The sequence below is a fragment of the Acinetobacter soli genome, assembly GCF_000760595.1.
GTDB lineage: Bacteria > Pseudomonadota > Gammaproteobacteria > Pseudomonadales > Moraxellaceae > Acinetobacter > Acinetobacter soli.
Genome location: NZ_BBNM01000012.1, coordinates 57,672 through 98,944, shown reverse-complemented (window position 1 = coordinate 98,944; position 41,273 = coordinate 57,672). Strand labels below are relative to the sequence as shown.

The 41,273-nt window shown below is 42.3% G+C and carries 37 protein-coding genes and 1 pseudogene (1 of these 38 only partly in view); 20 read left to right on the top strand and 18 right to left on the bottom strand.

What is annotated here, in order from left to right:
- The 12 genes and pseudogenes from Aso01_RS13455 to Aso01_RS13400 form a co-directional block, all read left to right on the top strand.
- Positions 1 to 349, top strand: a pseudogene (locus Aso01_RS13455) (acetyl-CoA C-acyltransferase); the annotation flags it as partial.
- Between the two features lie 12 nt (positions 350 to 361).
- Positions 362 to 1,717 (top strand): 3-carboxy-cis,cis-muconate cycloisomerase, encoded by a 1,356-nt coding sequence (gene pcaB, locus Aso01_RS13450; protein ID WP_004937816.1) that lies wholly within the window; start codon positions 362 to 364, stop codon positions 1,715 to 1,717.
- Between the two features lie 17 nt (positions 1,718 to 1,734).
- Positions 1,735 to 2,514, top strand: a complete 780-nt coding sequence (gene pcaD / locus Aso01_RS13445; RefSeq protein ID WP_039910058.1) for a 3-oxoadipate enol-lactonase — start codon at positions 1,735 to 1,737, stop codon at positions 2,512 to 2,514.
- A 39-nt stretch (positions 2,515 to 2,553) separates the two neighbouring features.
- On the top strand, positions 2,554 to 3,909 hold the full coding sequence (pcaK, locus tag Aso01_RS13440) for a 4-hydroxybenzoate transporter PcaK (protein ID WP_004937812.1): 1,356 nt from the start codon (positions 2,554 to 2,556) through the stop codon (positions 3,907 to 3,909).
- Positions 3,910 to 3,924: 15 nt separating this feature from the next.
- Positions 3,925 to 4,329, top strand: a complete 405-nt coding sequence (gene pcaC / locus Aso01_RS13435) for a 4-carboxymuconolactone decarboxylase (protein WP_004937808.1) — start codon at positions 3,925 to 3,927, stop codon at positions 4,327 to 4,329.
- A 29-nt stretch (positions 4,330 to 4,358) separates the two neighbouring features.
- Positions 4,359 to 5,084, top strand: a complete 726-nt coding sequence (gene pcaH, locus Aso01_RS13430) for a protocatechuate 3,4-dioxygenase subunit beta (protein WP_004937806.1) — start codon at positions 4,359 to 4,361, stop codon at positions 5,082 to 5,084.
- Positions 5,085 to 5,101: 17 nt separating this feature from the next.
- Entirely contained in the window at positions 5,102 to 5,731 is a 630-nt protein-coding gene (gene pcaG / locus Aso01_RS13425) for a protocatechuate 3,4-dioxygenase subunit alpha (protein WP_004937804.1), read from the top strand.
- A 172-nt stretch (positions 5,732 to 5,903) separates the two neighbouring features.
- The gene (aroD, locus tag Aso01_RS13420; protein ID WP_370736357.1) at positions 5,904 to 6,677 is read left to right on the top strand and encodes a type I 3-dehydroquinate dehydratase; all 774 of its coding nucleotides are present in this window, start codon (positions 5,904 to 5,906) and stop codon (positions 6,675 to 6,677) included.
- A gap of 25 nt (positions 6,678 to 6,702) precedes the next feature.
- Positions 6,703 to 8,157 (top strand): NosD domain-containing protein, encoded by a 1,455-nt coding sequence (locus Aso01_RS13415; protein ID WP_171063758.1) that lies wholly within the window; start codon positions 6,703 to 6,705, stop codon positions 8,155 to 8,157.
- A 61-nt stretch (positions 8,158 to 8,218) separates the two neighbouring features.
- Positions 8,219 to 9,538, top strand: a complete 1,320-nt coding sequence (locus Aso01_RS13410; RefSeq protein WP_004937796.1) for a carbohydrate porin — start codon at positions 8,219 to 8,221, stop codon at positions 9,536 to 9,538.
- 178 nt (positions 9,539 to 9,716) lie between these two features.
- Complete coding sequence (locus Aso01_RS13405) at positions 9,717 to 12,146, top strand: glucose/quinate/shikimate family membrane-bound PQQ-dependent dehydrogenase (protein WP_004937792.1); 2,430 nt, start codon at positions 9,717 to 9,719, stop codon at positions 12,144 to 12,146.
- A 159-nt stretch (positions 12,147 to 12,305) separates the two neighbouring features.
- Positions 12,306 to 13,571 carry a DUF2254 domain-containing protein gene (locus Aso01_RS13400; protein ID WP_004937789.1) on the top strand — a complete coding sequence of 422 codons (1,266 nt, stop codon included), beginning with the start codon at positions 12,306 to 12,308 and terminating at the stop codon, positions 13,569 to 13,571.
- A 27-nt stretch (positions 13,572 to 13,598) separates the two neighbouring features.
- Here the strand turns inward: Aso01_RS13400 and Aso01_RS13395 are convergent, their stop codons facing one another.
- Positions 13,599 to 14,414, bottom strand: coding sequence for an IclR family transcriptional regulator (locus tag Aso01_RS13395; protein WP_004937785.1), 816 nt, complete (start codon positions 14,412 to 14,414; stop codon positions 13,599 to 13,601).
- 134 nt (positions 14,415 to 14,548) lie between these two features.
- Here Aso01_RS13395 and pobA point away from each other — a divergent pair, with 134 nt between their 5' ends.
- On the top strand, positions 14,549 to 15,763 hold the full coding sequence (gene pobA / locus Aso01_RS13390) for a 4-hydroxybenzoate 3-monooxygenase (protein ID WP_004937782.1): 1,215 nt from the start codon (positions 14,549 to 14,551) through the stop codon (positions 15,761 to 15,763).
- A 47-nt stretch (positions 15,764 to 15,810) separates the two neighbouring features.
- Here pobA and Aso01_RS13385 read toward each other — a convergent pair whose 3' ends face one another.
- From Aso01_RS13385 to Aso01_RS13350, 8 genes are all read right to left on the bottom strand, one after another.
- On the bottom strand, positions 15,811 to 17,553 hold the full coding sequence (locus tag Aso01_RS13385; protein ID WP_004937779.1) for a tannase/feruloyl esterase family alpha/beta hydrolase: 1,743 nt from the start codon (positions 17,551 to 17,553) through the stop codon (positions 15,811 to 15,813).
- Positions 17,554 to 17,576: 23 nt separating this feature from the next.
- Positions 17,577 to 17,981: a PaaI family thioesterase gene (locus tag Aso01_RS13380; RefSeq protein ID WP_004937776.1), complete on the bottom strand. Its 405-nt coding sequence runs from the start codon at positions 17,979 to 17,981 to the stop codon at positions 17,577 to 17,579.
- A gap of 17 nt (positions 17,982 to 17,998) precedes the next feature.
- A complete protein-coding gene (locus Aso01_RS13375; protein WP_004937773.1) occupies positions 17,999 to 18,538 on the bottom strand; it encodes a DUF3237 domain-containing protein in 540 nt (179 codons plus the stop codon).
- Between the two features lie 57 nt (positions 18,539 to 18,595).
- Positions 18,596 to 19,846 carry an OprD family porin gene (locus Aso01_RS13370; RefSeq protein ID WP_004937770.1) on the bottom strand — a complete coding sequence of 417 codons (1,251 nt, stop codon included), beginning with the start codon at positions 19,844 to 19,846 and terminating at the stop codon, positions 18,596 to 18,598.
- A gap of 75 nt (positions 19,847 to 19,921) precedes the next feature.
- Positions 19,922 to 21,061, bottom strand: a complete 1,140-nt coding sequence (locus Aso01_RS13365; protein WP_004937767.1) for an acyl-CoA dehydrogenase family protein — start codon at positions 21,059 to 21,061, stop codon at positions 19,922 to 19,924.
- 69 nt (positions 21,062 to 21,130) lie between these two features.
- On the bottom strand, positions 21,131 to 23,020 hold the full coding sequence (locus Aso01_RS13360; RefSeq protein ID WP_171063757.1) for a feruloyl-CoA synthase: 1,890 nt from the start codon (positions 23,018 to 23,020) through the stop codon (positions 21,131 to 21,133).
- 76 nt (positions 23,021 to 23,096) lie between these two features.
- Positions 23,097 to 24,548: an aldehyde dehydrogenase gene (locus tag Aso01_RS13355; RefSeq protein ID WP_004937758.1), complete on the bottom strand. Its 1,452-nt coding sequence runs from the start codon at positions 24,546 to 24,548 to the stop codon at positions 23,097 to 23,099.
- A 36-nt stretch (positions 24,549 to 24,584) separates the two neighbouring features.
- Entirely contained in the window at positions 24,585 to 25,418 is an 834-nt protein-coding gene (locus tag Aso01_RS13350) for a p-hydroxycinnamoyl CoA hydratase/lyase (RefSeq protein WP_004937753.1), read from the bottom strand.
- A 256-nt stretch (positions 25,419 to 25,674) separates the two neighbouring features.
- Here Aso01_RS13350 and mhpT point away from each other — a divergent pair, with 256 nt between their 5' ends.
- A complete protein-coding gene (mhpT, locus tag Aso01_RS13345) occupies positions 25,675 to 26,907 on the top strand; it encodes a 3-(3-hydroxy-phenyl)propionate transporter MhpT (protein WP_004937750.1) in 1,233 nt (410 codons plus the stop codon).
- Positions 26,908 to 26,970: 63 nt separating this feature from the next.
- Complete coding sequence (locus tag Aso01_RS13340; RefSeq protein WP_004937747.1) at positions 26,971 to 27,456, top strand: MarR family winged helix-turn-helix transcriptional regulator; 486 nt, start codon at positions 26,971 to 26,973, stop codon at positions 27,454 to 27,456.
- Here the strand turns inward: Aso01_RS13340 and Aso01_RS13335 are convergent, their stop codons facing one another.
- The gene (locus Aso01_RS13335) at positions 27,457 to 28,074 is read right to left on the bottom strand and encodes a TetR/AcrR family transcriptional regulator (protein WP_004937745.1); all 618 of its coding nucleotides are present in this window, start codon (positions 28,072 to 28,074) and stop codon (positions 27,457 to 27,459) included. It abuts the gene before it with no gap.
- A gap of 381 nt (positions 28,075 to 28,455) precedes the next feature.
- On the opposite strand from Aso01_RS13335, the gene Aso01_RS13330 reads away from it, so the two are divergent.
- The 4 genes from Aso01_RS13330 (at position 28,456) to Aso01_RS13315 (ending at position 32,470) form a co-directional block, all read left to right on the top strand.
- Positions 28,456 to 29,418, top strand: a complete 963-nt coding sequence (locus Aso01_RS13330; RefSeq protein ID WP_004937740.1) for a metal-dependent hydrolase — start codon at positions 28,456 to 28,458, stop codon at positions 29,416 to 29,418.
- A 41-nt stretch (positions 29,419 to 29,459) separates the two neighbouring features.
- Complete coding sequence (locus Aso01_RS13325) at positions 29,460 to 30,293, top strand: SDR family NAD(P)-dependent oxidoreductase (protein WP_004937737.1); 834 nt, start codon at positions 29,460 to 29,462, stop codon at positions 30,291 to 30,293.
- Positions 30,294 to 30,316: 23 nt separating this feature from the next.
- Positions 30,317 to 31,846, top strand: a complete 1,530-nt coding sequence (locus tag Aso01_RS13320) for a flavin-containing monooxygenase (RefSeq protein WP_004937734.1) — start codon at positions 30,317 to 30,319, stop codon at positions 31,844 to 31,846.
- A 114-nt stretch (positions 31,847 to 31,960) separates the two neighbouring features.
- Positions 31,961 to 32,470 carry a hypothetical protein gene (locus Aso01_RS13315; RefSeq protein ID WP_004937731.1) on the top strand — a complete coding sequence of 170 codons (510 nt, stop codon included), beginning with the start codon at positions 31,961 to 31,963 and terminating at the stop codon, positions 32,468 to 32,470.
- A gap of 62 nt (positions 32,471 to 32,532) precedes the next feature.
- On the opposite strand, the gene accC is transcribed toward Aso01_RS13315, so the two are convergent.
- From accC to Aso01_RS13285, 6 genes are all read right to left on the bottom strand, one after another.
- Positions 32,533 to 33,933 carry an acetyl-CoA carboxylase biotin carboxylase subunit gene (accC, locus tag Aso01_RS13310; protein WP_004937728.1) on the bottom strand — a complete coding sequence of 467 codons (1,401 nt, stop codon included), beginning with the start codon at positions 33,931 to 33,933 and terminating at the stop codon, positions 32,533 to 32,535.
- Between the two features lie 16 nt (positions 33,934 to 33,949).
- Entirely contained in the window at positions 33,950 to 34,369 is a 420-nt protein-coding gene (accB, locus tag Aso01_RS13305) for an acetyl-CoA carboxylase biotin carboxyl carrier protein (protein ID WP_004937725.1), read from the bottom strand.
- A gap of 27 nt (positions 34,370 to 34,396) precedes the next feature.
- Entirely contained in the window at positions 34,397 to 34,846 is a 450-nt protein-coding gene (gene aroQ, locus Aso01_RS13300) for a type II 3-dehydroquinate dehydratase (protein WP_004937721.1), read from the bottom strand.
- A gap of 931 nt (positions 34,847 to 35,777) precedes the next feature.
- Positions 35,778 to 36,662, bottom strand: a complete 885-nt coding sequence (folE2, locus tag Aso01_RS13295) for a GTP cyclohydrolase FolE2 (RefSeq protein ID WP_004937719.1) — start codon at positions 36,660 to 36,662, stop codon at positions 35,778 to 35,780.
- 17 nt (positions 36,663 to 36,679) lie between these two features.
- Positions 36,680 to 37,897, bottom strand: a complete 1,218-nt coding sequence (gene zigA / locus Aso01_RS13290) for a zinc metallochaperone GTPase ZigA (RefSeq protein ID WP_004937716.1) — start codon at positions 37,895 to 37,897, stop codon at positions 36,680 to 36,682.
- A 160-nt stretch (positions 37,898 to 38,057) separates the two neighbouring features.
- Entirely contained in the window at positions 38,058 to 38,765 is a 708-nt protein-coding gene (locus Aso01_RS13285) for a YcbK family protein (RefSeq protein ID WP_004937713.1), read from the bottom strand.
- Positions 38,766 to 38,991: 226 nt separating this feature from the next.
- Here Aso01_RS13285 and Aso01_RS13280 point away from each other — a divergent pair, with 226 nt between their 5' ends.
- The gene (locus Aso01_RS13280) at positions 38,992 to 39,831 is read left to right on the top strand and encodes an ROK family protein (protein ID WP_004937711.1); all 840 of its coding nucleotides are present in this window, start codon (positions 38,992 to 38,994) and stop codon (positions 39,829 to 39,831) included.
- A gap of 90 nt (positions 39,832 to 39,921) precedes the next feature.
- On the opposite strand, the gene Aso01_RS13275 is transcribed toward Aso01_RS13280, so the two are convergent.
- Both Aso01_RS13275 and Aso01_RS13270 read right to left on the bottom strand, forming a co-directional pair.
- Entirely contained in the window at positions 39,922 to 40,926 is a 1,005-nt protein-coding gene (locus tag Aso01_RS13275; RefSeq protein ID WP_004937710.1) for an NAD(P)H-quinone oxidoreductase, read from the bottom strand.
- A gap of 196 nt (positions 40,927 to 41,122) precedes the next feature.
- Positions 41,123 to 41,273, bottom strand: partial view of an aspartate ammonia-lyase gene (locus Aso01_RS13270; protein ID WP_039909935.1) — the 3' end only. Its footprint extends 1,268 nt past the window's final position; 151 of the gene's 1,419 nt are visible here — the last part of the coding sequence; its start codon lies beyond the right edge, outside the window; its stop codon occupies positions 41,123 to 41,125.

The following is a 41,273-nucleotide window of genomic DNA, read 5'->3' as shown; positions in this document are numbered from 1 at the left end:
GGTGGGCATCGAGCCGCGCATCATGGGCTTCGCACCGGCACCGGCGATCAAAAAGCTGCTCAAGCAGGCCAATCTGACGCTTGATCAGATGGATGTGATTGAGCTGAACGAAGCCTTTGCTGCACAGGCACTGGCCTGTACCCGAGACTTAGGGCTGGCAGATGACGATGCACGGGTGAATCCGAATGGCGGTGCAATTGCACTGGGTCATCCATTGGGTGCATCTGGTGCGCGTCTAGTGACGACGGCTTTAAACCAGCTTGAACAGTCGGGCGGTAAGTATGCGCTGTGTTCGATGTGTATCGGCGTGGGTCAGGGAATTGCGCTCATTATTGAGCGGGTTGCTTAAACGGAGATCATGATGAGCCAGTTATATGCTTCTCTTTTTTATCAACAAGACGTAACTGAAATTTTCAGTGATCGTGCGTTGGTCAAATATATGATTGAGACAGAGGTTGCACTGGCGCAAGCGCAAGCAGCAGTTGGGGTAATTCCCCAGTCTGCTGCCGATATCATTACGTTTGCTACTCAAGATGCGGTTGAAAAAATTGATTTTCAAAGTTTAGCCATTGCCACTGGACTGGCTGGAAATATCGCTATTCCTTTTGTCAAACAACTGACTTCAATTGTGAAGCAAGTCGATGAAGAAGCATCGCGTTATGTGCATTGGGGTGCGACCAGTCAAGATATTCTAGACACAGCATGTGTACTGCAATCGCGTGATGCACTCGTAATTGTAGAACTGCTTTTAAATCAGTGCTATCAGGCTGCTTTACAACAAGCGCAACGATATCGCCATCAGGTGATGATGGGGCGCACATGGTTACAGCAAGCTTTACCGATCACCTTAGGACATAAGCTTGCGCGTTGGGCTTCTGCGTTTAAGCGCGATTTAGACCGCTTACAACTTATGAAGTCACGTGTGTTGACTGCACAATTAGGTGGCGCAGTTGGCTCGCTGGCATCTTTGCAAAATCAGGGAACCTCCGTTACACAAGCATTTGCAAAAACCTTAAATCTGACACATGCCGCATGTACGTGGCATGGCGAAAGAGATCGTATTGTCGAAATTGCAAGTGTACTCGGCTTGATTACGGGCAACGCAGGCAAGATGGCGCGCGACTGGTCACTGATGATGCAAACAGAAGTTGCAGAAGTATTTGAACCGACAGCCCAAGGGCGTGGCGGATCTTCAACCATGCCACATAAGCGTAATCCGGTTGCTGCGGCGTCGGTATTGGCTGCTGCCAATCGTGTTCCTGCGTTAATGTCGAGCATGTATCAAAGCATGGTGCAAGAGCATGAACGTAGCTTGGGTAGCTGGCATGCTGAATGGCTTGCCTTACCGGAAATCTTTCAACTCACCGCGGGTGCTCTAGAGCGTACCTTAGATGTCTTGAAAGGTATGGATGTCAATGCAGAAAACATGCGCGCCAATATCGAGTGTACACAAGGCTTAATCATGGCTGAAGCAGTCATGATGGCGTTGGCACCGCATCTGGGACGTCTAAATGCACATCAAGTGGTGGAAGCAGCTTGTAAAAAAGCCGTTGCTGAACAGAAACATTTAAAAGACATCATGGCAGAGACTGCGGAAGTCACTGCATTGTTCGATGCAAAGCAGCTTGAGGCAACATTCAAACCAGAATCTTACCTCGGCAATATTCAAGATCAGATTGATGCTGTTTTGCAAGAAGCAAAAGGAGAGGCAAAGTGAGCAATATTCATATCACTATGATTAACAATCGTCAGGGCCAACCGCTTGCGGTACAGGTTCAGGGGCCACAAGATGCTCCCGCGATTGTATTTTCGAACTCGCTTGGTACCGACAATACCATGTGGATGCCACAAATCGAAGCGCTCAAAGCCGATTTTAAAATTGTAACTTACGATACACGTGGACACGGCCAAAGTGCTGTTATTGATCAAACCGAATTGCAGCATTTGGGTGAAGATGTCATTGATATTTTGGATGCCTTAAATATTGATCAAGCGCACTTTTGTGGTATTTCAATGGGCGGTATGACGGCACTTTGGTTAGGTATTCATCGCCCTGAACGTTTTTATAGCATCACAGTTGCCAATTCTGCTGCAAAAATCTGGACAGCAGAAGGCTGGAATGCACGCGCTGCTTCCGTAGAAGCAACGGGTTTGAGTGATTTGGTCAGTACCACACATACTCGCTGGTTTAGCGAAAAATTTGATCATCAAGCCAGTGTGCTTGCTCGAAACACGATTCGAAGTCTAGCCAATACTCCAGCACAAGGGTATGCCAATGCCTGCCGTGCACTTGCAGGCGCAGATCTGCGTGAATCAATTGCAAAGATTTCAATTCCGACACTGATCATTGCCGGAGAAGCAGATCCGGTCACTACGGTCAGCGATGCTGAGTTTTTACATCAACATATCCAAAACAGCCAGTTGAAGACATTGGACGCTTCACATCTGTCAAATATTGAACAGCCTGAAGCATTCACGCAAGTTTTTGGCCAGTTTATTAGATCAATCGCTTAATAAACTGATTTAAAAGGATTTAGGCCTTAGGAGGCAGATATGGCGTCTCAGGATTACGCTGCACAAAACACAAGTCTGGATGCACAGGCATTAATCAATGATGCACCACTAAGTAAGTATCAGTGGTTGATTGCGATTGTGTGTTTCTTGATTGTCTTTGTGGATGGTATAGATACCGCAGCAATGGGATTTATTGCGCCTGCGCTTGCACAAGATTGGGGTGTGGATCGATCGCAGTTGGGTCCTGTAATGAGTGCAGCCTTGGGCGGTATGATTATTGGTGCGCTGGTTTCAGGCCCGACAGCCGATCGTTTTGGTCGCAAGATTGTGCTGTCTGTTGCGATGTTGATTTTTGGTGGTTTTACACTTGCCTGTGCATATTCCACAACATTAGACAGTTTGGTGATTTTCCGGTTTTTAACTGGGATTGGTCTGGGCGCTGCAATGCCAAACGCGACCACACTTTTTTCAGAATACTGTCCGGCACGAATTCGTTCTTTGCTCGTGACATGTATGTTTTGTGGTTACAACTTGGGCATGGCAATGGGTGGCTTTATCAGCAGCTGGTTAATTCCGGCTTATGGTTGGCACAGCCTGTTTTTGTTAGGCGGTTGGGCCCCCTTGATTTTGATGCTTGTGGTGATGGTGTTTTTACCAGAATCCTATCGTTTCCTGATTGTAAAAGGAAAAAATACCGAAAAGGTGCGTCAGATCTTAACGCATATTGCACCACATAAGGTTCAAGGTATAACCGAATTCCACGTCCCTGAAGAAAAGACAGATGCTTCAAGTAAAAAAGGTGTCTTTAGCATGCTGTTTTCTGGCAAATACGCCAAAGGAACGGTTTTGCTTTGGGTGACTTACTTCATGGGTCTGGTCGTAATTTATCTGTTGACCAGCTGGTTACCAACCTTGATGCGTGAAACCGGGGCATCGTTAGAGCGTGCAGCATTCTTGGGTGGATTATTTCAGTTTGGTGGTGTGCTCAGTGCGCTATTTATTGGCTGGGCAATGGACCGTTTTAATCCGAATCGAATTATTGCGGGTTTTTATTTGGCTGCCGGTATCTTTGCGGTAATTGTTGGTCAAAGTCTTTCAAATCCAACTTTACTTGCACTGTTTATCTTGTGTGCGGGTATTGCGGTAAATGGCGCGCAGTCGTCTATGCCGGTTTTAAGTGCGCGGTTTTATCCAACGCAGTGCCGTGCAACTGGTGTTGCATGGATGTCGGGCATTGGCCGTTTTGGGGCCGTGTTCGGTGCATGGATTGGAGCAGTTCTGCTGGGTAATAACTGGTCGTTCACCATGATTTTAAGCATGTTGTTCATTCCTGCCGCAGCTGCCGCGATTGCAATTTTTGTTAAGTCTATCGTTGCACATACTGATGCAACTTAAGGTGAGAGTTCTCTAATGAATGATGATGATCGTTACAAACAGGGCATTGAAGTCCGTACAGCAGTCCTCGGCGAAAAACACGTCAACCGTTCGATTGAGAATCTGAACGATTTCAATGAGGACTTTCAGAATTTTATTAGTCGATTTGCTTGGGGTGAGGTGTGGTCTCGTCCGGGCTTACCTCGCCATACACGCAGTCTAGTGACAATCGCGGTTTTATTGGCGCTAGGTCGTGAAGATGAGTTGCGTATGCATTTACGTGCATGTTTCAACAATGGCGTGACCAAAGACGAGCTCAAAGAATTGATCCTGCATTGTTCACTGTATGCGGGCCTACCAGCATCAAATGCTGCCATGCATATGGCTGAACAGGTGTTTGAAGAGCTTGGTATCGCACCAGAAAAACTGAACAAAAAATAATGGATCAGCAGATTTAGAGGGAGAAAAATATGTCTCATTTTAACTGGGGCGCTTACGCTCAACGTAATACAGAGGATCATCCGCCAGCCTATGCACCAGGTTATAAAACCAGTGTATTACGCTCGCCAAAAAATGCACTGATCTCGATTGCAGAAACATTGTCGGAAGTGACTGCACCACATTTTAGTGCAGATCAGTTTGGTCCAAAAGACAATGACTTAATTTTGAACTATGCCAAAGACGGTTTGCCAATTGGTGAACGTGTGATTATTCACGGTTATGTTCGTGATCAGTTTGGTCGTCCTGTAAAAAATGCCTTGGTTGAAGTCTGGCAGGCAAACGCATCGGGTCGTTATCGTCATCCGAATGACCAATATGTAGGTGCGATGGATCCAAACTTTGGTGGATGTGGACGTATGCTCACAGACAGCAATGGATATTACGTTTTTCGAACCATTAAGCCAGGTCCATATCCATGGCGTAACCGTATTAATGAATGGCGTCCGGCGCATATCCATTTTTCATTGATTGCAGACGGCTGGGCTCAGCGTTTGATTTCACAGTTTTATTTTGAAGGCGACACTTTAATTGATTCGTGTCCAATCTTAAAAACTGTGCCTTCAGATGATCAACGTCGCGCTTTGATCGCACTTGAAGACAAAAGCAACTTTATTGAAGCTGACAGCCGTTGTTATCGTTTTGACATTACGCTTCGTGGTCGTCGCGCGACTTACTTCGAAAATGACTTAACTTAATGGATGGAGTGAAAATAATGAACGGTTGGAATTTTCAAGAACTCAAAGAAACCCCATCTCAAACAGGTGGTCCTTATGTGCATATTGGCTTGCTTCCAAAACAGGCCAACATTGAAGTGTTTGACCATAACTACGGCAATATGCTGGTTCAAGATCAAACACAAGGTGAACGTATTCGCTTGGAAGGTCAGGTATTTGACGGATTAGGTTTGCCATTGCGTGATGTTTTGGTTGAGATCTGGCAAGCAGATGCCAATGGTGTCTATCCAAGTGAAGCAGATACTCAAGGTAAAGCAGCAGATCCGCATTTTCATGGTTGGGGACGTACGGGTGCAGATTTTAAGACAGGTTTTTGGAGCTTCAGCACCATTAAACCTGGCGCAGTACCGGGACGTAAGGGAACAACGCAAGCCCCTCATATTTCAGTGATTCTTTTCGCTCGCGGAATCAACATTGGGTTACATACCCGTGTTTATTTTGAGGATGAAGTTGAAGCAAACGCCAAAGATCCAGTACTTAACAGTATTGAGTGGGTAACACGTCGTCAAACGCTTATCGCAAAACGGGAGGAGCGTGACGGTGAAACAGTGTATCGTTTCGATATTCGCATTCAGGGCGAAGATGAAACGGTATTCTTTGATATCTAAGATTTTTTGGGACCAAAGTTGTATGTCATGCTTGATGTGCAACTCCAATTTTTTTACAAGGGAACGTAAAATGAACAGTTCAAAAAAGTTAGTTAAGCAGTTGCTGATTAGCACGGCTTTAAGTCTCTCCCTACCTATGCTGTCTGTTACGCATGCGGCTGAAAATGCTGCGATGAACAAGGCAACATATGTTGTTAAAAATCTCAATATTGGTGATTTGCCTGTCAAGACTATTGTCCCGATTACGGCAAAAACCAAAAAGCAAGCCATTGCTCAGGCAAAAGTGATTGCAGCGAATAAAGATGCGGATATTGCTGAATTTCGCATAGATTTGCTGGAATTTGCAAGCGACACCAAACAAGTGATTGCACTTGGTCAAGAACTGAACCAGATTTTAAAAGACAAACCGTTGCTCGCAACGATTCGTACTTCAAATGAAGGTGGCAAACTCAATGTAACCGATGAACAGTATGCAAAAATTTACAGCGATTATTTAAAAAAGCCATTTATGCAGTTACTTGATATCGAAATGTTTAGAGATCAGGCAGCAGTTGAAAAGCTGACCAGCTTGGCACACAAGAAAAATGTGTTAGTGGTGATGTCTAACCATGATTTTGATAAAACCCCAAGTGAGCAGGACATCGTAAATCGCTTACTCAAACAAGATCAAATGGGTGCAGATATCTTAAAAATTGCGGTAATGCCAAAGTCGAAGCAAGATGTCTTTACGCTAATGAATGCGACACTAAAAGTAAGTGAACAGTCGAAAAAACCGTTACTTACGATGTCGATGGGGCGCTTAGGTACAGTATCGCGTGTTTCAACCGCCAATATGGGCGGAAGTTTAAGTTTCGGTATGATCGGCGAGGCTTCGGCACCGGGTCAAATCGATGTCACTGCGCTTAAACAGATCTTAAAAACAGTTCAACCAACTCAAACACCATAATCCTGACAAGGAAACTGTCATGAAATTGAATTCTTTGCGTTTATCAGCATTTGCTTTGGGCTTAATCTCTTCAGGCTTTGCGTCTGCGGAAACTTATATCGTTGATCGTTATCAGGATGATAACGACAAAGGCTCTTTACGTTGGGCAATTGAGCAATCAAACGCCAATACGGCTCAAGAAAATCAAATTTTAATTCAAGCGGTTGGCAAAGCACCGTATGTGATTAAAGTCGACAAGCCACTTCCACCTATCAAATCAGCAGTCAAGATTATTGGGACTCAGTGGGATAAAACTGGTGAATACATCGCGATTGATGGTTCAAACTATATTAAAGGTGAAGGTGCTAAAGCTTGCCCAGGAGCAAACCCAGAGCAATACGGCACAAACGTCCGTACCATGACTTTACCGGGCTTGGTCTTGCAAGATGTAAACGGCGTAACGTTAAAAGGCTTAGATGTACATCGCTTTTGTATTGGTGTTTTGGTCAATCGCTCAAGTAACAACTTGATTCAACATAACCGCATTAGTAATAACTACGGTGGTGCGGGTGTGATGATCACAGGGGATGATGGTAAAGGCAACCCGACATCGACCACCACCAATAACAATAAGGTGTTAGACAATCTGTTTATCGATAACGGCGATGGTCTTGAGTTAACTCGCGGTGCAGCATTTAACTTAGTTGCCAATAACTTGTTTACTTCAACAAAAGCGAATCCTGAACCATCACAAGGCATTGAAATTTTGTGGGGCAACGACAATGCCGTGGTCGGTAACAAGTTTGAGAACTACTCAGACGGTTTGCAAATCAACTGGGGTAAACGTAATTACATCGCCTACAATGAGTTAACCAACAACTCGTTGGGATTCAATTTAACAGGCGATGGCAATATTTTTGACAGTAACAAAGTGCATGGTAACCGTATTGGGGTGGCGATTCGTTCTGAAAAAGATGCCAATGCTCGTATCACATTGACCAAAAACCAAATTTGGAATAACGGCAAAGACATTAAGCGCTGCGAAGCGGGTGGTTCATGTGTGCCGAATCAGCGTTTAGGCGCAATCGTGTTTGGTGTGCCTGCGCTCGAGCATGAAGGTTTTGTTGGCTCTCGTGGTGGTGGTGTTGTCATTGAGCCTGCAAAGCTGCAAAAAACCTGTACTCAGCCGAATCAGCAAAACTGTAACGCTGTACCAAACCAAGGTATTCACGCGCCGAAGCTCACTGTATCTAAAAAACAAATTACGGTAGAAGTAAAAGGTATGCCAAATCAACGTTATAACGTTGAATTCTTTGGTAACCGTTCGGCTTCCTCTAAAGAAGCTGAGCAGTATCTAGATTCTGTAGTTGTTGTTACAGATGCTCAGGGCGTTGCAAAAGCCAACTGGACACCAAAAGTTGTTATGCCATCGATCACGGCAAATGTGACTGATCACTTGGGTGCGACTTCAGAGCTCAGTTCAGCGGTGATGATGAAATAATGTTTGTAGTATACGGTGTTTCCAGAAATTGGAAACACCTTGAATAAAAAGGGAATTTTCAATGCAAGATTTTTTTAAATTGGGCTTAATTTCTGCTGCTTTGCTCAGTTGTCAGTTTGCTTCGGCAAATGAATTTTATTCTCAAGATCGTCAGTGGCTTTTGGGCGATTGGGGTGGGAATCGCCAGCAACTTGAACAACAGGGATACAAATTTACGGCTTCGATCATGAGCCAGGCGGCAAGTAATATCTCTGGTGGCTTTGATGACAATACAACTGTTGAAAATGCAGGACAACTGACGCTGGGCGCAAATTTTGACTTGAGTAAAATTGCAGGTTGGAAAGATACAAGCGCAGCCATCATGATCACCAAACGTGATGGAAACGCAATCACTTTGGAACGTATCAAAGATCCACGATCATCGGCACTCGGCAATTCACAAGAGATCTATGGGCGTGGAAAAATCTGGCGTTTGACGCAGGCTTGGATCAAAAAAGGCTTTGACGACAATACGGTACAAGTCAAGATTGGTCGTATGGGCATGTCAGACGATTTCAACAGCTCGCAATGTGAGTTTCAAAATCTATTGCTTTGTGGTGGTCAGCTCGGTAAGTCGATCGGATCGATCTGGTATAACTGGCCTGTAGGATTGTGGGGGGCAAATGTGAAGTATCAGTTTGCACCTGAATGGACATTGGGCCTTGGGGTATATGAAGTCAATCCAGATAATGTCAAAACACAGTCGAACAGTGACGGCTTTAACCTAGATATGAACAATGTTAAAGGCGCGACCATTCCGGTGGAGTTGGCATGGAAACCTAAACTTGCTTACTTTGGTGGGCTGCCGGGCGAATATAAAATCGGTGCGCTATATTCCACAGCAGAAGCAACAGATGTTGCCAATCCAAGTAAATTACATGATGGTAAGCACAGTTTCTGGATCAATACACAGCAGCAACTTACGCAACAAGGCAATGATCCAAAGCGGGGTTTGTATATCAGCTTTAACGGTGTGCTAAACGACAAAGCCACGACAACGGTTCAAAGTACCCAGCAACTTGCACTTTGGTACAAAGGTGCTTTCGATAGCCGTCCAAATGATTCGATTGGTTTTGGTTTGGCCAATTATGTGGTAAACGAGCGCGCACGAGATCGTCAAATTGCAATTGATGCAAGTCGTGGTTATGACCAATACGATGCGTTGGCATCGAACTATATTCCTGTTCAGCACGATGAGCTGAATATCGAACTGAATTACACCTATCAATGGTCCCCAGCAGTCATGCTTCGTCCAAATATTCAATATATTCATCAGCCTGCTGGTGTAAAGGAAGTGGATGATGCATGGGTCGCTGGATTAACTATGCGTTTAAATTTCTAGCAATGACACAAAATGAAGAATAAAAATGTCTAAAATATAGTCAATATCGTTGCTGGTTTTTAAACTTAATTCGAACAGCTAAAGTGGCTTATCCCACTTTAGCTGAATGTGTTTATACATGAGCGCCTTACTTTGAAAACATCAAAGAATGGCAATCATGATAAGTGGAGAAAGATGTATGTCTGACCCTCAAGCGAAGTCTCACATCATATTTAAAATATGGTGTTTTATACTTGGGCTGGCGTTACTCATTACTGGTGTATTTTATATCATTGGTGGTGGAAAACTGATTAGCCTGGGTGGTTCATGGTACTTCCTGATTGCTGGTTTAATTATTACTGCCTCAGCTTTTTTTATTTTCAAGAAAAAGGCAACAGGGGTGTGGTTATATGCTTTGGCGTTCATCGGTACTGTTATTTGGGCGTTAATTGATGCTGGTTTTGAATTTTGGCCATTGCATTCACGTTTGATGTTCCCGGCAGGTCTATTTGCTGCGGTAATATTTACTTTACCTTCAATTCGCAAATACCAATATCAAACACCAATTGGTGCTCCAGCGTATGCCGTTGGTGCACTGACCGTGCTTGGTATGATCGGTGGTTTATATGGCATGTTTATTCCGCATGCAACAGTAAAAGCATCTGGTGAAGAGTTGCCTTTGATTCCGGTTGATCCTGCAAAAAAACAGGTTGATTGGGACCATTATGGTAATGATGCAGGCGGAAGCCGTTTTGTTGCGCTAGATCAGATTAACCGTAACAACGTATCTAAATTGAAAGAAGCTTGGCGTTTCCGTACAGGTGATTTTACTACTGGTACAGGTAACGGCGCAGAAGACCAGATGACACCTTTGCAAGTTGGCAATAAAGTATTCTTGTGTACACCGCACAACAATATTTTTGCATTAGACGCAGATTCTGGTAAGCAGCTCTGGAAAGCAGAAGTGAATTCTAAAGCAGATGCATGGGAGCGTTGCCGTGGCGTCGCTTACTTTGATTCGACCAAAGCGTTGACTCAACCGACATTGGCTGGTGCAACTCCTGTTACAGCGGTCGCAACCAATACCCAGTGCCCACGTCGTGTGTACACCAATACACCAGATGGTCGTCTGATTGCAGTGAATGCAGATACAGGTGAGCGTTGTAAAGATTTTGGTGTAAATGGTACGGTTGATTTGTTAGAAGGTTTGGGGGATGGCACCAAAGCACCACGCTTTGAAGTCACTTCTGCACCGACCATTGCAGGCACTTCTATTGTTGTGGGTAGCCGTATTGCCGATAACGTTGCAGCTGATATGCCGGGTGGAGTCATTCGTGCATATGATGTCATTACAGGTAAATTGCGCTGGGCGTTCGACCCACGTAATCCAGATCCAAACTATGTGTTGAAGCCGGGTGAAATTTACAAGCGTAGCTCTGCAAACTCATGGGCAGCGATGTCGTATGATCCAAAAATGAACACCGTATTCTTACCTATGGGCAGTTCATCTGTCGATTTATGGGGTGCAAACCGCCAGCCACTAGATCATAAGTATAATACGTCTGTTTTAGCGCTAGATGCGACGACAGGTAAAGAAAAGTGGGTGTATCAAACTGTTCACAATGATCTATGGGATTTTGACTTACCAATGCAACCAAGCTTGGTAGACTTCCCAATGAAAGATGGCAGCACTAAACCTGCGGTTGTGATTGGTACAAAATCTGGTCAGTTTTATGTACTTGATCGTGTAACGGGTAAACCGTTAACCAAAGTGATTGAGCAAGAAGTAAAAACTGCTGATATTCCGGGTGAGCAGTACAGCAAAACGCAGCCGCGTTCTGTAGAAATGCCACAAATCGGAAACCAGACTTTAACTGAGTCTGATATGTGGGGTGCAACGCCATTTGATCAGTTGATGTGTCGTATCAGCTTTAAATCGATGCGTTATGAAGGGCTTTATACCGCTCCGGGTACCGATGTTTCATTAAGCTTCCCAGGTTCTTTGGGTGGAATGAACTGGGGATCCATCGCATTTGATCCATCGCATCGTTACATGTTTGTGAATGATATGCGTCTAGGTCTATGGATTCAGTTGATCAAACAAACCCCAGAAGACTTAGCAGTTCAAGCCAATGGCGGTGAGAAAGTTAACACGGGTATGGGCGCAGTGCCGATGAAAGGTACACCGTACAAAGTGAACAAAAACCGTTTCTGGTCTGCACTGAGCATTCCGTGTCAGAAACCACCATTTGGTACGATGACAGCGATTGACATGAAAACACGTCAAATTGCATGGCAAGTACCATTGGGTACAGTTGAAGATACCGGCCCGATGGGCATTAAAATGGGCCTAAAAGCGCCAATTGGTATGCCAACCATTGGTGGTCCAATGGCAACTCAGGGTGGTTTGGTATTCTTTGCTGCAACGCAAGATTACTATCTACGTGCATTTGATACATCAACAGGTAAAGAATTGTGGAAAGCACGTCTTCCTGTGGGTAGCCAAGGTACGCCTATGAGTTATGTGTCACCGAAAACTGGAAAACAATACGTTGTGATTTCAGCAGGTGGTGCACGTCAGTCTCCAGATCATGGTGACTACGTGATTGCATATGCCCTAGATAAGTAATTCTCTAGAATGTAATCTAGATGGTCATGCCCAAAAGGTATGGCCATTTTTTATGACCATTATTTCGTTTCATCGCGTTAAAATAAATCAACTTATCTAGATGAATGACACATAAAGTTATATAAATAAAAAGTAAGAAAAATAATGGATATAAAAACAATGTGGTATCGCTTAAAACTACTACTTTCAGATCCATCTAAAAATTTATGGGTTCATCCCACATTGGGTGCTATTTTTGCAATTCTCTTTTCACTCTTGGCAAGCGTTGGCAATTATTTACTGCCAGAGCACTACGTGCCACATATTTCGGCAGAAACTTTATCTAGTTTATTGGATATTATTGCCTCAAGTATGTTGGCAGTCACAACATTTTCGCTATCCATTATGGTTTCTGCTTTAGCATCGACATCTAATACAGCCACACCACGTGCCAGATTATTAATTATTGAAGATGACTATACGCGTATTGCGATTGCAAGTTTTATTTCGGCATTCATCTATTCTGTTATCGCTAAAATAGCGTTGGGGCTCAAGTATTATGGTACAGAGGGTCGTTTTTTACTTTTTTTAAGTACAATTATTGTACTGCTTTATCTGATTTATACTTTAATTCGCTGGGTACAGACCATTTCAGGACTCGGTTCGTTAAATGATGCTTTAAGTAAAATCGAGAATAAATCTCGAACTAGCTTATCTATTTATAGAGCTCAACCTGACTTGGGAGCCAAACATTCAAAACCTATTTTAGATACACGTTGGCATATTTATAGTCAAAAAACAGGATATATTTGCAACCTTAATTTGGAAGAAATTCAAAAAGTAGCCACTAAATACCAATGTCATATTCATATCTGTGTTCGAGCTGGAAAGTTTGTTGAACCTCGAGCTAAAATGTTTGCCGTATATCCTAAAGAAAGTTTTTCAGATCATGAGTTTGAAAAAATTGAATCCGAACTCGATCCATGTGCAGTGATTGGTTTAAACAGAACCTATGAGCAAGATCCGCGGTTTGGTCTTCTGGTGATGAGTGAAGTGGCACAAAGAGCTTTATCACCTGCGGTCAATGATCCTGTTACAGCAATCAATGTTCTAAATGCCTTAACTAGATTGTTGGTCGATACACATGCAAAAGATAAACAAGAATGCCCAGAATATGATCTCTTGAGTATTGAAAAGTTAGATATGGAAGATTTAATACGACCTGTTTTTTCACCAATCTCAAGAGATTCTATTGCAAATTTAGAAATTGGGATTCGATTAATCAAAACACTGGCTATTATTTCTCGTCATGCACCTGAAATACAGATGCGCCAATATGCATCGAAAGAGGCGGCTGATTGTTATCATCGAAGTAAAGCCGGATTGTCTTATGCACCAGATCGTGATTATCTTAAACATGAATTTGAACAGAGCTTCAAAAACTAACAAGTCATAATACATAAATAAGCGATGCTAGATCATATTTCTCAGCTCATTCGCAGTATTGCGTAATAAAGGTAAAACTTGATCGATAAGATACTGTGGCTGCACCCGATTGGTTTGTGACATACAATTAAGTGCTGCAATGGTAAGCCCCTGTGCGTTTAAAACGGGTACCGCAATCGCAATCACACCCAGTTCATGTTCCTCAGTAGACAAACAGTAGTCCGATTGTCGAACAGCATCTAATGTTTCTAAAAAAGTATGTTCATCGGTAATGGTATAAGGCGTGAGGCGCTTCAGACCATATTTTTCAATCCATTCAATTTGTACTTCACGATCCAGAACAGAAAGTAATACTTTACCGGTGGAGGTGGCGTGGGCAGGCAAACGATTACCTAAATGCATCCCATAGGGACTCACGCGAAGATTATCTTGCTGGGGTAAATAACTACGCGCAACAGGTACAACTTCATGCTCATCGAGCACCACAATTGAAAAGGTGAGGCTGGTTTGAGCACACAGTAGATTTAAAAATGACTGTGCCACTTTGGGTAAATGTGCCGAGCTTAAATAAGAACTAGAAAAACGTAAAACACGATGTGTAAGCCAAAAATAGTGCTCATCGGTATCTAAATAACCCAAAAATTTAAGTGTCTTTAAATAACGCCGTGCAGCTGTTCTGCTTATGCCAGTACGCTCTGCAACCTGTGTCACGTTCAGTCGCTGCCTATCAATTCCAAATGCTTCTAAAAGCGCTAAGCCTTTGGCCAAGCCTGCAATGTAATCTTCCGTGCGTATTTCTTCACTTGAATGAGGGTGCGCAAGGTATTGGTGATGTTGTTCCATAACATTCAAATCCAAAATGGTTTTGTCCGATCATCGGACAGTTGTAATGCTAATCGGATAATTTTGAGCCTTAAGTATAGATGTCTTTTTAATGAGGCGGTACTTTAAAAATAGAAAATAGCAAGGATGATGTTATGCAAACTATGAAAACCAAAGTTGCAATTATTGGTTCTGGCCCAGCGGGATTACTACTCGGTCAGCTGCTTTATAAAGCTGGAATCGAGCACGTTATTGTGGAACAGCGAAGTGCCGATTACGTTGCATCACGCATTCGTGCAGGAATTTTAGAGCAAGTATCGGTCGATTTACTCGAGCAAGCTGGAGTTGACCAGAACCTCAAAGAAAAAGGATTGCCACATTCGGGCATTGAAATTCTGACCAATGGCCAAAAATTCCGTGTCGATTTATCGGCATTGACTCAAGGCAAACAAGTCACTGTATATGGGCAGACCGAAGTTACTAAAGATTTGATGCAAGCACGTGAGCAGGCTGGTCTTTGCTCATTTTATGAATCGAATGATGTTCAAATTCATGATTTTTATAATGCGCCAAAAGTGACCTTTGAATCCAATGGAACTCACTATCAAATCGAATGTGATTTCATTGCAGGATGTGATGGTTATCATGGCGTGTGCCGTGCTAGTGTGCCTCAAGATAAAATTAAAACCTTCGAAAAGGTCTATCCATTTGGTTGGTTAGGTGTACTTGCCGATGTGCCGCCTGTGGCAGACGAGTTAATTTATGTTCAATCAGAGCGTGGTTTTGCACTGTGTAGTATGCGTTCAGAAACGAGAAGCCGTTATTACATTCAAGTTCCTTTAACCGATCACGTAGAAAACTGGTCGGATGATCAATTTTGGGAAGAGCTTAAGAATCGCCTCGACCCTGAAAGCCGTGAAAAACTCGTTACAGGTCCTTCAATTGAGAAAAGCATTGCACCCTTGCGGAGCTTTGTCACAGAACCGATGCGATTTGGAAAATTATTCTTAGCTGGTGATGCCGCACATATTGTTCCACCAACGGGTGCCAAAGGATTGAACCTTGCAGCTTCAGATATTGCATATTTGTCGAGTGCGCTTATTGAATTTTACACGCAAGAATCTGAGCAAGGCATAGATCAATACTCAGAAAAATGCTTGCAACGTGTATGGAAAGCAGAGCGTTTTTCATGGTGGATGACCCATTTGTTACATCGCTTTGAAACTGAAAGCGAGTTTGATCATAAAATTAAACAAGCAGAATTGAGCTATATTTTAGGTTCTACGGCAGGTCAGACCACACTCGCTGAAAACTATGTGGGCTTACCCTATGAAATCAAATCCCTTGACCATTTAAAATATGCCAGCTAAAACAAAAAGAGAGCGATTCGTCGCTCTCTTTTTTATCTCGGTTGTGTTTATTTACAAGTGAAGTTTTCGGCTTTTTCACTGTCACCTGTGCCGTTATAACGTGCGATTTTTGGATATGGACACAGTGGTCGAGTTCGATTGGCCGACCAGCTCGATGGTAACTCACTATTGATTTCGCCACTTGCATTACCGACACCGCGTGCAGAAGCGAGAATTTGATCTGGTGCTTGACCATATTCTACCCAGTTCACCAAAGCAGTAAGTGCATCAAACTGGTCGGTCGCAAGCCCACCACGCGAATGATTCATTCCCGGAACGCGATAAAAACGAGCAAAACTTTGTGCATCACCCAAACTACTGCTCTTGTATTTTGCCATCAGTTTATCGTACCAGTTTTGTGTGTCATCTACCGAAAATACGCCATCTGCTGTGCCTTGCACCACAATCATTTTACCGCCATGCAAGCGTAATTTATCCAGATTGAGCTCATCTGGCGGGATCATAAATGACATCGCGCTTTCTGAATAGGTCGAATTGGTTGCAGAAAGTTTTGGGTAATCAGTATCAAAATTATAGTTAAAGGCAAATTTTCGTGAATTTTGTACAATTGTTGGATCTGGTGGTACCTGAAATATAATGCCTACCGCTACCGGGTCGCGTGCCGTACCCACAGAAGAAACAAATTTCCAGCTTGCCCAATTGCTGCCAAGTAATCCCGGATCGTAAGGCTGGGTCGCATACAATGCTTCGCCAGATGAATTGACAGGGCCGCGGTAAATATTAGCCACGACATCGATCTGGTCTTTACTTAAACAGCTTCCATCACGTGAACCCGAGCAGACAGGCACATCTTTATGAATATCAAAGGCGGTTCGGCAGGCTTCAACGTCTTGTACCATACCATCTGCTACACCATCGAGTGCATCACAGCGTGTTAAAATCGCATTGGCAAGTACGTTACGTTCTGCATAGGTGAGGGCAGTGCTTAAATCATTTTCATCGGTGGTAACACGACGTAATTGCTGCGCCGTATATAGCTGTGCCGCTGCTGCACGTGGTAGATGAAATCCGGGTGTACTGGCCAAGATGCCATCGTACTGATCGCCTAAGCGTGTTGCAGCCATCATGGCATGTCGACCGCCGTTAGACGTACCTCCTGCATAAGATCGATCTGGCAATTTACCGTAAGCTGTTTTAATCAGATCTTTGGCCATAGGCGTTAACTTTGTAATAGCACCATAGCCATAGTTGATACGAGCTTGCGGATCTAAACCAAAAAGAGGATTTTGTGCAGATGAATGTCCGGCATCGGATGAAATTACCGCGAATCCGTCGTTTAAAGCATTGCTTAACATCCCGCCGCTGCCCACTTGTCCGGTCGCTGTGGCGATGTTGCCGTCGGTACCGCCATTTCCTTGATATAGAAAACGTCCGTTCCAGCTCACTGGAAGTCGCATTTCAAAGCCAATCTGATAGGTTTGACCATCGATTGGGCTAATACGTTGCTCCATATAACCTTTGACCAAACAATGCGCCGGAATATTTTTTCCTGCAACAGTCAGAGCGCCTGCATTTTGTAAAGTTGCACTTTCAACTACGGTGGTGTCAAATTTGAAACCGCTTAAATCTGTACAACTGCCTTTGAGCTGAGCACCTACTGCTGGGCTTAATTGTGGAATACTTTGGCTCGACTGTGCCGTATCATGATCGTTATTGTCATTACATGCAGCTACACTGATGCAGACGCCGAGCAATGCAGCATGTTTAAAAAGATGTTGAAGTTTTTTCATTGCAATATCCTTATGCCTGAAATTTATGCATGTGCCAAGACCATGAAATTTGCGGTACTACGCGCCACAAGTTTATGGTTTTGCCACGCTTCACTTTCGATGTTTAAAATGGATTTTCCTTGTTTGATAAATCGACATTTCGTCACTACAATCCCCACCAGACACGGCCTTAAAAAATCTGTGGTCAGATTAATAGTCGTGGCTGCTTGCTGCTGATTGGCATAGTAGGCAAAGAGCCCCATGACATCGTCCAGCATGGCGCAAAGCATTCCACCTTCAATGGTGCCTCGCGGGTTGGTAAAGCTCTCAAGTGCCTGATATCTGACTTCAAGTTCAAGTTGATCTGGGTTCCATTGAATGCTATGGCCACCTAGCAAATGATGAATGGGGGGTAAGTGTGCAGGAACAGATAGATCTGGCAGCATCATGAATCACTCCTCACGACTTATTGAAGCGCATACGCGTCATACACAACAGCTTTTCCCAGACGCATGGCACTTCCCACGCCAATGGTATGGTTCAACCACGCGTATTGAGGCGCACTGGTTTCAAACTGCATGGTGACTTTAAAATAATAAGTTTTCGGGTCGACCTCTTTGCCTTGAGCCAGTTGTTTTAAAACGTCTGGCGGACCATATCGATAACCTTTGGTTTGCAGGTAAATCAGTGCACCATCATCGGTTTGAAGTAAATAGCGCGTATCAATAATGGCATGACCTTGCGCATCAACAATTTGCCAATCTGCACCATTATTCAAAATTTTGCCTTTGAGTGTTTTGCCTTCAAAAGTGCCTCCTGTAATGGGGATAATACGTCGCTTGCCTGCATCACTGGTTGAACCAAGTTCCCAGACAGGTGCGTTTAAATCGACACTAAATGTGGCCAATGGTTGAAGATGTAGCGGTGGTGGTGCAAATTGGGGTACTGCATGTGTTTGGTGTGCACAAGCAAGACTAAAGCAGAGCGCTATTATTTTTTTATTCATATTATTGTTCCTGAAAAAACAAGGCGCTAGCATTATGCTAATACCTTGTTTGAGTCATTATTTAAATTTCCATGTGTAATCGATGTTAATTCGGGTTTCATTCACTGGTTTGATATTGGCTGTGGCCAGCATGTTGTTGTCATAGATCGCATAGCGAGCACGAAGGGAAAGGTTTTTAAGCCAGCCAGTTTGTACGGTGTAGCCAATATCGAAATCTGTTTCGCGCTCTTTTAAATCCGTTCCACCCAAGTTAGGCGCATAAATATTGCGGCCCATGGTGTAGCGTGTCATGAAGCGTAAACCCGGCACATAATCTTTAAAGTCATACTCATAACGAAAGCTGTATGCTTTTTCTTTCGGATTCAAAAATTCGCCCGGCCATGTATCGATGAGCAGTCCTGTTTCACCACCCGTTAAATATGGAAAAGCGGTTTCACCAAAATGCTGAAAGGTACCAAAAATAAATTTATGATTTTGGCGTTTAAGCTCAAAATGCGCATGATATAAATCGTTGTCGACCAAACCAGCCTTTGCTTGGCCTTCATCGCGGCTACGATAGTAATGTAGATAGCTGCTTAAACGAGTTTGCGGATTTATGTCCCATTTGTATAAAAAGCCAGTTGTCATCTGATCGTATAAATTATTAACATCCAGATAAAATAATCCTAAACGTAAAGCCGGACTTACATTGTAATAGCCACCTGCGTAGTAAAGACCATTCGTTTCAGCACTTTTGAAACGGCCATTCACCGCTGAAATCTTGATATTTTCATAATTGGTCGAGTCGCGCTGATTCACCTTGTCTATAAATGCTCCTTGCAGCTCAAAATTCTTAATATCTTTCGATTCCAGTGAAATACCCCGGTAGGTTTGCGGTAGTAGGCGTGCAGGAGAGGCCACCAGCACAGGATTCATCGGTCTGAGTGTTCCTACTTTTAATTCGGTCTGACTGACTTTTGCTTTACCGGTCAGGCCAATTTCGCCGTAGCTGCTGGCGGGTTCATTGGTGACCGTGTCGCGAGGTAAATTGCCTGTACCCGCATATTTGGCACTGGCATCGAGCTTAAATCCTGCTGTAGCCAGAACATCGAGCCCAAAACCAATGGTTCCTTCGGTATAACCAGAATTTGCTTTAAAAATAAAGCCTTGTGTCCAGTCTTTTGCAGCGGGATATTTAGAGACTTCTTGATAGTCGCGATCGAAATAGAAATTTCGTGTGGTGAGTTCGACTGTACTTTTATCAATAAAGTCTGAAGCAAATACAGAACCCGAGAGCATCACAGCAGAGTACATCCATAATTTTGACATTGTATTTCTTCCTGAAACATCTTTGTTGTTTTGACAGGGTTGGTTGTACCAACCATGAGGTTTAAAAAATATTGGTTATTTTCCGAGTACGTCTCGCGCCACGATTTCCTTCATGATTTCGTTGGTGCCACCGTAAATTTTTTGCACACGTGAATCGACAAAAAAACGAGAAATCGGATATTCCTGCATATAGCCGTATCCCCCAAATAATTGCAGCAGTTGATCGATCACGTCGCACTGGGTATCGGTAATAAAGCATTTCAATGCAGCAACATGGCCCACAGTCAGCGCCCCCTGATGGTACATTTGGGCACATTCATGAATAAATGCTTGCGCTGCTTTGGCTTTGATTTGTGCATTGGCAATCACAAAGCGCGTGTTTTGAAGCTGCGCCAGTGTTTGGCCAAATGCCTTACGCTCTTGTACATAATTGGTGGTCAGGTCAATCGCGCCCCAAATCGATCCCATACCCATCATCGCAATACTTAAACGTTCACGGGGGAGCTCTTGCATCAGATATGTAAAGCCTTGGCCTTCTTGACCAAGGCGCTGAGTTACAGGTACATGAACGCCATCAAAAAAGAGTTCGGCGGTGTCTTGTGCATGCAGTCCAATTTTTTTAAGCGAACGTCCTTTTTCAACACCTTCAAGTTGCGCATCGACCAAAAACAGAGAAATACCTTTTGCGCGTGCCTGTGGGTCTGTTTTGGCAACCAGAACAATTAAATCGGCATGTAGTCCGTTGGAGATAAAGGTTTTTGAACCATCAATGACGTAATGCTCGTTTTTTAAAATCGCTTGAGTGCGAATAGCTTGAAGGTCTGATCCGGCATTGGCTTCGGTCATGGCAATTGCTGTTACCACTTCGCCCGATACCATTTTGGGTAACCAGTATTTCTTTTGCGCCTCACTACCCATATTTTGGATATAAGGAGAGACCAGTTCATTTTGTCCACCAATGGCAACCGCAAGTGAGCCAAATCCTGCGCGTGCAGTTTCTTGCACCAGCATGAGCGAGTAGTGAACTGGTGCGCCATATCCACCGTATTCTTCTGGAACATCGACACACAAGAACCCATTTTCACCGAGTAAGTTCCAGATATGTCGAGGAATCAGGCCATCGTGCTCCCATTGCTCGTAATAGGGCGCAACATGATCGTTTAAAAAACGTTTGTAGGTATCGCGGAACAATTCAAAATCAGTATCTTGCTGCATATTTCACCTTTTTTTAGCATGATCAAGGCCTAAGCCCATACGAAATGAGCTTGAGAACAAGAAATAAAACTAGGAGTGATTTAAAACGGGTATACGTACAATCAATGGATTATCTGTTTGTTTGTTATACAGTTCTTCGACCAGTGCAGCACGACGTTTTAAGATGTTACTCTGATTTAAATTGCCCTTATCAGTCACTTCACCTGCATCGAGCTGTGGTGCTTCAGTCATTAAATACAACATTGATACCCGATTTGAACTGCCCGTGGCATCTTTGTTGTACTGAATTAAAAACTGTCGAAACCACTGCTGTACTTTAGGGTGTTGCAAGATATCTGTTGCACTATGATTTTTCATATTCAGACCAGCAAAATCTGCACAGGCATCAAGCTTAGGAAAAACCAAGAAGCCAATCGCATTTAGATTTGAACCGGTGATACAAACATCTTGAATCAACAAATTACCTTGAATGAGTGCCTTGTTGCGTAAAGTACCGACATTAACAAAGGTGCCCGTGTTGAGTTTAAAATCTTCTGCAATACGGCCGTCGTACATCAGGCCCTGTGCAGGGTCGTTTGGATCGACCAGACGTACCGCATCGCCGGTATGGAAAAAACCGTCTTCATCAAAAATTGTGCTTTGCTGATCGGGTTTTAGTCGCCAGTAGCCTTTCATGACATGTAAGCCACGCACGCAAAATTCAAGTTTATCGCCATATGGTACCAGCTTGATTTCGCAGCCTGGAGCAGGGTAGCCAATAAAACCAGCCATTACCCGCGGGCCTGTGGTAAAGGCGCACGATGGTGCCGTTTCGGTCATGCCCAAGCCACTCATAATGCGGATTTTTTCACCGCAATGTGCCTGTGCAATTTTATCGAGTCGGTTCCATCCTGCTTCAGATAATGCAGCACCAGCAAAAAACAAAATTTTAACGTTGGCAAAGAAGCGATCTCTGAGTTCGGCATCTTTTTCCAGTGCATCGGTGAGTTCTTCCCAGCCTTTGGGTACATTTAGATAAACCGTCGGTGAAATTTCTTTTAAATTTCGAATCGTTTCATCAAATTTTCCCGGAACGGGCTTACCGTCATCGATGTAAATGGTTCCGCCGTTATAAAGCGCGATCCCAACATTGTGGCTTCCACCAAATGTATGATGCCAAGACAGCCAGTCCAGCAATACAGGCGGTGTGTCTTCAAACTCTGGAAAAGTTTGAAGTAGCATTTGTTGATTGATACATAGCATCAAATGTGTGGTCGGAACAGCCTTTGGAAGCTTGGTCGAACCGGATGTAAATAAAAACTTGGCAATCTGATGCTCATCTAGCGTTTCATAATGCTCTTGAACATCGGTCACGGGGGTATCTAATAAAGACTGAAACGATGTACAGACTTGATCACCTATAATGCCTTTATTGGTCACAATTTCAATATGATCCTGCGTACAGCTTTGAATGGCTTTAGCAAAAGCTTGTCCATCATTTGCATACACCATGCCTGGGGTGAGCACATCAAAGACATGTTTTAATTTGCCAAAATCTTGAGATACCAGTGAGTAGGCTGGCGAAATAGCAGAAAATGGTACACCTGCCAACATCGCGCCCATCGAAAGCGTTAAGTGTTCAAGATCATTTCCCGATAAAATTACCAAAGGTCGTTCTTGGCTTAAGTTGCGCTGATGCAAAGCTTGTGCAATATGCCAAGCACGTTGCAAGGTTTCTGCATAACTGAGCCTGATCCATTCGCCTTGTGTATTGCGTTTAGCGGCAAAGGTATGGTCGGGCTTAACTTTAGCAAAATGAATCAAACGATCGGTCAGTTTTTGCGGATAAGCCTTGAGTTGTTCTTTGGGTTGAATATGTAAAACCGGACCTTTATAAAAATAGTCAATTGCATGTTGTCCAAGTTTTACAAAGCGCTCTCTGTCTTGTGATTGAGTGGCATTCATTTGCATTTCGTTCACTCCATGTTGTACATCGCTGTACTTTTTTGCATCATGCAATTTTTATATCGTTATTTTTTAAAACCATACCCAATGGTTAAATTGGGTAATGGCGTGGCTGTGTTTGTACGGTAATCCAGCGAAGCTCGGTAAATTCAGCAATGGATGCTTTACTGCCAAAGCGACCATAACCACTCGATTTAGTGCCACCGAAGGGCATCTGTGCTTCATCGTGTACGGTTGCACCATTGATGTGGCAAATCCCGGAGTCAATCTGTTTGGCAACATCCATCGCCAAACCAAAGTTTTGACTAAACACAGCCGAAGATAAACCAAACTCACTGTCATTTGCCAAGCGAACACCGTCTTCAATGCTAGCAAAACGTTGTACTGTACAAACTGGCCCAAATGATTCTTCGCGATACAACAACATTTCGGGTTGAATATCCAGTACGAGTGTCGGTTGCATGAGGGTATCTTGAATCTGGATACCCAACGGAAGGTTGGCACCTTTTTGCTGTGCATCTTCAAGTAAGTGCTGAATTCGCTCTGCTGCGCGTCGGCTTTCAAGTACACCCAACATACTGCCTTGCTGCGTTGGATTACCTGCTTTAAGTGAGGCAGTTTTTTGAATGAGCTTTTCAATAAAGCGATCTGCAATGCCGTCTTGAACCAAAACGCGTTCTGTCGACATACAAATCTGGCCTTGGTTGAAAAATGCACCAAATGCAACCGCATTCACAGCTTCATCCAGATCGGCATCATTTAAAATCACCACAGGCGCCTTACCACCAAGTTCTAATAAAACAGGTTTAAGATGCTTTGCTGCTGTTTCGGCAATAATTTTACCTACTTTGGTCGAACCGGTGAAATTAATGCGTTTAGCTGCAGGGTGTTCAATCAGACGCTCAACGACTTGTGGTGCATCTTGAGGTGCATGTGTAATGACATTAACCACACCTTCACCCAAACCAGCTTCATTTAAAATTGCACCTATCAAGCTATGGGTTGCCGGACAAGCTTCCGAGGCTTTGAGTACTACCGTATTGCCACAAGCTAAAGGTATTGCAAGTGCTCGGGTTGGCAAAATAACAGGTGCATTCCAAGGCGCGATCCCGACTACAACACCACATGGCACCCGAATTCCCATTGCCAGATTGCCCGGTACATCAGACGGAATTAAGCTTCCATCAATTTGAGTGGTCATCGCGGCGGCTTCGCGTAGCATGTTGGCTGCCAGATGTACATTAAAGCCATACCATGTGGCTGTTGAACCTGTTTCACGCATACCGATTTCGATAAACTTTTCGGTATTTTGATCCATCAGATCTGCCGCTTTGAGCAAGCGTAAACGACGTTCAGTCGGCGAAACTTTCGACCAAATTTGAAATGCACGGCTAGCCGATTCAAGTGCACGATCGACATCCTCAAGTGTTGCAGCAGCAGCAACACTTGCAACATGACCGTCTATTGGGCTAATGCGTTCAAAGGTGGCTTGATTGGCAGCATCGACAGACTGACTATCAATAAGTAACTGTACATGTTGCATCGAGTGTATCCTTACTTGAGCATTGATGTTGCGAACTTAACCTGTACGCTTATAGCTTTGCAAACCTGGCTTAATCGATTTTTCATCTAAGAACTGTTTTAAACCCTCTTGGCGGCCGCCCTCAGTATCTCGATGATTACATTGATCCAGTTTGGCATATAAATAATCTTCATTCTGATCCCATGTCAGCTCACGACAGCGCTTAAAGCCATTTTTAGCTGTACGTAAAACGACAGGGTTTTTCTCGACCAGACACTGTGCCAGTTCTGTCACTTCAGTCTTTAGCTGTGCAAGCGGGACGCTTTTATTAATCAGACCCATTGCTTCAGCTTCTTTACCGGTAAAAGTTTTACCGGTCATAATGTAATACAGTGATGCACGATGCCCAACCGTATCTGCCATCGCTTTACTGACGAGGTTGCCCGGTGGAATGCCCCAGTTAATTTCTGACAGTCCGAAAGTGGCTTCATCGGCTGCAATGGCTAAATCACAGGCCACCAGTGGCGAGAAACCACCACCAAAACACCAGCCGTTAACCATGGCAATTGTTGGTTTAGAGTACATACGAAGTAATTGCCACTGCCAGCGACACGAATCACGTCGAATACGTTCTTGGAAAATTTCAGGTTGAGCATCTACTTCACGGAAATATTCTTTTAAATCCATGCCAGCAGTCCAAGAATCACCGGCACCAGTTAACACCAGCACTTTTGCCTCTGAATCTAGCTCGAGTGTTTCAAGCACATCGATCATTTCACGGTTGAGTGTTGGGCTCATTGCATTTTTTTTGTGAGGGCGATTAAGTGTGACCCATGCAATTCCATGTTCTACTTGTACATCAACGGTTTCCCAACGTTTATCGTATGTCATTTGTTTTCTCCTTGAATGACAAATTATGCTGTCTTGGATTTAATTTAATATCAGTTAAACTTACATTCAAGCGTTTTTTGAAGAATTTTATATTTTTTTTATAATCTTATGATTTTTAATGTTAAAAATATTTTTTAGAAAATTTAATAAAAAAACATATTGATTTTTTTATAAGCTTAACTGATATTTTATGTGTGTTCTTTGAACATTGACAATAAAAACGTAAAGGATGTTTAGTCAAAATAAGGAAGAGACTATGGATACCGTATCGAAGGCGTCGGGAAGGGCGAAACTTACGTTACTGCTGTGCTTTGCTATAGCGATATTTGAAGGCTTTGATCTTCAATCGATGGGTGTAGCAGCACCGCGAATGCGTGCCGAATTTATGTTAGATAATGCCCAAATGGCTTGGGCATTTAGTGCTGCAATTATTGGAACCCTGCCAGGCGCGATTATCGGTGGTCGTTTGGCAGATATTGTAGGCCGTAAAAAGATTTTAATTTTGAGTATTATGCTGTTCGGGATCATGTCATTACTGACAGCTTTTGCCGCTAACTATAACTTATTGCTGGTGATTCGTTTTCTTACTGGTTTAGGTATGGGCGGTGCATTACCCATGATGATTACGGTTACATCAGAAGCTGTGGCTGAAAACCGCAAGGCCACCGCAGTCAGTATTATGTACAGTGGCATTCCATTTGGAGGGCTACTGACCTCTGTTGTGGCTATGCTTATGGCAGGCGATGCAGAGTGGCGGCATATTTTTTATGTGGGTGGTATTGCGCCGATATTACTCATTCCACTCTTAATGAAGTTCTTGCCTGAATCCAACAGCTATCTGCAGAAAAAAACACACCTGCAAAGTACTACACCATTTTGGGAAGTGCTGTTTGCAAAAGAAAGACGGATGTCGACCATTCAATTATGGATCAGTTTCTTTTGTACGCTGGTGGTGCTCTATTTCTTGCTGAACTGGTTACCACTGCTTATGGGTTCACAAGGATTGTCTAAACTTGAAGCCAACTATGTACAGATGGGATACAACGTAGGCGGAATTTTTGGTTCTATTTTGATGGGTATGCTGCTCGACAAGATGCGTATGAGCAGTGTGATTAAGTTTATCTATGCGGGTATTCTGGTCGCTTTGTGCTGTCTGTCGATTTCACCAACAGTTGCATTGCTGGCACTTTCTGCCGTGGGTTGTGGCTTGTTTATTGTGGGTGGACAATCTGCTTTATATGGTTTGGCGGCAATGTATTATCCAACCGAAATGCGTGGCACGGGCGTGGGTGCAGCAGTTGCAATTGGACGAATCGGTTCTTTTGCCGGACCGTTGGTTGCAGGTTTCCTACTTTCGTTAGGTCAGAGCTCGACCATCGTCATTGGTTCAAGTATTCCGATTATCCTGATTGCTGCAATATCTGCACTAATGCTTGTCAGAAAGCCCAAACACCCTGTACATTTGGCGCATGGCTCAAGCGCTCAGTAACATTCTTTTAAAAGTATGGGGCTGATTGGCCTCATACTTTTTAACTTTTTATGAAGATAAATTATGCTACGTTCAAGTTCAGTTGATAGAAAAAGAGAAGAAGAGCCACGCTTAAGTTATATGATTGCTCGGGTTGACCGCATCATTAGCAAATATTTGACTGAACACCTAAGCGCGCTTGAGATTAGCTTGCCGCAATTTACTGCGCTTTCGGTGCTGGCGGCCAAACCGAATTTATCTAATGCCAAGCTTGCCGAACGTTCATTTATAAAACCGCAATCGGCCAATAAAATTTTGCAAGATCTACTCGCAAATGGCTGGATTGAAAAAGCACCAGATCCAACTCATGGTCGACGCATTCTAGTTACGGTGACACCGAGTGGACTAGACAAACTAAACCAATGTAACCAAGTGGTTCAGCAGCTCGAAGCGCAAATGTTGCAAGGGGTCGATATTAATCTGGCTTTTCTGATTCGTAATAACCTTGAATTAATGGTGAAGAATTTAAGTACATTTTCTAGTTTAGACCAATCAAAAGAGGAGCTTTAATTATTGTTCAGCTTTCTTAAGCTCGGCATTAATATAGCTCATAATCATGGTTTTCAGTCCATCTACCAACTCGTCAAAACTGATGTAAGGATTGGGCAAAATCAAATGCCGTGCAATATTAAAAATGCCGCTGTTAATACTGACATAGGCTGTAACTGCAAGATTATTCACCTTTAAGTACTTTGGATTATGCATCATGTATTTCATGACAATATTCATCAGTTCCCGCTCAATCTGATTAATATACTTGTCATAACGCAGCTCATTGGCATGTCGTAAACAAATCAGATAGCGTTCATTGTTTCGGGTGAGCAAATCTCGAAAATTATAAAAAATAAGTTCAATGACAGATTCTAGCTCCATATCCATAATGACAGGCGTAAGATCTTTGATCATTTTTAAAATTTCTTGTACAAATGATGCCGCCATCGCATCGTAAATTTCTTCTTTATTTTTAAAGTATTCATATAATGACCCAACACTGACACCTGCAATATCTGCAATATGCCGAGTTGTAGTTCCACTCATACCATGCAATGCTACAGATATAAATCCAGCTTCAATAATGGTATCTACCGTGACTTTTGCTCGTGTTTGACGTGGCTTTCGAGTGCTCAATGGATATTCCTTAAATCCGAACAATAATTCAAATTATCATGTTAGGCCAAATACAACAATTTAAAAAACATAAATCCGAACAGCAAAAAACACAACAAACTTCAGCCAGTAAGCACATCAAAAATCGAAGATTGTCAGTTGCGCAAAGCATCAAACTTAATGGTACTTTTAGTCAATATATTAAATAAATTTATTAAAAATTAATAATTTAAAATAGATGAAGGTTTGAGTATGAATAAATAGCCTAAGCTACATTAAAGTTTATCAGATGATCTAGACCCGAATTGAATCCGAACAACACATCGGATTAGCATGAAGATATGTAAGAAGTCTGAACAATCTTTCAGCTTAATCCATTGAATGCTTTAAGAAGGTGTCGCCATGATCACGACCGCAGTAAAAAAATCAGTCCAAGCTTTCAAGCCCATGCCTAAATTTGAGTTACCAGATTATACCCAAAAACCTGCAATTCCAATTCGTCATATTGCAGTTGGATTTGATGGAAAAGAGATTGATTTTGCGTTTTACATGAACAATCAGTTTGCCAGTACTTTTTTCGCAACGCTCTCTGTGTTTTTGACGTATGGTGAAGATCTGGTCATTGAAACCGCACGGTATCATCGTGATTTCGTGAAAGATCCGCTATTGAAACAGCGTGTGACATCGCTGATCGGACAAGAGGCGATTCACTCTAAACTTCATAATGAATTTAATGACGCGATTGCACATGAAGCCGTTAATTTCCCAGTAAAACTATATCGCTTTTTGGGAGAGAAGTTTTTTGACAATATTTTCTTAAAATTTCCACAACCACTTAAGCTCTCCATGATGGCCGGAATCGAGCATTTTACCGCCGTGCTTGCAGAATACATGATGAAGCACGAGAAAAATTTCTACTATTCAAATGATGCCAAAACACGTGCGATGTGGATGTGGCATATGCTTGAAGAGTCGGAGCATAAAGATATTGCGTATGATGTCTATCAATTACTCAATGGAAACTATGCATTACGTGCAGCAGGCTTCTTTATAGCCTTTGGAACTATTTTGGGATTGATTCCGTTTTCAACATTGTTTGTGCCAGTTTTACGCCAACCAAAAGACCTTGTGACACGCAAATTCTGGAAAGATGCCAAACGCGGTGTAGCGCTGATCTTTAGTCCAAATGATGGTGTTTTTGGTAGCACTATGGGGCAAATCTTTGACTATTTACGTCGCGATTTTCATCCAAATGATCACGATACCAGTGAATACCTTGAGTATTACAAAGAAAAACTACTCAAAGAAGGTGGTGCCATTGCGCCGTATCTTGTGAAAGTTTTTACACCGGCGCTTCGTAGCTAAATCGATGCAATTGCAATGCTCAGAAAAAAGGACGCATCACGATGATGCTATTTGGACGGAAAAATAAAAAACCAAGTTTTAACGCCTATGCAGTGGTTACAGGTGCGGGAAGTGGTATCGGGCGCAGTTTTGCTTTGGAGCTTGCAAAACGCAAAGCTACAGTTGTCTGTGCAGATATTAATCTGACTGGTGCTGAAGAAACGGTACGCTTAATCGAGCAATTAGGTGCAAAAGCGTTTGCGATTCAATGTGATGTGAGTCAAGCAGAACAGGTCAAGTCTCTGGCGGAGCAAGCCGAGCATCTCATGCAGCATCCGGTAACGTTGGTGATCAACAATGCTGGGGTTGGCTTGGGTGGAAAGTTTGATGAAATCAGTTTAGACGACTGGCAATGGGTGACCAATATCAATTTATGGGGTGTCATTCATGGTTGTCATTACTTTGTGCCTAAGTTTAAACAACTTGGTTATGGTGCCATCATTAATGTTGCATCTGCGGCATCGTACACTGCGGCACCTGAAATGACAGCCTATAACGTCACTAAAGCCGGTGTTCGTGCGTTGTCTGAAACTTTGTACGCAGAGCTTGGTAAGTTCAACGTAAAGGTGAATGTACTGTGTCCAACTCTGGTACCCACCAACATCATCAAAAACGGCCGTATACCGGGGCGCTATTCAAAACTTGCAGATCATGCCCTGATGAATTTTGCCTTGACCACCAGTGATGCAGTAGCACGTTTAACACTCAATCGTCTGGATGCGGGTGAGCTTTATACCATTCCACAACTTGATGCCAAACTTTTCTGGCTGATGAAACGGACGTCACCTGTGCTTTACACCAAATTTTTAGGTCTATCGTACAGTTTATTTAAGTAAGTTTGATTTGAAGGTAAACCACCATGACAGCAAAATTAAAAGAAGTGACAACTGCTGAAAATGCATCAAAAATGCCGCAACATATTTATGATACTTTTATTGTAGGCGCAGGTATTTCAGGCCTTGCTGCTGCAAAACGTTTAGATGATGTAGGCTATGAGAATTATAAAATTATAGAGAAAGCCACTCGTGTTGGCGGGACATGGCGAGAAAATACTTATCCTGGCTGTGGTTGTGACGTGCCATCTGCCTTGTATTCGTACTCTTTTGCGCCCAGTAGTAAATGGAGCCATTTATTTGCACGCCAGCCTGAAATTTTGAGTTACTTGGAAGAAGTAAGCCAAACCTTTCATATTGATCAAAAAATTGAATTTGGAACTGAGCTCATTAAAGCCAGCTGGAACACCGAACAAAATCTTTGGGTACTGGAAACTTCAAAAGGAACCTATTTGTCACGTACAGTTATTTTTGCAACAGGCCCGATTACCGAAGCACAAATTCCCAAGTTAGACGGTTTAGATACATTTAAAGGTGAAATGTTTCATTCTGCAAAGTGGAATCATGATTATGACTTAACTGGAAAACGGATTGCGGTCATTGGTACCGGTGCTTCGGCCATTCAGTTTGTGCCGCAAATTCAGCCCTTAGCCAAAGAACTGTATGTATTTCAGCGTACTGCACCATGGGTTATTCCAAAACCTGATATGGAATTGGGTAATGTAAGTAAATCGCTGATTGAGCGCTTTCCTATTATTCAGGCCACGTGGCGTCAGGCCGTGGCGCAGTCACTTAACGCAATCAATTTCGGTTTACGTAATCCTGCTGTATTGAAGCCAGTGGGCGAAATATTTAAGCAAGTACTTAAAACACAAATTAAGGATACTGAACTACGTAAAAAAGTTACACCAGACTTTACCATTGGTTGTAAGCGTCTATTGTTTGCAAACAACTATTATCCAGCATTGCAGGCAGAAAATACCCAGTTGATTCCTCATGGCTTGGTCAAAGTTGAGGGCAATACCGTGATTGCAGCCAACGGTGAAAAACATGAAGTCGATGTCATTATTTGGGGTACGGGTTTTGAAGTTTCACATCCTCCGATTGGACGACGTGTTTATAACGAAAAAGGTCAGTGTTTACACGATTTGTGGAAAAGCACATCACCGGAAGCATATTTAGGCACTAATATTGAAAATGTACCCAATGCATTTTTGGTTCTTGGTCCGAATGTACTGGTCTATGATTCTTTTATTGGCTTGGCAGAGGCGCAACTTAATTACATTGTAGATGGTTTGCAAAAAATCAAAAAACATAAAATTAGTAAACTGACCGTCAAACCGCAAGTTCTTAAATATCACAATGAGCAGGTTCAACAACACCTTCAAACCACGGTTTTTAATGCTGGTGGCTGTAAAAGTTACTATTTAGATGCCAATGGCCGTAATTTTGCTGCATGGCCGTGGTCGTTGAAAACATTAAAACAGCGTTTAGCGCATTTGAACTTACGCGATTATGAGGTGAGCTACGAGACTGTTGGCACACATATTCGCTAGGTAATATCTTTTATCGGCATCAATCCGGCATATAGTCGGGTTGATGCCGATTTAAATTGTTCATATATGGTTATGATTAGATGAAAGCAATTAAAAATATGCTAATTTAAGTGTATGCATTTAGTCGTTAATAAATCTATGAAAAATATCTATATTGTTGGTTTATTGTGCTTCTGTTCTACATGGGCCATGGCTGAGGCGCCTTTAAAAGCACCTGAGGCTTCTGAACAACCGCAAACTATGGATTTAAATCCGAGTACCATTAAAATTGTGACTCGTCCTGAAATTATGGGCTTGTGGGGAATGGAAATTCCTAATAATAAAAAATGTACTGAATATTATAACTTTCGAAATGCCAACGAAGTGATTGTAAAAAGTGGCCAAGAGTGGTCTTACGGTATTTATGATTATCAACCATCACCAGATAAAAATGAGCAGTTGGCTGGTTTGATTATGCAAATCAAATACGACAACAACGAAACTGATTGTTCTGGTCAAAAAGTCGATCAGTCAGGTGAGGTGTCGCAGTATTTTGTACACTGGAAAAATGCAGACACCATTAACTTCTGTGCCAATGAAAAAGGTCAGCAATGTTTTGCAACACTGCGCAGAGTTTTACCTTAAGCAAGAGCACAAATAAAAAAACCTCTCATGAATCCATGAGAGGTTTTTTTATGAAATGACGATTACGCCTTTTCAGTTGTAGCATTTTCTTGTGTTGCAGCTGCAGCAGGCTTTTCAGCTTCAAGCTGTTTTAACAAGTGCTTTTCAAGATAATGAATATCCATGGCTTGTTTTAAAAACTCTGGATCTTGTAAGATCAAGTCTTTATGCAATGGAATATTGGTTTTTACACCTGTCAGAATCATCTCGTCTAATGCTTGACGCATACGAGCCATAGATGTTTCGCGATCTTTACCATGTGCAATGAGTTTTGCAATCATTGAGTCATAGTAAGGCGGAATGCTGTAGCCCGAATAAATATGCGAATCTAGACGGATGCCTGCACCACCTGGTGCGTAGAAGCTATCGATCTTGCCTGGAGAAGGTAAGAAAGTGGTTGGATCTTCTGCGTTGATACGACATTCGATGGCATGGCCATGAACTTCAATTTCTTCTTGTTGCAGTTCTAAACCTAAACCAGCAGCAATACGTAATTGTTGTTCAATAATATCGATACCTGTCACCATTTCAGTTACAGGATGCTCAACCTGAACACGTGTGTTCATTTCGATAAAGAAGAATTCGCCGTCTTCAAACAAGAATTCAAACGTACCAGCACCGCGGTATTGCATGAGTTTACATGCATTCACACAAGCTTCTAAAATATCGGCACGTGCTTGCTCAGGTAAACCAGGAGCAGGTGCTTCTTCTAGCACTTTTTGGTGACGGCGCTGAAGCGAGCAGTCACGATCGTACAGGTGAACTGCATGGCCATTACCATCGCCCAAAACCTGAACTTCCACATGACGTGGCTTCTGCAAGAAACGCTCCATATAGACCGTATCGTCGCCAAACCACATTTCTGCGTCACGCTGAGCAGCCTGAACAGATTCAAGCAACGTATCTACACGCTCAACAATACGCATACCACGACCACCACCACCAGAAGCAGCTTTTACAATCAGCGGAAAACCGATTTCTTTTGCTTCTGCCAAGGCATTGTGAATAGTGACGGCATGATCACATCCTGGTACGGTTGGTACGCCTGCTTTTTTCATGGCAATAATCGCCGAAACTTTATTACCCATCAGGCGAATATGTTCAGGACGTGGACCAATGAAAATAAAACCAGAAGATTCTACAATTTCTGCAAACTCTGCATTTTCAGAAAGAAAACCGTAGCCAGGGTGGATGGCATCTGCACCTGTAATTTCTGCTGCAGTAATAATTGCTGGGATGTTTAAATAGCTATCACTACTCGCACCCGGTCCAATACATACCGCTTCATCAACAAAACGTAAGTGCATCAAGTCTTTGTCGGCATCTGAATAGATACCCACAGTCTTAATGCCTAATGATTTGCAAGCCCGGGTAATTCGTAACGCGATTTCACCACGGTTTGCAATTAATACTTTTTGCAACATAGCTATCCCCGTGAGATTATGCGCGGAAGCGGAATAATGGTTGACCAAACTGGATTACATCACCATTTTTTACCAAAATTTCTTCAACCACGCCACTTTGAGTTGCTTCGATCGGGTTCATGATTTTCATTGCTTCGATGATACCCAAAGTTTCACCAGCAGAAACCGTTTGACCAACTTTTACAAATGGAGCTTCACCTGGGCTTGGAGCAGCATAAAATACGCCGACCATTGGAGAAGTCTCTACCGCACCACGAGGGGTTTTAGGCGCTGGAGCCGCTGGCGCTGCCGCCGGCGCAGCTGCAATTGCACCTGCTGCAATTACTGGTGTTGGACGAGTAAGAGCGATAGATTGATCACCTTCTTTAACCTCAATCGCTTGTAAGTCAGATTCAATCATCAAATCGATGAGTTTCTTAATTTTGCGAATATCCATAGGTGAATGTTCCTAAATCGTGTTGGATTAAATAGATGGTTGAATTTTTTGGATGGCGAAATCGAGAGCAAAGGCATAACCTTTGGCTCCCAAACCGCAAATTACGCCAACCGCTTTATCGGACAAATAGGAATGATGTCTGAAAGCTTCTCGAGCATGAACGTTCGATAAATGAACTTCAAGAAAGGGGATATCTACACCTAACAGTGCATCCCGCAGCGCAACCGATGTATGTGTGAGTGCTGCTGGGTTAATAATAATCAGTGAAATTCCGTCAAGTCTGGCTTGATGAATACGATCAATAATCGCACCTTCCCAGTTACTTTGAAAAGTTTCTAATCCGATACCTTGAGATTCTGCTTGGGTTTTGAGTTGCTGATTGATATCATCAAGTGTCAGATGACCGTACACCTCTGGCTCTCTTGTTCCTAAGAGGTTCAAATTCGGTCCATGAATTACCAAAATGGTTGAACTCATTCAACTTGCTCCAATTTATCAATGTGCAAACCATACTTGCAAAATCTATGCAAAATTTGCTCTTTCAGGCATATATTTCTGCTTTTGATTATCAATTTTGTTAGTAATTGAGCAAAGACTATATGCCAAATTTCATAGCATATATTGTAAACTTTGCGAGAAATGCGCAATGTTAAAAAATGACAAAATTCGAGTCTGTTTGTTTGTCACACAATTTAAACAGAATTGACTAAAAAATCTCGCTGAATGGATAGTAATTAAGATGTAGCGAATCGAAATATAACATCCAAAATGAGAAAGCTTTAGATTCGAAATGTGGAAAAGGGATTAAAAAGTGTGCTCAATTCTGCATTTCATAGGTCTTTTTTTGTTGCCAAAGAATGCATAATCAATTCAAGTGAAGTTAAAAAATTAGGAGAATTATTAAGAGGAAATAGCTTTTTATATTTATAAACTATTGAAAAAAATAAAAATTATTATGAAGCGTAAAAATTCAATCTATTTAAAATCCTTTTTAAATTTAACTAACATATTGTTTTTTAGTCAGAAAACTCAATGACTCTTTGAAGTTATACGCTTCGATTTTTTTTCGTGGTCTGGCTTAAATAAATGGCCTTTAAAGTCATGAACTGGCTGTAGTTCATATTACAAGACAATGCTAAATGACTTTTTTGATCATTTTGACTGATCAAAAATGATATAAAAAGTCATTAACGATTTAGATCGTATTGGCAAAAGATAAAAACAAGCAATTTCAGTGATTTCCTAGACACGAAAGAATGATCTTTTTCTAATCAATTGTATTTATATCTCAAAGATTCATCCGATATTTTATTGAAATTGAGCTATTTTGATACTACGTATCAAAATAGCCTAAGTAAAACAGATAAATTTATAAAAGATCGTGAACTTACATTTAAAAAATTACGAGTCAAGATGACATCGAAATTGCGACTGCATCATGTGCGTGCAAACTTTCTTGATGAATCACTTTAATTGACCATTTTAATGATGTTTTATCAAGTTCACTCGATAAACGTCTGGCTGCATCTTCAACAAACATTAAATTTTGTCCGTTTAACTGCGCAAAAGCTTGTTCATCAGCTCGTTTTACCGCAGTTTGAGTCGGTGTTTTTAAGGCTTGCTCAACTTTATCAATCAATTCAGTTAAATTTATCAATTGCTTGGCATCATCTGTTTCAATCTTAATCTGCGCAATACTACGTTGGCTATGAGGCGTTGCATAAGTTGCATGTTCTTCAAGCCATTGCTTTACGTCTGATTTTGGCAATGTGTGCGTGTCTTTAAATTGTAGTTCAAATGCCTGTGCAATCAATTGCCGCGATAAAGCCGCTGAGCAGGGGCAGGTCGATGAGTACGAGACATCAACTGCGTAATTTATCTGAAATTTATGATTGATCAGCTCTGCTTCGATGCAAACAGGATAGCTTTTCCATCCATTCAGATCTGCGCTGACCAGTGCAGATCTGCTTAGCATCAAATCAAATCTCAGTACAATCTTTGCAGCATCACTACCACAATCTTGATGGCTAGAAATGATGTCTTGCAAAAGTGAATGAATGGCCGAAGCATCTAAGTCATGTAATTCATTGAGTAAGCGATACAGACGCGACATATGAATGCCTTTAATATCACTTTTTGGCAGATTGACATATATATCAACTTTGGTACTTAATGGATAATAAAATTGTTGAATAGAAAGGGGAAGGTCAATGCCTTCCATACCAACCCATTTCAGTGCGATCAAATTATTTGGTAATTGTGAAACGCAAACGTCTGGAAGTGATGAGTTCATAAAAGTTTATACATCGGTTAATTGAGTGAAGGCCAGTTAAATGGATTTGAAAATTTGATCCATTGCTGTGGACCAAGTGCCATTTCGGTGTCTGTGAGTAAGCATTGATCGAATTGCATGATCAGATCTTGCTCATTCATCTCCATGCCAATCATGACAATCTCTTGACGAGCATCACCCACTTTTTCATCCCAGTTTTTTTCAATTGCCGCCAGCGATTGATCATCTTGAGGCCAGTTTTCAGGCTCAGTTGCCGCCCACCAACTACCCGCTACGCCATGGCGTGCCATTGCACCTGCTTGCGACCATGAGCATGCAAGTGTTGGCTCACATGCCAACCAGAAAAAACCTTTTGACCTGACAACCCCTGGCCATTCAGAATTAATAAAGGCATAAAAGCGCTCAGGATGAAATGGACGGCGTGCACGATAAACAAAACTGCTAATACCGTACTCTTCAGTTTCTGAAACATGCTCTCCACGTAGTTCTTTTAACCAACCCGGTGCCTGAGATGCTTGATCGAAATCAAATAATCCAGTGTTTAACACAGTATCTAGTGATACGCGTCCAAATTCAGAAATTTCGATTTTTGCGCGTGGATTAAGCTTGTTCAAAATAGCAATCAGACGTTCTTTTTCTTCGCTATTAATTAAATCAATTTTATTAAGGATAATCACATCACAAAATTCAATTTGATCGATCAATAAGTCGACCACGCTACGCTGGTCATCTTCACCTAAAGATTCCCCACGATCATTTAACTGATCATAAGAGCTGTAATCTCGAAGAAAATTAAATCCATCGACTACAGTCACCATGGTATCTAATTGTGCAAACTGGTTAAGAGAAATACCATCTTCATCTGCAAAAGTGAAGGTTTCAGCCACAGGGAGAGGCTCTGAAATACCTGTAGATTCAATCACCAATTGATCAAACTTATTTTCTTCTGCCAAGCGTTTAACTTCAATCAGTAAATCTTCCCTTAAAGTGCAGCAGATGCAGCCATTACTCATTTCGACCAGTTTCTCATCGGTTCGAGAAAGTTCTGCGCCACCATTTTTGACCAGCGCAGCGTCGATATTGACTTCTGACATATCATTGACAATGACAGCCACACGGCGACCTTCACGGTTGTTTAAAATATGATTCAGTAATGTGGTTTTTCCGGCGCCCAAAAAGCCTGAAAGTACGGTAACTGGGAGTTTATGTGACGGATTGGCTAAGGAGCTGACCATTTGCTATGTCCTTTTTAAAGAAAACACACCGATATCACTGCGATGGATTGCCAAAAGCAGTAATTTAATATCTTAATGTTATGTTATAATATAACAAATAATCAATCGGATTTTATGTGTTTATCTTTCTTGGGCTACTTTAGCTGCTTAAATGGCTTATTTATTCAATTTTTTCACCACAAATTGAGCTATGCCAAGTGTGGTCTGGTCCCCATGTTCTAAATCCCTTGGTGTCGATATGAATTTGACCAGAACTATAAACGCCTAAGCCCATGTTGTAGCGCTGACCTTCAGTTTGCCAAAATTTACATAATTTGCGTTTGCTGCTGGCGATACGTAGCTGATCTGAATCTGATGGAAATTCTGGCCCAATGCGAAAATCTATCGCCGAGTTTTGCATATGAGAAGACTCTTTTGCGCCACCTACGCAAGCATTAAGCACTGGCGAACGATAAGCAGAAGTCAGTTCAATATCTGAAATGATATTGGAATTTACCAAATAGGCGAGTAACTTGAGTGTCGGTACAGCATTATTCCATACAGATGAATCAGGAACATCGTATTGATCGTACTGGCATGCTTGCCAGCCACGCGCAGATCGGAATAACTCAAAATCTGGTGCAACCAGATTAATGCCTTGACTTATTAAATAGTTTTTATAGTCAGAAACACGCTTCTGATTGGGATTACGTTCTAACCATACAATATAAGAGACAGGTGTTGGTTTGGCGAGAGCAGAGGATTGTATTGCATTTGGACGTATAGATTGAATCTGTTTCGCCGATTTTGGTGGATGTTGTATAGATGTACAAGCGCTTAAAGTTAGCCCAAAAAAAGTGAAAACGGTTAAAACGTAAAAATGCTTCATTTTTGTTCATGATTAAATCTGATGTTATAGTATAACAATTAATTTGGTGTCACTCAGTCACTTTTTTACCATAAATGATATCTCTTTGTTTAATAATCGAGATTACTTCTAGTCTAATAAATCATTCAAAGCACATAATATTAAAGAGGAACAGACAAACTTCAACTGTATTTCAACTCTTTTCATTTTATAAATAGAGCAAGAGACTATATTTTTTAGGAAAAATATGCGAAGCAGTTCTATTGGGATAGATTTGGGTGGTACAAAATTATTATTACTCTGTGAACATGCCGAGGCAATTTATAGTACTGGTATTGGGTTTACACCAGATCAACTTTTGGCTCATCTTGATAATTTTATTACACAAAACGAATTCACGCCGAGCAGTATTGGTCTTGCAGTTCCGGGGTTGGTCAGTGCTTCGGGTGATATAGTGTTATCTGATGTGTTGCCAGCATTCAATGGCTGGCAAGCGGCTCAAGCGTTACAGGCTTGGTGTAACACAGTAGCTGTGCTAAATGATATCAAGGCGGCACTTATACAAGAATTTTCGCACGCTTCGAAAGATATAACCGCTGGTGTTGTAATGGTGGGTACCGCTATAGGCGCTGCTTTAATGGTGCAAGGGCAACCGCTCACTGGTACATGTGGATGGGCAGGGGAATTGGGTTATTTGCCGATTGTACAGCATGATCAGATTCGAAGATTAGACGATTTGGCAAGTGGTGCAGCACTGGTCAAAGCATCTGGCTTGCAACCAAAAGATCTGGCTTTAAGAGCACATGCAAACGATCGCCAAGTTTTAGACATGATTCAAACAGCAGGAGCTGCATTGGGTTTGGGGCTGGCCAGTGTAATCCACCTGTTTAATCCATCAAAATTGAGTTTAGGAGGTGGCACCTTGCAATTGCCCGGTTATTGGGAGGCAGCTTTACAATCAGCACAAGAAAATACCTTGCCTATGTTATGGCAAGCATGCGAGCTGAACCGGATAAAAAATGCAGCGCATGTTGTGGCGCTGGGCGCCATTCAAGCTGGCTTAGATTATTCTCAAAACCGTTCATAATCTTTCACTTTCTCCATTCTAAGCTATTGAGTAAAGCTGAATCAAAGCAGCCTAAAATGGAGAAATAAAAGCAATTAAGCAATACTCTATTTAAGTTTTACTCATCGAAATCACAATTTTTCCAATATGTTCGCTTTTCTCCATCGCGGTATGTGCCTGCGCTATTTGATCAAAAGTAAATGTTTTATAAATGATTGGTCGGCATTGACCTTGCTCAATCAATGGCCAGACTTTTTCTTTTAAGGCTTTGGCGATGGTGTATTTTTCTTCATCGGTGCGTGCACGCATGGTTGAACCCGTCACTTTGGCACGCTTTAAAATAAGCTGCTGAAGATCAAAGTCTTTCGCGAAACGCCCTCCCATAAAACCCAAAATGACCAAACGTCCGTCGCGTTTTAATACATTCATATTTTGCTGAAAGTATTTACCACCTACAATATCTAAAATGACATCAACACCTTGCTTTTGAGTCTGTTCCAAAATCACGTCTTCAAAGTTGTCTGTTTTGTAGTTGATTGCAGTGGTGATCGCATCTAAAGCCTGAACCTTATCGTCTGTGCCGACCGTGGTAAACGTTTTGATTCCCATGGCATGGCATAAACTCAGTGCTGTCGTTCCTATTCCGCTGGCTCCGCCATGAATAAGTGCCGTTTCGCCAGTAGTTAAACCACCGATATCGAACAAGTTTGCCCAAACGGTAAAGTAAGTTTCTGGAACGACGGCCGCTTCTTCAAAACTTAATGAGCTTGGAATCGGTAATGTTTGGGTTTCAGGCACAGCACAAAACTCGGCATAGCCACCACCATTGGTGAGCGCGCATACTTCATCGCCTATATTAAAAAGCGAGACGGCACTGCCTTTGGCAACCACAATACCTGCGACTTCAAGTCCGGGAATGGGGGTTACACCTTTTGGCATTGGATACAGCCCCATGCGCTGCAATACATCTGGGCGGTTAATTCCAAAAGCTTTCACCTGAATCAACAGCTCATGATCTTTGATTTCGGGTAGATCAGCTTCGGTTATTTTAAGTACATCGGGATCACCGGGTTCTGAAATTTCAATGTGTTTCATGCGTGTTGGTAAATCCGTCATGTGTTTAATCCTTATTTATAAGCCTAAAAGCGATGGTATCTTAAAGTAGATACGGATAATTTTGATCAATGCTACCGTTTAACTTGTGATTGCTCTATTAGATTAAAGTGAATAAATGAAAACTTGTTATCGTGTTTTAGATGAAAAATAAGTGCAAAAAAAGGAGCGATATACGCTCCTTTTTTTATTTGAAAGATTAAGCTGTTTCAGCTTTAGGTTGTACCATGTTATCAATGGCAAGAATTTCGGCCAATTGATCATCAGATAACAAATTTTCTGCTTTAATCAGGCTTAAAACACTCAATCCGCTTTCATTGGCTGTTTTAGCAATACGGGTCGTGGTTTCA

Bases quoted from the DNA above. Each gene is read 5' to 3' on its own strand.
- pcaB (WP_004937816.1), top strand. From the start codon at position 362: ATGAGCCAGTTATATGCTTCTCTTTTTTATCAACAAGACGTAACTGAA.
- pcaD (WP_039910058.1), top strand. From the start codon at position 1,735: ATGATTAACAATCGTCAGGGCCAACCGCTTGCGGTACAGGTTCAGGGG.
- pcaK (WP_004937812.1), top strand. From the start codon at position 2,554: ATGGCGTCTCAGGATTACGCTGCACAAAACACAAGTCTGGATGCACAG.
- pcaC (WP_004937808.1), top strand. From the start codon at position 3,925: ATGAATGATGATGATCGTTACAAACAGGGCATTGAAGTCCGTACAGCA.
- pcaH (WP_004937806.1), top strand. From the start codon at position 4,359: ATGTCTCATTTTAACTGGGGCGCTTACGCTCAACGTAATACAGAGGAT.
- pcaG (WP_004937804.1), top strand. From the start codon at position 5,102: ATGAACGGTTGGAATTTTCAAGAACTCAAAGAAACCCCATCTCAAACA.
- aroD (WP_370736357.1), top strand. From the start codon at position 5,904: ATGAACAAGGCAACATATGTTGTTAAAAATCTCAATATTGGTGATTTG.
- Aso01_RS13410 (WP_004937796.1), top strand. From the start codon at position 8,219: ATGCAAGATTTTTTTAAATTGGGCTTAATTTCTGCTGCTTTGCTCAGT.
- Aso01_RS13405 (WP_004937792.1), top strand. From the start codon at position 9,717: ATGTCTGACCCTCAAGCGAAGTCTCACATCATATTTAAAATATGGTGT.
- Aso01_RS13400 (WP_004937789.1), top strand. From the start codon at position 12,306: ATGTGGTATCGCTTAAAACTACTACTTTCAGATCCATCTAAAAATTTA.
- Aso01_RS13395 (WP_004937785.1), bottom strand. From the start codon at position 14,414: ATGGAACAACATCACCAATACCTTGCGCACCCTCATTCAAGTGAAGAA.
- pobA (WP_004937782.1), top strand. From the start codon at position 14,549: ATGCAAACTATGAAAACCAAAGTTGCAATTATTGGTTCTGGCCCAGCG.
- Aso01_RS13385 (WP_004937779.1), bottom strand. From the start codon at position 17,553: ATGAAAAAACTTCAACATCTTTTTAAACATGCTGCATTGCTCGGCGTC.
- Aso01_RS13380 (WP_004937776.1), bottom strand. From the start codon at position 17,981: ATGATGCTGCCAGATCTATCTGTTCCTGCACACTTACCCCCCATTCAT.
- Aso01_RS13375 (WP_004937773.1), bottom strand. From the start codon at position 18,538: ATGAATAAAAAAATAATAGCGCTCTGCTTTAGTCTTGCTTGTGCACAC.
- Aso01_RS13370 (WP_004937770.1), bottom strand. From the start codon at position 19,846: ATGTCAAAATTATGGATGTACTCTGCTGTGATGCTCTCGGGTTCTGTA.
- Aso01_RS13365 (WP_004937767.1), bottom strand. From the start codon at position 21,061: ATGCAGCAAGATACTGATTTTGAATTGTTCCGCGATACCTACAAACGT.
- Aso01_RS13355 (WP_004937758.1), bottom strand. From the start codon at position 24,548: ATGCAACATGTACAGTTACTTATTGATAGTCAGTCTGTCGATGCTGCC.
- Aso01_RS13350 (WP_004937753.1), bottom strand. From the start codon at position 25,418: ATGACATACGATAAACGTTGGGAAACCGTTGATGTACAAGTAGAACAT.
- mhpT (WP_004937750.1), top strand. From the start codon at position 25,675: ATGGATACCGTATCGAAGGCGTCGGGAAGGGCGAAACTTACGTTACTG.
- Aso01_RS13340 (WP_004937747.1), top strand. From the start codon at position 26,971: ATGCTACGTTCAAGTTCAGTTGATAGAAAAAGAGAAGAAGAGCCACGC.
- Aso01_RS13330 (WP_004937740.1), top strand. From the start codon at position 28,456: ATGATCACGACCGCAGTAAAAAAATCAGTCCAAGCTTTCAAGCCCATG.
- Aso01_RS13325 (WP_004937737.1), top strand. From the start codon at position 29,460: ATGATGCTATTTGGACGGAAAAATAAAAAACCAAGTTTTAACGCCTAT.
- Aso01_RS13320 (WP_004937734.1), top strand. From the start codon at position 30,317: ATGACAGCAAAATTAAAAGAAGTGACAACTGCTGAAAATGCATCAAAA.
- Aso01_RS13315 (WP_004937731.1), top strand. From the start codon at position 31,961: ATGCATTTAGTCGTTAATAAATCTATGAAAAATATCTATATTGTTGGT.
- accC (WP_004937728.1), bottom strand. From the start codon at position 33,933: ATGTTGCAAAAAGTATTAATTGCAAACCGTGGTGAAATCGCGTTACGA.
- accB (WP_004937725.1), bottom strand. From the start codon at position 34,369: ATGGATATTCGCAAAATTAAGAAACTCATCGATTTGATGATTGAATCT.
- aroQ (WP_004937721.1), bottom strand. From the start codon at position 34,846: ATGAGTTCAACCATTTTGGTAATTCATGGACCGAATTTGAACCTCTTA.
- folE2 (WP_004937719.1), bottom strand. From the start codon at position 36,662: ATGAACTCATCACTTCCAGACGTTTGCGTTTCACAATTACCAAATAAT.
- zigA (WP_004937716.1), bottom strand. From the start codon at position 37,897: ATGGTCAGCTCCTTAGCCAATCCGTCACATAAACTCCCAGTTACCGTA.
- Aso01_RS13285 (WP_004937713.1), bottom strand. From the start codon at position 38,765: ATGAAGCATTTTTACGTTTTAACCGTTTTCACTTTTTTTGGGCTAACT.
- Aso01_RS13280 (WP_004937711.1), top strand. From the start codon at position 38,992: ATGCGAAGCAGTTCTATTGGGATAGATTTGGGTGGTACAAAATTATTA.
- Aso01_RS13275 (WP_004937710.1), bottom strand. From the start codon at position 40,926: ATGACGGATTTACCAACACGCATGAAACACATTGAAATTTCAGAACCC.